Below are 57201 nucleotides of genomic sequence, written 5' to 3'. Positions count from 1 at the left end.
AAACCGATCTTCAGGCCGGCACCGAGCCCGAAGTTCGGGTCGAGCAACGCCTTGTAGGTGATCGCGATCGCGGTCGAGCTGAGCAGCAGCGGGATGAAGTACAGCACCGCGAGGAACGCGCGGTACCGCTGCCGGCCGGCCAGGAAGGTGCCGAGCAGCAGGCTCATCGGGGTCTGCACGGCCCACGAGAGGATCATGATCTCGAAGGTCACCAGGATGCTGTGCGGCAACTGGGAGTCGGAGAGCACGGACTTCCAGTTCGACAGCCCGGCGGCGTGGATCGCGCCGAGTCCGTCCCACTGGGTGAAGCTCAGGACGAGTACGCCGATCAGGGGGATGACGCCGAACAGGACGAACAGCAAGAGTGCGGGCAGCACCATCCAGGCGACGGCACCGCTCCGCCCGACGCCGGACGACGGACGTTGTGCGGTGGCCGCCGGCGCGACGGGCGGAGCGGTTACTGTCACTGGCCAATCACCGCGTTCATGTTCGTGGCGAACTGCTGCGGGGAGATCGACAGCTGGAAGAGCTTGGCGATGTTGTCGAGCAGCGTCTCGGCCTGGGTCGGGCTGAGGGCCTGGTCCCAGGACTGGGCGAAGTTCTTCGCGTTCGCCGCGGTGTCGTAGACGAAGTTCAGCCAGGCGGAGTCGTTCTTGTCGGTGATCGACGCGAGCTTGTCCTTCGCGCTCTTCACGACCGGGATGTTGCCGGACTTCACCCAGGCCTCCACCGTGGCGTCGTCGAGAGTGTTGTTCGCGATGAACTTCTTCGCGGTCGCCTTCTCGGCGTCGGTCGCCTTGGACGAGATCGACATGTACTGACCCGGGTTGCCGACCGTGTCGCTCGGGTCGCCCTTGCCGCCGTCGACCGGCGGGAAGTTCATGTACCCGAGGTGCCCGCCGGTCACGAAGTCGCCACCGGACGACTTCATGTTCCCGTAGGTCCAGGCGCCGTGCAGCATCATCGCGGCCTTGCCGGTGAACAGCAGCGCCTGGTCGGCGTTGGAGTCGGCGGTGATCGAGGAGAAGCCCTTGACGAACCCGTTCGCCTTGATCAGCTTCTGCATCTCCTCGAGGGCCTTGAGCGCGGACGGGTCCGACCAGCCGTCCTTCTTGCCGTCGAAGATGTTCTGGAAGACCTCGCTGCCGCCGATCCGGTCGAACAGGAACTCCAGCCACATCATGTTGGTCCAGCGCGACTGGCCGCCGAGCGAGAACGGCGCGATGCCCTTGTCGTTGAACTTCGGCACCAGGTCCATGATGTCGCCCCAGGACTGCGGGGGCTCCGCGCCGATCTTCTCGAACGCGCGCTTGTCGTAGAACAGCACGATCGGGGTGACGGTCTCTCCCGGTACCGCGTAGATCTTGCCGTTGACGGTGGCCGCCGTGAACGCGGACGGGAAGATCGAGTTCTTCAGGTCGGCCTGCTCTTTGGTGAGCCAGTCGGTCAGGTCCTCGACCTGGTTGGCTTCGACATACGCCTTCAGGCCGCCGCCGCCCCAGCCCCAGATCAGCGTCGGGCCCTGGCCGGCGCCGATGGCGGTCTTGATCTTCTGCTTGAACGCGTCGTTCTGGAACTCGGTGGTCTTGAGTTTGGTGTCCGGGTTCGCGTCGTTGAACCGCTTGACCTGCGCCTCCCGGATGCCCTGCTGCGGCTGTCCGGTGAGGAACCAGTACGTCGCCCCGCTGCCGGCGCCGCCGGCCCCGGCGGTCGAACCGGGCGTGCTCTTCGGCCCGGAGCTGCCGCACGCGGCGAGACCGGCCGCCAGTGCGCCACCGCCGACCAGGCCGAGGAAGTTACGCCGAGATGTCGTCATGGGATCCACAGTGATCTCCGTACTCCGTGCTGCCCCCACAGGTTGCGGAAGCACCTGCCGATATGACTTGTTTTCGAAACATAGATTTCGAAGATACTGCTGTCAAGACTTGAACTAAGCAGACTTTGGGGTCACAGTGAGGTCACGTAATCGCCTGTTAGCACAGGGGATTCATCGATCTACGGCGGATCGGCCGGGTCGACCGGAGAGCTTCGAAAAGTTTTCGATAATTGCTCACCGAATGGAACGTTCATCAAGGGAGATTTTCTTGTCCATCTCGACTGACCGGCCCTGGCGCGACCCAGCGCTGCCCGCCGCCGAGCGGGCCGGGCTGCTGCTGGCGGCGATGACGCTGGAGGAGAAGATCGCGCAGCTCGGCAGTCGCTGGGCCGGCAACGACATGGCCGACCACGAACTTGCCGAGCGGTCACCGGACGAGACGATCAACGTCGCACCGATGGAGGACGTGTTCTCGGTCGGCGGTTCGCTGTCCCTGGAGGAGGCGAGTCGCGACGGGCTCGGCCATCTCACCCGGGTCTGGGGCAGTTACCCACAGACCGTCGAGGAGGGTGTCGCCGAGGTTGTCCGGCAGCACGAGGTAGTGCTGAACGAGTCGCGGCTCGGTGTGCCGGCGCTGGTCCACGAGGAGTGCCTCACCGGATTCACGACGTACGGCGCGACTGTCTATCCGGCCTCGATCGCGTGGGGTGCGACGTTCGACCCGTCGCTGGTCGAGCGGATGGCGGCGGCGATCGGGCGCGACATGGCGGCGGTCGGTGTGCACCAGGGACTGTCGCCGGTGCTCGACGTCGTGCGTGACTATCGCTGGGGCCGCGTCGAGGAGACGATCGGCGAGGACCCTTATCTGGTAGGGATTCTGGGCTCGGCGTACGTGCGTGGTCTGCAGAGCGCGGGCGTCATCGCGACACTGAAACACTTCGCCGGGTACTCCGCGTCGCGCGCCGGGCGGAACCACGGCCCGGTGTCGATGGGGCGTCGCGAGTTGCTCGACATCATCCTGCCGACGTTCGAGACCGCGATCGCGACGGCCGGTGCCGGGTCGGTGATGAGCTCGTACGCCGACCTCGACGGGCTGCCCGCCAGCGCGGATCCGTGGCTGTTCACCGACGTACTGCGGGAGGACTGGGGATTCGAGGGGACGGTCGTCTCGGACTACTGGGCGGTGCCGTTCCTGGCGTCGATGCACCGGGTGGCAGCGGACAACGCGGACGCGGGGGTCCTCGCGTTGACCGCAGGGACCGATGTCGAGCTGCCGGACACGATCGGGTACCTGAGCCTGCTGGACAAGGTGAAGGCGGGGGAGGTGTCCGAGGACCTGATCGACCGCGCGGCGCGGCGAGTGCTGCTGCAGAAGGCCGAGCTCGGTCTGCTGGACGAGGACTGGACTCCCCAGCGCTCCGTGCAGTCCGGCGTCGATCTGGATTCGGCGGAGAATCGGGCGATCGCATCGGAGCTGGCCGAGAAGTCGGTCGTGTTGCTGGACGCCGGCTCGGTGCTGCCGCTTTCTGGTGTCGCGAAGGTCGCCGTTGTCGGGCCCTGTGCTGATGATCCGCGGACGTTGATGGGCTGTTACGCGTTCCCGAATCACGTGCTTCCGCGGTATCCCGAGCTTGGGCCAGGGATCTCGATCGTCGCTCCGTTCGAGGCCTTGCGCAACGAGTTGGCCGGCGTCGACGTCTCGTACGCCAAGGGTTGTGAGGTGACCGGCGACGATCGCTCCGGGTTCGCCGCGGCTGTCGCCGCAGCCGAGGACTCAGAGGTCTGTGTCGCCTTCGTGGGCGACCTGTCCGGGCTGTTCGGGCATGGGACGTCGGGCGAAGGCTGCGATGCGGAGGATCTGCGGCTGCCTGGGGTGCAGGGCGAGCTGCTGGAAGCGTTGCTCGACACGGGCAAGCCCGTCGTCGTGGTGGTGGTGTCAGGGCGGCCTTATGCGCTGGGACTGTTCGCGGATCGGGTTGCCGGGCTGGTGCAGGCGTTCATCCCGGGACAGGAAGGTGCGGCGGCGATTGCCGGCGTACTGAGTGGGCGGATCGTGCCGAGCGGGAAGCTGCCGGTGCAGATCCCGCGGCATGTCGGTGGGCAGCCCGGTACGTACCTGCAGCCGGCGCTCGGGAGTGTCGAGAGCGAGGGCATCAGCGGGCTCGAGACCCGGCCGCTGTACCCGTTCGGGTACGGGGCGTCGTACACGGACTTCACGATCGCCGATCTCCGGTTGAGCGTGCCGGAGATCGGCACCGACGGCGAGTTCACGGCCACCGTACGGGTGGCGAACACCGGTGACCGGGGTGGCGACGAGGTCGTGCAGCTCTACCTGCGCGACGTCGTCGCCCGGGTCGCGCGGCCGTTGAAGCTGCTGACCGGGTTCGCGCGGGTGTCGCTCGAGCCGGGTCAGACGGCCGACGTCACGTTCCGGGTGCACGCGGATCGCACGGCGTACACGGGACCCGATCTGCGCCGGATCGTCGAGCCTGGCGACGTCGAAGTGATGGTGGGCACGTCGTCACTGGACCTGCCGTGTCGTGCGATGCTGCGGGTCACCGGTGATGTGAGGGTGGTCGGACACGACCGGGTCCTGACGACTCCGGTCACAATCAGCAAGGCTGTGTTGACTAGCGAGGAGGGTGGAGGAGGGTGATGAGATGTCGCCGTTGAAGGGTCGCGTCACCCTGGCCACGGTGGCCGGATCGGCCGGGGTCTCGGTCGCCACGGTCTCCAAGGTGCTGAACGGGCGCAGCGACGTCTCGCCGTCGACCCGCGCGCGGGTGCAGGACGTCCTCGAGAAGCACGGGTACGTCGGGCGCCGACCGGAGCCGGTCCAGCACGAGACGGTCGAACTCTTCTACCAAGGCGTTCTGAACAGCTACTCGGTCGAGGTGATCCAGGGCGTACTCGACGCGGGCGCGGCGGCCGGGGTCGAGGTCGTGCTCAGCTCCCGGCCGCCGCATCCGAGCCGGCACTCGGCCGGTCGGGCGGCCCCCTGGGTACGGGACCTGATCGCGTCCGGCCGCCGGGCCGCGGTCGGGATCACCAGCGAGTTGTCCGACGCCGACCTGGCCGCGTTGTCCCGCGCGCGGCTGCCGTTGGTGATCATCGACCCGGCCGACGTACCGCAGCCCGACATCACGAGCGTCGGGTCGACGAACTTCGCGGGCGGGATGTCCGCGACGCAGCACCTGCTCGACCTCGGGCACCGGCGGATCGGGTACATCGGCGGGCCGCCGACGTCGGCCTGCAACCAGGCCCGGATGAGCGGGTTCCGCAGCGCGATGGACGCCGTCGGCGCCGAGGTGCCGAAGGACTACATCTGGCTGAGCAACTTCCTGTACGACGACGGTCTGGCCGGCGGATCGATGATGCTCGACCTGCCCGACCGGCCGACGGCGATCTTCGCCGGCTGCGACGAGATCGCGGTCGGCGTGATGGAGGCGGCGCGCGCCCGCGGTCTGCGGATCCCGGACGACCTGAGCGTGGTCGGCTTCGACGACACCCAGGTGGCACGGCATGCGTCTCCGCAGCTGACCACGGTGAAGCAGCCACTGCGCGAGATCGGCGCCGTCGCCGTACGCACCGCGCTCCAGTTGGCAGCGGGGGAGCCCGTCGCCTCACACCACGTCGAGCTGGCGACAACCCTCATCGTCCGCGGCTCAGCCGCCCCGCACGGCCTGTCCTCGGTCGCCGCTTCCTGATCATTCCTTGCGATCGGCGAGGAGTTTCGTCGCGAGGACGGCGGCCGCGAGCAGGATCGCGGAGAGCGCGGCCAGCAGGGTGAGTGGTACGGCGTTCGCGGCGGCTGACTTCTCGTCGGACAGCACGGTCATGATCGGACGGATCGGGGAGATCCAGCGGAGGAGCAGTACGGCGAGGATCGCGACGGCAGCGGTGAGCATCGCGACCCCGATCCGCGGGATCACGAGACGCGAGCAGAGCAGGCCGATCGCGATCCCGATCATCGCCGCGCCGAGTTGGGCGGCCGCTCCGACGGCGAGGTCGGCGGCGGTGACGACGTGCTTGCCGGTGACGATCGGATAGACGAGACCGATCACCAGGAGCGGTACGCACCAGGTGATCACAACGGCGACCGTCATGGTCAGGACGCGCAGCGAGCTGCCGATCATCACCAGCGTGATCTTCCGCTGGGTCGGATCCTCGTGGTTGACGATGCTGACGGTGAGCCACGTCGTACAGACAAGCATCGCCAGCACACAGAACGAGTACGACGACTGCAGCGGGCCGTTGTCGGACGTCGTACCGACGGCCATCGCGGCGAGGAAGATCAGCGTCGGCGGGAGGTACCGCTGCGAGAGGAGAACACTGGTCAGCAGGTAACGGTAGAGCGCGCTCACTCGGACTTCACCCGCCGTACGCTGACGACCGACCAGCCGTGGTTCAGGGCGGTCAGCAGGGCGGCGTCGTGACGGCCGGTCGGCAGCAGCACGGTCACCCCGGCGCCGGTACGCCGTACCTCGAGGACGTCGGGGTGATGGTCCCAGTCGATGTCTGCGGCGGGGATCAGGTGGAGCTCGGTGAGGGCGGTTTCCCGGCGCAGCGAAGTGAGTTTGCCGTGATCGAGTTCGCAGACGCGGGTTGCGGTCGAGCGGACGACTTCGGCGGAGTGTTCGGTGAAGGCGACTGCGGCGCCTTGTTCCGCGGTCTCGGTGAGGAGTTCGCGCAGGGTCGAGTGAGCGGTCGCGTCCAGGCCGGCCCAGGGCTCGTCGAGTACGAGCAACTGTGGCGGATCGAGCAGGGCCTGCGCGAGGGCGACCTTCTGCGCGTTGCCTTTCGACAGTTTGCGCATCGGGGTTTCCGCGCCGCCGGAGAGTGCGAGGCGGTCGAGCAACTCGAGAGAGCGGTCTCTCGCCGTTCGCGTACTGAGTCCACGGATCCGCCCCATGTGCCGTAGGTACGCCGAGGCCGACAGGCGATCGTGCGACGTGAACACATCGGGCACGTAGCTGACGACGTCGGCGTTGCGCTGCACCGATCCCGCGGACGGTCGCGCCAGACCGACCATCAGCCGCAACACGGTCGACTTGCCGGAACCGTTCGCGCCGACCAGAGCGAGCAGTTCACCGGCGTTCAGTTGCAGGTCGACGTCAGCCAGGATCTCCCGGCGCCCGTACCGCTTGGACACCTTCCGCAACCGAACCACTTCCATGCGGCGAGCCTATCCGGGCAAGCGGTCGAGTCAGGGCGATCGAGACCATCAGGGATGCGGCCGCGAACACGGTGATCGCCGGGGCGGCCGCAGTCAGGTCGGCCAGCGCACCGGCCAGGATCGCGACCACACCGAAGGTCGTCATCCGCAGCGCGGACTCCAGCCCGAGCACCTGGCCTCGCAACTCCTCCGGCGTGAGGTCGACGAGGATCTCCTGCTGAGCGAGCGACGCGGCGTAACCGCTGCTCCCGACCGCGACCAGGACGCAGAGCACCGCGAGCGGGAGACCGAACGCGAAACCCAGAAACGGTACTGCGAGCAGGAACCGCAACCAGCGGGCCGCGGTGCGGCGACCATGCCGGCTCAGGTAGCGGCCGACGACGAGGTCCCCGGTCATCATCCCGGCGGCCCCTGCGGCAAGCAGCCAGCCCGCGCGCGAACCGGCGTACGGGACGAAGAGAGCTTCGCAGCCGACGATCAGGCCGTTCGGGAGCGTGAGCGCCAGGAGCAGCGGGCGGGTGCGGGCCTGTGACAGGAGGACGCGGTTGCCTCGCCACGTCTCGGCGAGGCCGGTCCGCGCGACCCGGCGCGGGGCCCGGTCGCGCAGGCCGAAGCGGATGACCGGTACTGCGAGGGCGGCACAGGCTGTCGCGATCCAGAGCACGGTCGACGGGGCGACCGCCTGCAGGAGGACGCCTGCGATGCCGAAGCCGGCGATCTGCATCGCGCCGACCGACAGGTTCATCGCGGACCGGCCGAGGACGAACTGGTCCGAGTGCACGACCTCGCCGAGCAGACCCCAGCGGACGCCGGCCCCGATCGAGAGCCCGTACGCGACCGCGAGCGACAGCACGAGCCGCAGACCGGCGGAGAGCCCGAACGCCGCTTGGACGCCGACCGCAACGGTCGAGAGAACCGAGAGCAGCGTGAGCACCTGGCGGGGACGCGCCGTGTCCGCGGCGGACATCAGCGTGGAAACGCCGAGAACCTGCGCGAGCGACGGTCCGAACATGATGGCCGCGGCGAGTAACGCGGACCCGGTGGCGGCATCGACCAGGATCGCGAGCGTCAGGCTCGTCATCGTCGAGGACGCGTTGCCCAGCGCGCTGCCGATCCACAGGTTCCGGAACTCCCGGTTGGCGAAGATCGCCCGGTACGTGCTCATGTTCGGCAGCATCGACCGCCGTGCTCGCGTCGCCTACAGTTTCGGGTGGAGGCGAAACGTTGTCCGAGTTCCTGGTCGATGCCGACACCCTCGTGAACGCGCGGTTCGGTACGTCGCAGCTCACCGAGACCGTGTCGGCGCTGAAGCTGCTGCGCATGCCGGTGGAGCCGTGGTTCCGGCCGTGGAAGGACACGCACAGCGCCGCGTTCGAGGCTGCGGTGGCGGCGAACCCGATCTGGTCGGCGTTGCTGCAGAGCGCCTTCGGGCGTAGCTGGGTCGCTGACTTCCTGACCGTGCCTCCGCTCGAACCGGATCTCACGCTGGACGCGGAACTCGAGTACCTGACCTCGCTCGACGACGACCACATCCGCGCGGACCTCAGCGTCGTACGGACCCCTTTGCCGCCGATCGTGCTCTCGTCGTCCGGGCTGGCCGCGGAGGCGGCGGAGTTGCTGCGGTGGGTGTGGCGGACGACGGTCGAGCCGGAGTGGCCGCGGCGGTTGCGGGTGCTGCAGGCCGACATCGTGTCGCGGACGTCGCGCCTCAGCGAGCAGGGGTGGTCCGGCGTACTGCGAGGTCTCGGACCCGATGTGCGGTGGCTCGGTGACGGACGGATCCAGGTGAACCGCTGGGACTATCCGACGACCGACGTGCGCGGGCGCGACCTGATGTTCATCGCGGCGCACACCCAACGCGTCAACGTCAGTTGGCGGCTCCCGGATCGATTCGCACTGACATACCCCGTGACCGGGATCTTCGCGACCACCGAAACGCCGGCCGAACCGCTGGTGCAGCTGCTCGGCCGCAACCGGGCCCGCATCCTGGTCGAGGCCGCCGAGCCGGTGAGCACGACGTTCCTCGTGGCCACGACCGGCCTGTCGCTCGCCACGATCTCGGACCACCTGCGGGTCCTGACCGACGCCGGGCTGCTCGAACGCCGCCGTTCCGGCCGATCAGTTCTGTACTGGCAGTCCGACACCGGCCGCCGGGTTGTCCGGCGACCGGCGTCGAACCGCCCCGAGCCCTGATGAGCTCGTGCAGCCGGGCAGCTAACGGATCTCGAGCTCCGTGGAGAGCGGGAGGTCCGAAACCGACGAGCCGGCTCGGATCGTGAAGACACCGGGTTCGACGGTCCAGCCATCGGCCCAGTGCTCGAAGGCGTGCTCGTGCAGGTTGACCGTGACCTCACGGGCCTGACCAGCGTCGAGGCGTACGACGGTGAACCCGGCCAGCCGGCGGACCGGGCGATCCACAGTGCTCTCGGGACGTTCGACGTACACCTGGACGACATGCTTGCCGGCGCGGTCGCCGGTGTTGCGCACGATCAGCGCGACGGACGACGGGTCGTTCGCGCGCAGGTCGGAGAGCTCCCACGTGGTGTACCCGAGACCGTGACCGAACTCGTACGCCGGCTCGGTCCCCGCCTTGAGCCAGGCGCGATAACCGATGTGGATGCCCTCGTCGTACCGCACGACGCCGTTCTCCGGCGTCACGTTGAAGACCGGGACGTCCTCCTCCTCACGCGGCCACGTGGTCGGGAGACGACCACCCGGCTCGGTACGGCCGAGGAGGACGTCGGAGAGCGCGTCCCCGTATTCCTGACCGCCGAAGTACGTCGCGAGCACCGCGGCGACGTCGTCCCGCCAGGGGAGGAGCACCGGGGATCCCGCGTTCACGACCACGACCGTTCGCGGGTTCGCGGCCGCGACCGCTCGGACCAGGTCGTCCTGCCGGCCCGGGAGCGTGAGCGAGGTGCGGTCGTAGCCCTCGGACTCGACCTTCGAGTTGGTGCCGACGACCACCAGCGCCACATCGGCGTCCCGGGCCGCGGCGACGGCTTCGTCGATCAGGGCCTGCGGGTCGTCGTTGCCCGGTTCGACACCGACCGTGATGCTGAGCGCGTTGCTCAGGCCGCCCTCGACCTTGGGCAGGTCGAGCTCGACGCGTACGTCGATCGGCGTACCGGCCTCGACCTCGAGCGGCGTCGAGATCGACGGCGGGGAGAGCAGCGCGGCACCCAGGTCGTTGCCGACCGGGACCGCGGTGTCCTCGCGGAGAAGCTTGCCGTCGGCAAAGATCCGGCCGCGGCCGACCGACGCGAAGCCGAGCTGGATCGCACCGGACTCGCTCGGTGTCCAGGTGGTGCGGAACTCGAAGACCGCCGACTCGCCGATCGGCGCGTTGCCGCCGAGGTACACGAGCGCGCTGGAGAAGCGGTCCTCGGCGAACAGCTCGGACCCGTCGGCGCCGAGGAACCGCACGCGGGCGCCCAGCTGACCGGACTGCGGGTTGGTCATCGTGGCCGGCGGGAGCTCGGCGACACCGTCCTGGACGACCGCGCCGATCGAGTAGGTGATCTCGGCGTTCGGGAGCGCCTTACGCAACCCGTCGAGCGGCGAGACGACCTTCTCCGGAATCACGGTCGCGCTGCCGCCGCCCTGCGTGCGGGCGTCGCGGGCGTTGTGACCGATAACGGCTACCTTCCGCGGGTCATGCCAGGGGAGCGCGCCCTCGTTGCGGAGCAGGACCGTGCCCTCCGCGGCCGCCGTACGGGCGAAGGCGATGCCGTCGACCTGCGGCGGGTCGGCCGGCTTCTCGAAGCCCTCGAGGGCGCCGACACGGGCCGCGAGCGCGAGCAGGCGACGGACCTTGCGGTCGATCGCGTCCTCCTTGATCTCACCGGACCGAACGGCCTCGACGAGCGCGTCACCCCAGGCTCCGACGGGGCCGGGCATCGCCAGGTCCTGCGAGTGCTTCGCGCTCTCCAGGCTGCGTACGGCGGTCCAGTCGCTGACGACCACACCGTCGAAGCCCCAGTCGGTGTTGAGCGGGGCCTCGAGCAGGTCGTTCTCCGACGCGGTCGCGCCGTTGATCGAGTTGTAGGCGCTCATCACCAGCCACGCCTTCGACTCGGTGACCGCCTTCTCGAAGGCCAGCAGGTACACCTCGCGCAGCGTGCGTTCGTCGACCACGACGTTCGCGGTGAAGCGGTCGGTCTCGAAGTCGTTCGCCACGTAGTGCTTCGGGGTGGCGCCGACGCCGAGCTCCTGCACGCCGGCGACGTACGCGGCGGCCAGGTCCGCGGTCAGGACCGGGTCCTCGCTGAACGCCTCGAAGTGCCGGCCACCGAGCGGCGAACGGTGCAGGTTGATCGTCGGGCCGAGCACCACGTCGACGTTCTTCCGGCGCGCCTCGAGCGCCGACACCACGCCGTACCGATGGGCGATGCCGACGTCCCAGGACGACGAGAGAGCGGTCGCCGACGGGAGATTCAGCGACGGGTCGCGCTCGTCCCAGACCGCGCCCCGGACGCCGCTCGGTCCGTCGGACAGCACCATCGAACGCAGCCCGATCGCGGGCAGCGGGTGGGTGGACCAGAAGTCCTGGCCGGTCAGGATCCGGACCTTCTCCTCGAGGGAGAGCCGGCCGAGCAGGTCGTCGAAGTTCATGGCGACGACTGTACGTCTGAAAACCAAGTGATGCTAGGTTTTGAATATGGCCAATTCACGGGGTCCGTACGCGAAAGGCGTCGCCAAGCGCGCCGAGATCCTGCGGGCCGCGCTGGAGGTGATCGCACGGCACGGGTACCGGAAGACGTCGACGCGTGAACTTGCCGCGGCGGCCGGACTCAGCGAGGCCGGGATGCTGCACTACTTCGGCTCGAAGGAGCAGCTGTTCGAGGCGGTGCTGCGGGCCCGTGACGAGGCCGACCTGGCACGGTTCGAGACCGGTGACCCCATCGACAACCTGACCGCGATCGTCCGCCACAACGGATCGGTGCCGGGCCTTGTGCAGTTGTACTCGACGTTCTCCGCCGAGGCCGGCGACCCGGAACACGGTTCTCACCAGTACTTCGTGGAGCGGTACGCCGGGATTCGCGCGGCCCTCGCCGACGCGGTCCGCGCCCGTCAGGCCGCCGGGACCCTCAACGCGTCGGCCGACCCGGAAACGATCGCGACCCTGCTGATCGCGCTGTCCGACGGTCTCCAGGTGCAGTCGCAGTACGAGCTGCAGGCCGACACCGCCGAGCTCTTCAGCCACCTGCTCGACCTGCTGGGTGGTCCCACGCGGGATAGTTGAACCATGACGAGCCCCGCCGACAACCCGCCCCCACCGGTAGCAGAGGCGGTGGATTCCGGCGTCAGTCGGTCGGTGCTCTCGCGGGAGGTCTGGCTGGTGCTGGCGTTGTCGCTGGGGGCGTCCGGGGTGGCGGCGATCATCTCGTTCACCGGCGTGCTCACCTCGGCGAAACCGATCAGCGGGCAGACCGCTGTGATCGTCGGATCGCGCGCGCCGGGCCGCCCGTGGCTGGACCTGGCCTGGCAGATCTTCGCGGTGGTCACCGCGTTGGTGCCGGTCGCGCTGGTCGGTCACCTGCTCGCGCGGGGCAGAGAGTCGTTCCGGACGATCGGGTTCGACCTGCAGGACAGGATGCGCGACCTCGGACGCGGTACGGCGATCGCGGCCGCCGTCGGGGGAGCGGGCCTGCTGTTCTACATCGGTGCACACGCGACCGGCGTGAACCTGACGGTGGACCCGTCGCAGCTGCCCGACCACTGGTGGCGGATCCCGATCCTGATCGCGGTCTCCGTGCAGAACGCCGTACTCGAGGAAGTCATCGTGCTCGGGTACCTGAACCACCGGCTCGACCAACTCGGCTGGTCGGTACGCCGGGCCACCGTGACGAGCTCGTTGCTGCGCGGTTCGTACCACCTTTACCAGGGGCTCGGCGGGTTCGCGGGAAACGTGGTCATGGGCGTGATCTTCACCTACCTGTACCGGCGGTGGGGCCGGATCATGCCGCTCGTCGTCGCGCACACCCTGATCGACACGGCCGCCCTGATCGGGGCGACGTACCTGCTCGGCAAAGTCTCCTGGTTGCCCAGCTGAGCACCAGTTGACCACCAGTTGAGCATTGGTCAACTGTCAAGACTGACACGTAACCGATCATGGCCTGAGCGGGTTGTTGGTGTCGTGACAGTTAACGGGGAAATCACCAGTCCGCCGGAGATCGATGCCGGCCTGGCCGCCGCGGCGCTGGCCGTGTTCGCGCACCGGCACGAGGTCGTCCATCTGCTGTACGCCGCCACGGACGAGCCGGACGCGCTCGCCCGGATCGGCGGCCTGCTGAAGGTCGACGAGGCGGCCATCGCACGGGTTCTGGACCAGCCGCTGCGCTGGATGCTTCCGCAGTTCCGCGCCGAACTGGAGACGATCGCGGCGACGCCGGGCTCGCCCGGCGCCGCAACCGCGAGCGCCGCCACCAGGTCCGCTGCCAAGTCGTCCGGCGGGGCTCCGGCGGGCGGTCCCTCGGATCTGCAGCCGGCGGCGACCAACTGAGCCCGCGGCACCGGTAACACCGGCAGGGCGGACCGCTCCATCGGTAGGTTGGAGCGGTGCACACGCATGGGCGGGACATCCTGGAGATCGCGGACGAACTGGCCACGGCGTACGTCGAGGTGTTCACGGCGCCGCCGTTCGAGCACCGCGATCCCGAGGAGACCCGGATCGCGTTCCGGAAGCGGCTCGGGACCGATGCGGAGCGGGACGGGTTCCAGGCGTGGATCGAGCGGTCGGAGGACGGCCGGATCGCCGGGTTCCTGACCGGATGGACGACGCCGGCGCCGTTCCGGACCGACCGGTCGTACGGGAGCGTCCTCGACCGGATCGGCCGCGAGCAGGTCGAGGAGCTGCTGATCGGCGCGTACGAGGTGGACGAGCTCGGCGTACTGCAGCACGCCCGCGGTACCGGCCTGGCCCGGCGTCTCCTCGAGACCGCCACGCGCCACCACAACCGCGCTTGGCTCCTCGCCTGGAACCAGAACCACGACGCCGTCGCGTTCTACCGGCACCTCGGCTGGCAGGAGCCCGAGGTCCGCGGGCCTGAAACCGACATCCTGGTGTTCGTGGCCGGCGCCCCCGATCTCCGGAAAGAATCCGTCACCAGCTGACGAATTCTCACCGGAAACCCGCGGTCGTCAGAGCCCGAACAGGGCGATGGCGTTGCGGTGGGTGACGGCCTCGTGCTCGTCGGGGGTGAGGTCGGCGGCCTCGAGAGCGCCGAGCGCGACCGACGGATCGATGAGCGTGGCGTCGGTGCCGAACATCATCCGGCCGGGGTCGATCCGGTCCAGGATCCAGCGGATCCGGTTGGCCTCGGGCGCGGACCAGCACGGCTCGAACCAGACCCGGTCGCAGCGGTCCGCCGCTTCGGGGACCCGGGGCCAGCCGTTCGCGCCCATGTGACCGGCGAGCACCCGCGCCCCCGGGACCCGGGCAGCGACGTCGGCGAGATCGACGACGGTGTCGCCCCAGGTGTGGACGAGGGTGGGCAGCCCGTACTCAGTGGTGAGCTCGATCGCGGCCTGCATCGCGGGCGACGTCATCGGCGTCCGGCTGTACTCGGTGTGGATCTTGGCACCGACCCACCGCGTCCGCCCGTCGCCGGCAAGGAGCTCGTCGAGGTCGGTCCGGGCCTCGTCGAGACGGCGCGGGTCCACGACGATCATCCCGCGCAGCCGCGGATCGGCCGGGAGTTGCTCGGCGAGGGAGCGGTTGCCGAGCGGAGCGTCGTACACGATGGCCTCGATCGCCGAGACCAGTTGGAGGTCGATGCCGAACCGGTTGAGGCCGTCGATGTTGGTGTCGATACTCGCGACGTCCATCGAGAAGAACCACGGTCCCCAATGGGCGTGTACGTCGATCAGCATGCGGGCTCCAGCAGAGTCGTGAGACTGCGGCTTCCGGCCTGGGCGATCTCGTCCGGGCTGAGCTTGGACGAGAGCAGCCGGCGGATCACCGAGCGGGTCTCGTGGAACGGCGTCCGGCACCCGAGCACCAGGCGCTCGGCGCCGACCTCCGCGGCCACGATCTCCAGCGAGTCCGGTCCGGTGAGCATCCGGGTGGAGGTGTGGAACCCGGGCTCGGACCGGGCCAGCAGGACGAAGTCGCCGAGATAGTAGAAGTGCGTGTCGAGGAACACCACGCGCGCGCCGAGCCCGCGCAGCGCCGGGCCCACCTTGCGGACGTCGCCCTCGGTGAAGATCGTCAGTCCGGCGTCGACGAGCAGTTGCGCGACGTGCCCGAAGGCCGGGTACGCCGGCTCGACGCTCTGCGCGGTCGGCGCCAGCCGGATCGCCCGCGGCGGCGTGTCACTGGCCAGCTGACGCTCCAGTTCCTTCTCCGCGCCGAGCGGATCACGCAGGTCGAGCACCGGGCACGTCGACCAGCCGTTGCCATCAGCAACCTGCCGCGCCTCGTCGTTCCCGGACGGTACGTCGAAGTGCACCGCCCGCAGCCCGGACACCACGCCGCCGGAGATACCGCTCTCCGCGAACACCTTCGCGACGTTCTCGGGCCGCCCCCAGCGCCCCGTCGTCACGTCGTGCCCGACCAGAACGTCGCAGTCGAGCAGCAGGGGATTCTCGGTCATGATGCCTTCCGGGACAGGGCTTGGTGGACCTTGCGGATTGCGGTGACGATGTCGTCGACGTCGGATTCGCTGTAGTTCTCGTTCCAGCCGAGGACGAGCAGTTTGCGGTCGATGAGTTCCTCGGCGTTCGGGCACAGGCCGGCCGGGTACGAGACGTCCTGCAGCGGGAATCCGGACCGGCCGTACGTGATCCGCTCGCGGACGGCAGGTGCGGCGTACAGCGGGCTGGTCAGGTACCCGCCGTTCGCCGGCACACCCTCGGCGGTCAGCGCCGCGGCCCATTCGCGCATGTCGCCGGCCGCCTCGGAGATGATCAGCGGGTACTGCCAGTACACGTGGTCCTGCCCGTCGGGCGGGGCGGTGACGCCGACCAGATCCGCGATCCCGGCCGTCGCCCGCAATGCCGCCGTACGACGGTCCTGCACGACGCCACGTAGACGGTTCAGTTGGGCGCGCGTGACCGAGGCGACGAGTTCGGTCATGCGGTAGTTCAGCGCGAGGAACAGGTAGGTCCGCTCGTCGGTGTCGCGTGGCCAGCCCTTGTCGGCGAACAACCGCATCCGGCGGGCGTGCTGCGCGTCGTCGGTCACCGTCAGACCGCCGTCGCCGGCGCTGATGTGCTTGGTCTGCTGGAGACTGAAGCATCCGATGTGCCCGATCCGGCCGACGAACGTGTCGCCGACCGGCGCGAGATACGCCTGCGCGCAGTCCTCGATCAGCAGGATCCCGTGCTGGTCGCAGAGCTCACGCAGCTCCCGGACGGCGGCCGGCTTTCCGAACAGGTGCACGACGATCACGGCTTTCGTGCGCGGCGTGATCGCGGCGGCCACGGTCTCGGGCGTCAGGTTTCCCGTGATCGGGTCGACGTCCGCGAACACCGGAACGGCGTTCTGCATCATGATCGGAAACACGGTGCCCATGTCACTGATCGGCGTGGTGATGATCTCGTCGCCGGGATCGGGGTTCACGGCGGCGATCGCCAGGTGCAGCGCCGCCGTTCCCGAACTGCAGGCGACGGCGTGGCCGGCGCCGAGCAGGGACGCGAACTCGAGCTCGAGCGCGGGAACCTCCGTTCCCCAGGTCGCCGAGAGCATGCCGCTGCGCAGCACCCGCTCGACCGCCTTGATCTCGTCGTCGCCGAAGCGCCGGCCGCTGGCGTTCATCACCGACGGCAGCGGGTCCGTGCGGACCGGCGTACCGCCGTCACGGGCAAGCTGACTGTTCTCCATCAGACGATTCCTTTGCTTACGGCAACGGCAACTGGACGAGATCGCGGTCGGCGAGACCCCAGACCGAGTGCTCGGCCGTCTGCTGCACACTGCGGACCGGGGTCAGCTGCGGCACGGTGTACCACCCGTCGCCGAGCTTGTTCACGAGCAGTTTCGCCGTGCTGAGGCCCGGGCCCAGCTGGTACAGGTTCCCGCCGAAGTTCGTTTCACAGTAGACGCCGGTCCGGTCAGTGTGGATCTGGCCGTACCCGGACAGCTTGTTCGCGCCGCGGACGACGGCGCGCGTGCGCAGGTCGTACGTGAACCAGCCGCCGCTGGTGCGCTTCAGAACGCCGTACAGGATGCCGTCGTGAACAGCGACGCTCTGGATCGAGCGTTCTCCGGCGAGTGGCTCGGCGGCCCAGAGCAGTTCGCGGCGACCCACATCGAATGCCGCGATCGCCGCCGAGGTGCGCGTCGGCGGGATGCCACCGCCGCCGACCACATCCCCGCCGAGGTACGCGATACCGTCGACGATCGAGACCGACAGGACGCTCTGGTCCGGGAGTACGCCGTAGTGCACGTCGAGTTCACCGGTGCGTACGTCGAGCAAGGTCAGGGCGCCGGTCAGCTTCCCGGTGCCCGGTGCGGAGGCGATCGCGAGCAGCTTCGACTTCGGGTCGTACGCGGCCTGCCACGGCCGGATCTGCTCGTGACCGATCGTGCCGAAACTGTGCACCTCCTTGGTCCGCGGGTTGATCCGGACCACCTCGGTGCTCGGATACAGCGCGGAGTACAGCTCGCCCCGGACCCAGTTCAGTGTCTTGGCCTCACCGGCGACCCGGAACCGGCGCGTGACGCCGGTGTCGATCGCGTGCTCGGTGACGACCCAGTGACCGCCGACGTACACGTGCGGGTCGCCGATCACGATCGACTGCGGCTTGTCCGGCGCGGGCGTGAACCCGGCGTCGACGAGATCGAGCAGCTCGAACTCACCCGTTCCGACATCGAGCCACCACAGCACGCCGGACCCGGTCGAGCCGAGCAGCGTGCTCGCGTCGAGCATCACGAGACGGCGATGCTCGTCCGCCGGCGCCGGCGTCGCCACCTCGGTGAGACTGGTGTCCTGCGGCCCGCACGACCACACCGTCCCCGACGTCCGAGTGGTCAGGTACGTCGTGCCGTCCGCGGCGACCGTGATCGCGTCGACGCTCGACTGGCCCTCGGGCAACGGCACACTGCGTACGTCGCTGCCGTCGAGCGCCATGCTCAGCAGCGCCTGGCTGCTGCCCACGTAGATCCGGTCGCCGGCGCCCGCGAACGGGCCGAAGTTCTGCCCGCGGGACGCCTCGGGCGTGATATCGCGGAAGACCCCGGTACTCCGGTCGTACCCGACCAACTGCGACGGCGTGTAGATCCCGGCGTACACATAGTTGCCTGCGGCCCCGACGTAGCGCCCGTACTGCGCTCCGGGAACGGGGGCGCCGAGCTGAGTGGCTGTGTTCGTCGCGGGATCGATCTGCCAGACGGCGCCGTTGGGATAGCTGACCGCGAATACCTGGCCGTCGGGTGCCGTTGTCATGTCCCAGACGAAGCCGCCGGGACCGGCGAGCGCTCTTACGTGCGTCACTGATCCGTCGGCCGGGTCGAAGCAGTAGACGTCGGCAGTCGGATAGAGCCCGCAGTAAACCTTGCCCGCGGCAACCGTGATGCCCCAGCCGCCTTCGCCGGTCGGCAGCTCCACCGTCCTGGTCACGCGGCGGGTGGTCAGGTCGACCTCGGTCAGCCGCGGCGGAACGATACCGCGGCTGATGACGTAGGCGTGTCCTTCGTGCACCGCCATCGCGACGACGGCGGCTGTGACGACGGCAGGGCCGAACGTAGGCAGCGTGGAACCGTCGATGGGTCCGTCCTCCGCGTGAGCAGTGGCTGGGAGAGTGGTCAGGGCGCCGGTCGCCAGCGCTCCGGCGAGAGCGGTACGGCGGGAGATGATCATCGGAGCCCTCCGATGCGGACGAGATCGCGGCCCTTGATCGTGTAGAGCGCGTTCCCGTCGTACGACGTGGTGATCAGCGGGTAGCTGTAGATCTGCGCTCCCAGGCCGTCGACCACGGTGCTCACGGCCGGGGCGCCGGTGCGGTTCGGCGTGATCTTGAAGACGCGCTTGTTGTCGGTGCCGTAGAGGCCGGTGCGGGCGATCGTGAGCCGGCTCTGACCGGTGCCGAGCGTCGCGCTCGTGACGAGCTTGCCGGTCCCCGGATCGAGGACGGCGAGCCGGCCGTCGTCCGTGGTCGCGTACAGCCGGCCGCGGTAGAGGGCGAGATCGCTGTAGGTCTGCGCTCCGGACAGCGGGGCGGTCTCCCAGAGCACCTTGTTGCGGCGCTGGTCGAACGCCGCGACGGTTGCCTCGGGCAAGATCGGGTCCGTGCCGAGGCTGTTGCGGGTCGCGCCGCCGAGGAACGCGACGCCGTCGGCGGTCGTCACGGAGCGGACCGACTGGTGCGGTACGACGCCGCGGTGCACCTCGCGCTCGCCGCTGACCAGGTGCTGTTCGACGAGTGTTCCGTCGTACTTGCCGTAGTCGGGTTCGGTGGAGACCAGCCACGTCTGCGAGCGGTCGTCGTACGCGGCGTCTGTCGGGCGGGTCTGCTCGTTGCCGACCTGGCCGAGTTCGTGCAGGTCGGTGCCGTCGGGGTTCATCTGCCAGAGACGGGCCAGTGTGTAGACGCCCAGATACACGCTCTTCCCGACCGGCGTCATCGTCTTCGCCTCGCCGGGCAGGAACGTGCGGGTGCTGGTGCCGGCGGCGAGATCGTGGACCTGGACGCCGGCCTTGCCGCTGACCAGGACGGACGACGGCGTGGCGGCGAGCGCCATCACCTGTTCGGGCGCGGGTGGCAGACCTGCCTGGCCGAGATCGGTGCCGGTGAAGGTCCCGCTCGCCTCGTCGAAGTCGACGACCTGGCTGGTCAGCTCGGCCCGTATGGTGCCGCTCGTCGACCCCTCGACGAAGATCCGGTTGAAGTACGCACCGTCGTACGGCGAACCGAGGCGCGTCAGCGCGTTGTCGCGGTACCGGTAGAGCGTGCCGGACGGGCGGGTACCGAGGTAGATGTCGTCGCCGCTGAGGGTGATCGCGGTGACGTACTGGTCCCCGCCGGGCGTCTGCACCTCGACCGGGTTGCTCAGGTCCGTGGTGTCGAACACGAGCATCGTGCCGGTGGGGGAGAGGCCCGCGGCGAGCCTCGTTCCGTCGAGGGCGAGAGTGGCGACGAACGTGCGGTCCGCGTACTTGGCGGGCAGCACATCGCGGCGTTCGCCGGTCGCGCGGTCGATGGCGATCAGGTGCGCCTTCGTGCCGACGCCGGCGTAGATCGTGGTCGCATCGGCCGCGATGCTGCGGACGTACTGCTCGCCGGCGATGGCGGCGCCGTACGACTTGGTCGCGCCGGTGGCCGGGTCGTATTCGTGGACCCCGCCGTCGGGATAGGTACCGACGACGATCTTGCCGTCCGGGGTCGCGGCGATCGACCAGACGAACGGGCCGAACTGCGCGACCTTGGTCGCGGCGCCGGTGATCGTGTCGACCCTGTAGACGTCGCCAGGGGTGTAGAGGCCGATGTACAGGTCGGTGCCGATATGGGTCATGGCCCACGCCCCGGCGCCGGTCGGCAGGGAGAACTTGCGGTCGACGGTCTTGCCGACCGGGTCGAACGCACCGACCTGGACGGGCGAGACGCCGGAGGTGATGGTCCAGATCCGGTCGCCGACCTGCTCGGCGACGCTGGTCGAGGTCACGGCAGACGCCGGACCGAGGCTGGTGACGGTCGGAGTTTCGGTCCCGACCGGAACAGTCGCCTCAGCTTGAGCGGCAGCGCTGTTGAGAGAAGAAGTGCTCACCAATCCTGTGCAGATGAGCAGAGCGGCAATCATTCCCCGTGCGAATCGCTTGTCCACAAGGCCTCCCGGGACAGTGCGCACCGAATTACGGTCATGGCTGAAATTAGCCGGACGCGCGTCAGTGCGTCAACCGCTGGGGAAATAATCAGAGATGAACGCGGTAGACCACGAGCGGGCGGCCGCTGCCGGTGCCGAGCTGGGTGCCAGTGGCATCCGCCAACCCGGCGCGCTCGAGGCGGTTCAGGACGCGGCGCGCGGTCCGCGGCTGGATGCCGAGGTAGTCGGCCACGGAACGGGTGGTCAGCCCGTCCTCCGGGGTGGCGCGGACGAGCTCCTGCAGCCGTTCGAGCGTCGCCTTCGAGAGGCCCGCGCGTTGCGCGAGCAACTGCAGTTTCGAGCGCTGCTGGGCCCGTGGCGGTGCGCCGCCGACCAGCACGAGATCGATGTCGTTGCGCAGCGACACGACGGCCGCCGTACGTCCGGCGGTCTTCGCCCGGCCGAGCGCGCGGCGGGCCAGCGCCTCGGTCTCGGTCCCGGACCCGCCGATGCCGAACCCGATCCGGACCGGTCCGAACTGCTCCTTCAACCGGGTCAGCATGCTGAGCTCGGTGAACGCCGCGGTCGCCTGTTCGAGCGGTCCGCGCGTCGCCACCACGAGCCAGCGCTTGTCGTCGTACCGGATGACGCTGCCGCCGAGAGAGCCGGCTTCGCGCCGCAGAGCGCTCTCTGCGTCCGGAGAAATCTCCACCAGGCCGAGCGCGATCTGCGCATCGTCACTGCGCAGAGCGTCGTGGACCAGGAGCAGACTGTTCACCGCCGAACGGACCGAGTGCACCGACGGCGCCAGCCGGAGAGTGGTCTGCTCGGTCCGGAGTTTCTCGTACGCCGACCGCAGACAGGTGATCGCGACGGTCGCGCCGGCCTCGTGGTGGAACGCGACGATCTCGTCGAGGCTCAGGCCCGGCCGGTACGGCAGCACGCGGACACCGCGCATCGGGAGCCCGACCTCGTCGAACGTCTCCCGGACGTCGCCCTCGTCGAGTACGTCGATGCTGAGTGACGTCACGTCGTGCCCCTCGCGGAGCAGCTGGACCAGGGCGCGCATCAGGGTCGCGCCCGTGTACTCGACGTGCGCGGCGGGGCGGTCCAGGAGGTCCTGCGCGGCGGCGATCTGGTACGGGACGACGCCGGTGAACAGCCACGCGTCGACGCTGCCCGGCGCGTCGGCCATCACCTTGGGGGTGTCGGTCTCCCGGCGGTACCGGAGCGGGACCACCTCGACGCCACGGAGCCCTTTGATGATCCGGCTGGTGGAGGTGACCAGGTCCGACGGTCCTACTACTCCGATCGTCGTCACCACGTGTGGGCCCCCTCCTTCATGGGGGTCAGTCTCACCACAAGACCCCACCGCTGCAAGAACCCGCGCCGTGGTCGGTTACGTTCGCTTCATGGAGCGCGTTCTTGGGTGGATCGACGAGGGTACGGCGCTGTGCCGCGAAGCACTGGGCGACGTCGAGGCGCCGTCGCTGCTGCCGGGATGGTCACGGCGGCATGTCGCGGCGCATCTGTCGCTGAACGCCGAGGCACTGGGGAACCTGGTGGAGTGGGCGCGGACCGGCGAGGAGCGCCCGATGTACCCGTCGCGCGAGGCGCGGGACGCGGACATCGAGGCCGGTACGTCGAGGTCGGCCGATGAGCTGCGGTCGTGGTTCGAGGCGGCGACGACCGGGCTGAGCGCGTCGATGGCGACGCTCACGGACGCGCAGTGGCAGGCGGAGGTCCGCACGTCGCGGGGCGAGCCGATACCGGCGACCAGGATCCCCTGGATGCGCTCCCGCGAGGTGATGATCCACGCCGTCGACCTCGGCACCGGCCTCACGTTCGCCGATCTCCCCACGAACTTCCTCGAAGCCCTGTGCGAAGACATCCGCACCGAACGCGGCGACGTACCCAAGGTCAACGGCCCGCTCCCCGAGATCGCCGCCTACCTGACCGGCCGCCCGTACACCAATGTCACCGGCCCGGAAGGCAACGCCGCACACCCCCTCGCCCCCTGGCTCTGAAGTAGGGCGCAGGCGGGTTGGGGAGGATTTCCCGCCCAGAACGGGAAACAACCCTCCCCAAGTGCCTCACTTCCCGCGTGCCCACGGCGGGGTCATTTGAGGATGCGGTAGCGGAGGTGGGTTACGTCGCGGGCGGGGAGTTGGCGGACTTGTTCGAGCTCGATGTACTCGGCGGGGAGGTTGTCGAAGAGGCGGCGGCCCTGGCCGAGGAGGACGTTGACGACGTGCAGTTCGAGCTCGTCGAGGAGGCCGGCGCGGAGGAGGGACTGGGCCGCGCCGGCACCGTGGACCATCACGTCCCGGTCGCCGGCGGCCGCCAACGCCTGGGCGGCGCAGTCGGCGACGTCGGAAACGTAGACAGCGCTCCCCGGCGGTACGTCGTCCTCGGCGACGTGGTGGGTGAGGATGAACATCGGTACGCCGTCGTGGTGGTCGCCGTTCCAGCGGCCGGCGTGCTCGTAGGTACGGCGGCCCGCGATGAGAGCCCCGGTGGCGAGCGACTCGCGGACCACCTGCCCGCTCGGCCCGTCGGAGTGGCGGTCGTCGAGCCAGTTGAACAGGCGGAACCCGCCGCGTCCCATCGGATTCTCGGGACTGTCGTCGGGGCCGACCACGAATCCGTCGAGCGACATCGACATGTAGAGCCGGATCATCTCGGACCTCCTAGTGATTGGGGGAAATGAAACACGTTGGAGGGGTCGTACTTGGCCTTGATGTCGCGGAGGCGGGGGAAGTTCGGGCCGTGGTAGGAGGTGTGCGCGTCGGTCAGCTCGGGGTCAGGAAAGTTGGGATAGACGGCTCCGGAGGCGTAGGCGTGGGCGATGGACCAGGAGCGGCGTACGGCGTTGCGGTCGGGGCCGGCGTGTTCCAGGAGGAAGCGCTCTGTGCGGTGCGCGAAGGCTGTCGCGTCGACGGGCACGCGGTTGTAGACGCCGCCCATCGGGGTGAAGTTGAGTTCGCAGCCGGCGTTGAGGAGTTGGGTGATGGCGTCCGGTGGTAGCGGGTCGCGGAAGAACTCGGACTTGCTGTGGATGATGCGGTTGTCCGGTCCGCCTTCCGAGAGGCTGGCCTTGAGTTCGGGCCAGGTGAGGCCGGCGAGGAGGTCGATCTCGGGGGCGAGGGTGGCAAGAGGGCCGGGGTCGAAGGCGGTGAGGGTGGCGCCGAAGACCTGCACGTGGTTGGCGTTGACGGTCAGGCTGGCGGTGAGCTCGTCCGGTGCGTCGGGGGCCCAGGACTGCCAGGCGGAGATCACCTCTGCGGCGCGGCTGCGTGGCCAAGTGAGTTTGAAGCGGGTCGCGGTGGGTGACGGTACGGCGTTGAAGACGAGCGACGTGACCACGCCGAACTGGCCGCCTCCCGCACCGCGGAGTGCCCAGAACAGGTCGGACTCTCGCTCCGCGTCGCAGGTGAGGACGTTGCCGTCCGCGAGTACGACGGTTGCGGCGACGAGGCGATCGCAGGTCAGTCCGTACCGGCGCCCGAGCAACCCGAGCCCGCCTCCCAATGTCAGCCCCGCGATCCCGACCGTCGGCCCACACCCCGCCGGAATCGTCAGCCCGTACTCGTGCAACCCCCGGTAGACGGAAGCAAGCCGAGCCCCCGCCCCGATCGTCGCGAGGGCCGCAGTGGGCTCGACTGAGATCGTGGAGAGGGGTGACAGGTCGAGCATGAGGCCTGTGGTGGAGGAGCGGGCGGCGAAGCAGTGGCCGCCGCCGCGGGGAGTTACGGGGAGGTTGGCGGAGCGGGCATACGCGAGCGCCTCGATCACGTCGGACGACGAGGAGCAACGCGCGATCGCCGCGGGGCGGATGTCGTCGTACAAGGGCAGCGCGGGTTTCCGCAGTACGTCGTACAGCGAGTGGTCAGGCCCGATCAGGTCCATGGGCTGACGTTAGGATGTGGCGACCGGGCTGTGCTTGAACGAAACGGTCGTACCACCCGGCGAGGAACGGCCGGTACGACGCCGAGTGATCGTGACCGCAGTCGCAGCGATCGGCCTTGTCGCCGAGCAACTCGCGCGGGGTCACCCCGGTCAGCCGCACGCACTCCCGCGTCAGATGCGCGTGGTCGGCGTACCCGGTCTCGGCCGCGAGATCCGACAGCCCGCTCCCGAACCCTGCCTGCGCCAACGCGAGATACCCCTGGAACCGCAGCGTCCGCTGCAACGCCTTCGGCCCGACCCCCGTCGCCGTCAGGCACCGCCGCCGCAACTGACTCTCCGACAACGCCAACTCGTCCGCCAGTTGAGCAATCCCTGTCGGCTCCCACGGCATCAACCGCCGCACCATCTCCGCCACCACCGGATCCGGCCGAAGCGGCCGCCCGGCCAGGTACCGCTGGACCGCGAACAACGCCGTCTGCGGATCAGCGGCATCGGCCACTGCGCACCCGAGAGCGTCCGCCGCAGGACCCCACAACTCCACGTCACAATCGACGAGTTCGTCCGCCGGTACGCCGAGCATCGGCGTCCCCGCGCCCGGCATGAACCGCACGCCGACGATCGTCGTCCGCGGCGGAATCACCTGCAGCTGTGCCCGGGTCAGCGGCCCGATCAGCCGCGGTACGCCGCCGACCGGGCAATGCAGTTCGACCCCGCCCGTCGGCAGATCACGCTGCGGGTAGGGCTGCGATCCGGTGCGTTGGATCCAGACCGTACGGACGAGACCGGCGAGTGCCGGCACCGGCGCGCTCTCGTCGTACGTCTGCTCCATCCGTCACACCTCCAGGCGCGTCAAATCTCGATGCACAAATCTCCGGGGGGGTCTACAACTCGATGTGGGAGCCGATGATGACCGTGCGGTCGCGGGGGAGACCGAAGTGTTCGGCGGCGTCGGCGGTGATGTGCGAGGTGGCGAGGAACAGTTGCTTGCGCCAGCCCGCCATCGTGGCGGCCTTGCCCCGGCGGAGCTCGATCTTGGACAGGAAGTACGACGCCTTGTCGAGATCGAGCGGACCTTCGGACTCGTCCGGCTCCAGCTGCGCGAGGGCGGCCGGTACGTCGGGGGCCTCCATGTACCCGAACTTGATCGTGACGTGCGTGATGCCGTCGTCGGCGTACCCGAGGTCGTTGACCGTGACCCGATCCTCCTCGGCGACCCGCGGTACCGGCTCGGTGTCGATCGCCACGATCACCACGTGCTCGTGCCGGACCTGGTTGTGCTCGACGTTCGCCCGCAGCGCGAGCGGAGCGCTGACGCCGCCGCGGTTCAGGAAGATCGCCGTCCCCGGGACCGTGCGGATCGGCATCGTGCCGGAGCGCATCTGGTCGATGAACTCCTGCAGTGAGCCCTCGGCGCGTTCCCGCTCGGCCGTCACGACCTCGCGGCCGCGCTGCCAGGTCGTCATCACGGTGAACGCGACGAGCGCGATCAGCAGCGGCAGCCACGCGCCGTGCACGAGCTTGGTCAGGTTCGCGGCGATGAACAGGAGGTCGACCGCGAGCAGCGGGACTGCGCCGAGCGCGATCAGCCACTTCGGCACGTTCCAGCGGTAGTGGGCGACGTAGAAGAACAGCAAGGTGGTGATGCTGATCGTGCCGGTCACCGTCATGCCGTACGCGTACGCCAGGGCGGCCGAGCTGCGGAACGCGAAGATCAGCGTGAGGACCGAGACGAACAACAGCCAGTTCACGAACGGGACGTAGATCTGGCCGACTGTCGTCGCCGAGGTGTGCGTCACGCGGAGTCGCGGCAGGTACCCGAGGCGGGCGGCCTGGGACGCGACCGAGTAGGCGCCGGTGATCACCGCCTGCGACGCGATGACGGTCGCCGCCGTCGCGAGCAGCACGAGCGGCAGCCGGCCCCAGTCCGGGACGAGCAGGAAGAACGGGCTGCTGATGTTCGCGTGGTCCTTCAGGATCAGCGCGCCCTGACCCATGTAGTTCAGGGTGCCGGCGGGCAGGACGAGGAAGAGCCAGCCGCGGCTGATCGCCTTGCGGCCGAAGTGTCCCATGTCGGCGTACAGCGCCTCGGCGCCGGTGACCGCGAGCACGATCGCCGCGAGCGCGAAGAACGCGATGTGGAAGTGCCCGGCCAGGAACCCGATCGCGTACGTCGGGGACAGCGCCTCGAGAATCGCCGGGTGCTCGACGATGCCGACGATGCCCGCCGCGCCGATCACCGTGAACCAGGCGATCATCACCGGCCCGAAGACCCGGCCGACCGTCTCCGTCCCGCGGCGCTGGACCAGGAACAGCACGATGATGATCACCGCGGTGATCGGTACGACGTACTCGCCCAGCGACGGTTCGACGACTTTGAGACCCTCGACCGCGGACAGCACCGAGATCGCCGGGGTGATCATGCCGTCGCCGAAGAACAGCGACGCCCCGAACAGACCGACCGCGGCGAGGACGGTCGCGGCGCGGCGGCGGCCCGGGTGCGTGGCACGCCAGCGGCGCAGCAGCGTGATGAGCGCCATCACGCCGCCCTCGCCGTCGTTGTCCGCGTGCATCGCCAGCAGGATGTAGGTGGCGGTGACGATGATCATCACCGACCAGAAGATCAGCGACACCACGCCGTACACGTTGTGGTCGCTCACCGGCACCGGGTGTGGATCCTCAGGGTTGAACACCGTCTGCAGGGTGTAGATCGGGCTGGTCCCGATATCCCCGAAGACGACACCGAGTGCGCCGACGACCACTGCGAGTTTGGCCGCGTTGTGGGCGTTGGGCGCGCGCGTTTCCGCAGCCTCCGCCGTTTCCGCCTGCTGATCCGTCACGTCCCCGGACGATACCCGCCCGGGGGAGCCAGGGTCCTGTCTGGTGATCCAGCGCTGCGCATGTCGAGCTGTCCGCCGCGGCTCCGACGTACCGGGTATGACAGCCGAGCGAGTACTGCGGACCTATCTCACGTTGACCGTGGTGTCGACGGGTGCGTCGTCGATGATCTGGGGCATCAACACGCTGTTCCTGCTCGACGCCGGATTGAGCATCGGGAAGACCTTCGCCGCGAACGCGTTCTTCACCGCCGGCATGGTGCTGTTCGAGGTGCCGACCGGTGTTGTCGCGGACACGGTCGGGCGGCGTGCGTCGTACCTCCTGGGCACGGCCACCCTGATCGGGACCACGCTGCTCTACCTGGCGCTGTGGCGGACCCACGCGCCGTTCGCGCTCTGGGCGGTGGTGTCGATGCTGCTCGGTCTCGGGTTCACGTTCTTCAGCGGCGCGACCGAGGCCTGGCTGGTCGACGGGCTGCACGCGACCGGGTACGACGGGTCGCTGGACGCGGCGTTCGCGAAGGGACAGATGGCGAACGGGATCGCGATGATGGGCGGCTCGATCGGCGGCGGCGTGCTGGCGCAGCTGACGAACCTGGGGATGCCGTACGTCGTTCGCGCGTTGTTGCTGATGGCCACGTTCGTGGTGGCGTGGCGGTCGATGCGGGACATCGGCTTCACCCCGGCGCCGCGGACGTCGGTGCGGGTCGAGATGGCCGGGATCGTCCGGGCGTCGCTCCGGCACGGGCTGCTCAACCGGCGGGTCCGCTGGGTGATGCTGGCCGGACCGTTCACGGCCGGGGTGAGCGTCTACGGCTTCTACGCCGCGCAGCCGTATCTGCTCCAGCTCTACGGGCACACCGGCTCGTACGCGATCGCCGGTCTGTCGGCCGGGATCGTCGCCGGTGCGCAGATCGCCGGCGGCGCGTCCGCGTCGTACGTCTCCCGTCTGATCCACGACCGGATCGGGATCCTGATCGGAGCGATCGTCGCCTCGGGCATCGTGATCGCGGTGATGGGAGTCGTGACGTCGTTCGGGGTCGCGCTGGTGCTGCTGATGGTGTGGGGCACGTTGTTCGCCGCGATGTCGCCGGTGCGGCAGGCGTACCTGAACAGCCACATCCCGTCGGCGCAGCGGGCGACGGTGCTGTCGTTCGACAGCCTGCTCGGCTCGGCCGGTGGGGTCGTGATCCAGCCGACACTCGGTCGCTCCGCGGACCTCTGGGGGTACGGACCGGCGTACCTGGTCTCAGCCGGGATCCAGGCGCTGGCGGTGCCGTTCCTCGGGCTGGCGCGGCGGAAACCTGTCGAAGGTGCGGTGGATGAACCTCTAGCCTTGCGGGCGTGACGGCTCGACTGATCATCATCAACGGTGGGTCCAGTTCCGGGAAGACCGGGATCGTGCGGTGTCTGCAGGCGGTGCTGCCGGAGCCCTGGCTCGGGTTCAGCGTCGACGACTTCGTGGACGCGCTGCCCGCCGTGATGGACGGCGGCATCGAGATCGGGCCGGACGGCGAGGTGTCGGTCGGGCCCGCTTTCCGGGAGCTGGACGCGGCCTGGACCGCCGGGATCGTGGCGATGTGCCGGGCCGGCGGCCGCGTGATCGTCGACGACGTGTTCCTCGGCGGCGCCGGCTCGCAGCAGCGCTGGCGGGACGCGATCGGCGACGTCGAGGTAATCTTCGTCGGCGTCCACTGCGCCCCGGAGATCGCCGCGGGCCGCGAGCTCGCGCGCGGCAACCGCACCCGCGGCATGGCCGAGCAGCAGGCGTACGTCGTCCACGAGGGCGTCACGTACGACGTCGAGGTGGACAGCTCGCACGCGGAGTCCGTCGAGTGCGCCCGCGCGATCGCCACCTACCTCGCTCCGTAGTGGATCCGTAGTCGTCACGGATGCCCGCTGCGGGCGGCGGGCGGGATCTTCGTCGTACCGGAAACACGACGACGAAGGAGAAGCTCATGAGTACGACGGTGACGACCCGCCGGACCGTCCGTCCGCGGACCGTGGCGCTGTGGGTGGTGCAGGCGATCCTGGCCCTGCTGTTCGTGATGGCGGCCGTGCCGAAACTGACCGGCGACCCGCTGATGGTCGACATGTTCGCCGAGATCGGTGCCGGGCAGTGGCTGCGGTACCTGGTCGGAACGCTCGAACTCGCCGGGGCCATCGGTCTGCTGATCCCGCGCCTCTGCCGGCCGGCCGCGCTCGGTCTCGTAGCACTGATGATCGCCGCCGGCGCCACCAACCTGTTCCTGTTCGGGGCGTCGCCGGCGATCCCGCTGGCATACCTGGCAGTCGCCGCGGCAGTGGTCTGGTTCCGCAGACCTGCGAGGTGACCGTGGACCACTGGGTACATTTGAGGATGTGCTGACGGCGAAGGGTGCGGCGACGCGGGAGCGGATCGTGGCGGCGGCTGCGGCCGAGATCCGCGAGCGTGGGATCAGCGCTGTGAAGCTGGACGACATCGGCCGGCGCAGCCGGACCGGCAAGAGTCAGCTCTTTCATTACTTCCCCGACGGCAAGGAACAGTTGCTGCTCGCGGTTGCCGAGCGCGAGGCCGAGCAGGTTCTCGAGGACCAGGAGCCGCACCTCGGGCAGCTGACCAGCTGGGACGCGTGGCGCGACTGGCGGGACGCCGTCGTCGAGAAGTACCGGCGGCAGGGCGTGAACTGTCCGCTCGGCGTACTGATCACCGAGATCGGCCGGCACACCCCGGCCGCGCAGGCGGTGACCGCCCAGTTGCTCGCGCAGTGGCAGCGCCGGCTCGAGGTCGGCATCGAGGAGATGAAGGCCGCGGGCGAGATCCGTGCCGCTGTGGATCCCGCCCGCGCCTCGGCCGCCCTGATCGCTGCGATCCAGGGCGGCGTCGCGATCCTGATGTCATCGGGAACGTCGACGCATCTGGAGTACGCGCTCGACCTGTGCCTGGACTACCTGCGGACTAACGCCAGTTGACGACCGGCGGCCGATAGCCGGCCGGCTTGTCGGCGACCTTCGCCCCCGGGTTGATGATCCAGTTCTGGTACTCCGGTGTGAACATCCGGTAGACCGACGACGGCGGTACGGCGCTCGCGTCGTCGAGGGTCGCGCGCAACTCGGCCGGCAACTCGAACCCGAGGGCCGCGATGCTGGACTCCAGTTGCTCCGGACGGCTCGCGCCGACGATCGCGGACGCGACACCAGGCTGCGTTGCGGCCCAGTTGACCGCTACCTGGGCCATCGTCACGCCAAGCTTCTCCGCCACGTCCCGCACGGTCGTCAACAGGTCCCACTCCTGGCCGCACCAGGTCCGCCCGGTCGCGCCGTCGCCGGTGAGACGGCCTTCGCCTGCGATCTGCTGGGTGTCGTCGCGCTGGTACTTCCCGGTCAGGAATCCACCGCCGAGCGGGCTCCACGCGGTGACGCCCAGTCCGAGTTGCTGCGCGACCGGTACGTGCTCGGTCTCGATCGTCCGCTCGATCAGCGAGTACGGCAGCTGCAGGCTGACCATCGGGGTCAGTGAATGCGCGTCGGCGAGAGTCTGCGCGCGAGCGGCGTACCAGGCGGGTACGTCGGACAGTCCGGCGTACCTGATCTTGCCGGCGCGGGCGAGGTCGTCGAGGGTTCGCAGTACCTCGTCGACCGGGGTGATGCGGTCCCAGGTGTGCAGTAGGAAGAGGTCGACGTAGTCGGTGCCGAGTCGGCGCAGGGACTCGTCCAGCGCGCGGATGAGGTGCTTGCGGCTGTTGCCGCCCGCGTTCGGGTCGCCGGTGTCGACGCTGTTGGTCGCCTTCGTGGTGAGCACCATCCGCTCCCGGACGCCCGCCTCGGAGATCAACCGGCCGAGGATCCGTTCGCTCTCACCCGCGGTGTAGAAGTCGGCCGTGTCGATGAAGTTGCCGCCGGCCTCGATATAGGCCCGGAAGATCGCCCGCGCCTCGTCCTCGGTCTTGCCGTACGGCGCGTGGAACCCGGCTTGCCCGAAGTTCATGGTGCCCAGTGCGAGCCGGCTGACACGCAGCCCCGACCGCCCGAGCAGGTAGTAGTCATCTAGTGCCATACCCACAGCGTTCCTCGGAAAAAATGGACCCGCAAGTACAAAGCTGCGGGCGGCGGTGGCGCGTGCAAGGATTTTGCGCGTGCGCTTGTCTGAGGAGCAGCGGAGTGAGTTGGAGCGGTTGGCGGAGTTCGTGCTGCCGGGGGAGGGATGGGCGGCGGCTGGTTTTGTCGAGCGTGTGCTGACGGAGGATCGGCCGGACTGGGTCGGGCGGGTCGAGCGTGCGCTGGCCGACGAGGCTGGCGCAGATCGGCCCTGGCTGGTGCGGCTGATTGCGCAGGGGTACTACGCGGAGCCGGCGACCTGGGAGACGGTCGGGTGGCGGAGCGTGGAGTTTGCGCCGGTGCAGACCGAGTTGCGGGTGACGCCTCGGGACGAGCTGGGGGAGCGGTACGACGTTGTGGTGGTCGGCTCGGGCGCCGGTGGGGGTGCGGCCGCTCAGGTGCTGGCGGAGTCAGGACGGTCGGTGCTGGTCGTCGAGCTGGGCAGCTACCCGTCGACGGAGTCGTTGGCGCGCGATCACCTGCGGAATCCGCGGTCCGTGGCGGGTCTGCCGGCGCTGACGGATCCCGACCCGGCGGGGCGGCCACGGGTGTCAGTGGTGGACGGTGTGCGAAGCGAGGTGCTGCCGCCGGACGGTGGGTGGGGGAACAACGCGTTCACGGTCGGCGGCGGCACGCGGGTGTACGGCGCGCAGGCATGGCGGTTCGTGCCGCAGGACTTCCGGATGGCCACGACGTACGGCGTACCGGAGGGAAGTGCGCTGGCCGATTGGCCGATTTCCTACGACGAGTTGGAGCCCTACTACTCGTTGGCGGAGCAACGGTTCGGGGTGAGTGGCGGTGGCGTGGACCCGTGGCACGGGCCGCGGTCCATCCCGCTGCCGATGCCGCCGTTGCCCAGGACCGGGCCGGCTGATCTGCTGGCGGGAGCCGCCGAGCGGCTCGGGTGGGGGACTCTCGACGTACCGCTGCTGATCAACTCGGTCGACTACCAAGGGCGCTCCGGATGCGTTCGGTGCGGTCTGTGCGTCGGGTTCGCCTGCCCGGTGGAAGCTAAGGCCGGAACGCACAACACCGCGCTGCCCGCAGCGCTCGCGACCGGGAACTGCACGCTGGTCACCGAGACGACGGCCGAGCGACTCGTCACCGACGCGACCGGCCGGGTCGTCGGCGTCGCGCTGGTCGCGAGCGACGGGTACGGCGGGATCTGGCGTCGGACCGTTTGGTGTGAAGAGGTGGTGGTCGCGGCGGGTGCTTCGGAAACACCACGGTTGCTCTTGAACAGCGCTCACGACGGCGAGCCGCACGGGATCGGCAACAACCAGGATCAGGTCGGCCGGCATCTGCAGGCGCATGTGTACGCCGGAGCGGTCGGGCTGTTCGAGGACGAGGTGGTCGATCTTGTCGGGCCCGGTGTCTCGATCGCGACCTGCGACTTCCGGCACGGGAACGACGGGATCGTCGGCGGTGGCATGCTCGCCAACGAGTTCGTGCCGACGCCTGCCGCGGTGTACGACTATCTGACCGGCGCCGGGCTGATCCCGCGGGCCGGTGCGGAGAGCGTGCAGGCGATGCGGCGTGAGATACGGCGGATGCTCCGGGTCGTCGGCCCGATCCAGGAGGTCACGTCGGCGGACTCCCGCGTCCGCGTCGATCCGTCCGTCGTCGACCGGTTCGGTAATCCGGTGGTGGTGACGAGTGGGTCGATCCATCCCGAGGACCTCCGCGCCCATCAGTTCATGAGTGCCAAGGCGAAGGCCTGGCTCGAGGAAGCGGGTGCGGTCCGGACGTCCGTCGGCGAGGTCGGCACGGCGGGGTCCGCCAGCACCGGGCAGCATCAGGCGGGGACCTGCAGGATGGGCGACGACCCGGCCCGATCGGTCACCGATCCCCACGGCCGGATCTGGGGCCACGACAACCTGTGGATCACCGACGCCTCCGTCCACGTCACCAACGGAGGCGTCAACCCAGTCCTCACAGTCCTGGCCGGCGCACTACGGATCGCAGAACAGATCACCCGCGGCTGAAACTGCCGTAACGACAGGACGTAGTCCTATACGTAGACGCCGTTGCCCGCGTGAGCCGGCCGAGAGCTGACCCCGATCGCCGGACACCTCCTGTCGTTAGCGCCCCAGATCAGCCGACGCGGGAGATGCCGACTCCGCTGCGGGCCTCGCGACCGTACTTCGTGATTTCGGCGGGAAGGTTGAGGCGGGAGATGCCGGTCTTGTTGCGGTCCTCGTCGGTGAGGAGATCGGCGGGGATGATCCAGACGATCTCGAACTCGAGGCCGTCGGGGTCCTTGCCGTACAGGGACTTCGTGGTCCCGTGGTCGGAGGCGCCGACCAGGGCGTCGTGCTCGCTGAGCTTGCCCGCCAGATCCTCGAGGTCGCCGAGGGTGTCGACCTCCCAGGCCAGGTGGTAGAGGCCGACCGTCGTCCGCCCGGCGCCCGACGGTCCGGCCTGCGACCCGATCTGGAACAGGCCCAGGTCGTGGTCGTTGCTCGACCCGGGCGCCCGGAGGAACGCCGCGCCGGGGATGGCGTCGCCGGTCTCGGTGTAGCCGAAGCCGAGGACGTCTCGGTAGAACGCGACGCTCGCCGCGACGTCGCGCACATACAGGACCGCGTGGTTCAACCGGAAGATCGCCATACCGATGATGTTAGTTGAAGACTCAACTTATTTCCAGTGGCTAGCGCCGGCGACGGGATTTCTTCGGCCGGGCCGGCTTGGACGGCTGGGCGGCGGGCTTCTTCTGCCGTTGGGGCGTGGCGGGCCCGCGGGTGCTGTTCGCGGTCCGGCCGCGGACGATGCCGATGAAGTGCTCGACCAGTTCGCTGGTCTCGTCCTCCGGCCAGCTGAGCGCGACCTGCGACTCCGGTACGCCGGTCAGCGGGCGGTAGGTCAGGTCCTTGCGGTGGTGCAGCCGGGCCAGCGACTGCGGGACCACCAGCAGCCCGGTGCCCATGGCAACCAGCTCGATCGCGTCGCCGGTGCGGGCCGGGCGCTCGTCGATCAGCCGGCCGGGTGGGCGGTCCCAGTCGAGTACGTCGTCCTGCGGGTGCAGCATCAGCTCGTCGGCGAGGTCGTCGACGGTGACCTCCTCGGCCGCGGTGATCAGGTGGTCCTTGGGCACCACGACGACCGTCTGCTCGACGTACAGCGGGATGGCGTGCAGTCCGGTGCGGTCGATCGGGAGGCGCAGGAGGACGGAGTCGGCGTCACCCCGGCGTACCAGATCGGGGGCTTCGGCGGCGGAGACCTGGACGAGTTCGAGCGGGACGCGGGGGAGTCGCTCCGTCCAGATCCGAACCCATTTGGCGGGTGTCACGCCGGGGACGTAGCCCAGCCGGAATCCGGTCACGGCTCTGAGGTTACCGGGCGTTACGCTGCTGCCATGACGGCGCGCAAGACACCCCAGACCATGAAGCCTGCCACGGCGGCGAAGAAGCTGGACGTGTACCTCCCGGCCACGCCTGCGGAGTTCCAGGAGGGTGTCGTGTCGCGGGACGAACTGAACGCGCTGCAGGCCGACCCGCCCGAGTGGTTGCGGGAGCTCCGGCGTACCGGGCCGCACCCGCGGTCGGTGGTGGCGGCCAGGCTCGGCGTCTCGATCAGTGGGCTGGCCCGGGCCGGGATCACCGAGGCGCTGACCACGGACGACATCGAGGCCATCCGGGACGAGAACCCGGACTGGCTGCAGCACGAACGTGCGACGCTGGCGGAGGTCCGGCGGCAAGAGGCGGAGCTGAAGAAGAAGCCGCGCCCGTAACTCCGGCCGCCGTCAGGTGATCCGGACGCGGAGACGGCGGAAGCCTCTGCCTTTGCTCTCCATCTTGACGACCTCCATGCGGCCGATCAGCGCGGTCGAAGCGACGTGCGTGCCGCCGTCGGCCTGGGTGTCGAGGCCGGCGATGTCGACGATCCGGACGATCTCGATATCGGGCGGCAGCAGGTTCGTCGCCGTCCGGATGATGTCCGGGATCGCGAACGCCTCCTCGCGCAGGAGAAAGCTGGTCGTGATCCTCCGGTCGGTGCGGATCTCCGCGTTGACCGCCTCCGCGACCCGGTCCTTGAAGTCGGGCGGTACGTCGGCCAGATCGAAGTCCATCCGCGCCGACAACGGTTCCATGTTCCCGCCCGTGACGAGGGCTCCGAAGTCGCGGAACACCACTCCGGTCAGCACATGCAGCCCGGAGTGCGTCCGCATCAGCTGAGTACGCCGCTCGTCGTCGAGCGCCCCGCGCACCGCGGTCCCGGCCGCCGGCACCGGGTCCTCCTCGTGCGGCACCAGGTACAGGTCGTCACCCTTGGTCGTCCCAATGATCCGCGTCCGTACGCCGCCCCACAGCAGCACACCCTGATCCGGCGGCTGCCCGCCGCCACCGGGGTAGAACGCGGATCGGTCGAGCACGATCCCGCGCTCCGGATCCACGCCGACGACCGTCGCGTCCCACTCGCGGACCGAGGCGTCGTCGAGGTCGAGCCGATGTGTATGCCCGTGCTGGTTGCTCATGATCAGCCCACTGTGTCACACGGCGCCACATGGCTGACCCCGCCCGACCCGACACTGTCAGGAGGGGGTGGAGACCATACAGATCATCGAGAACAGCATCGTGGGGACCAGGTCCGCCGTACTGCGGCTGACCAGGCGCGGCGGTGGCCCGGCCATCGTGATCTTCCCGATGCTGCACGTGGCGGAACCCCAGTTCTTCCGCGCGGTCGAGTCCCGCCTGCGCGAGTGCGACCTGCTCGTCGTCGAAGGAATCCAGGGTGAGTCGGCGGCGGCCGACGGGCTGACGGCGACGTACCGGGTGATGCCGGTGAACGAGGAGTCCGGGCTGGTCGAGGACGACATTCCGTACGGCGACCTCGGCGTACCGCTCGTCGCCCCGGACCTCTCGGGGGAGGAGTTCCAGGAGGGTTTTCAGAAGTTGTCGTGGAAGGTCCGGGCGCTGACCTGGGCCTCGGTTCCGGTGGTGTCGATCGGCCAGTTCTTCGCCGGGCGGCGCACGCTGCTGTCACCCGACATCGAGGTCAACGATCTCCCGACGGCGCAGGACGAGTTGCGCAGTGAGCAGTGGGACGACTTCCTCGACCTGTTGCTCGACCGCCGCGACGGCCGAGCCGTCGCAGCGGTCGCCGAGGTCGTCCGGGAGCGTGGCGACGAGGACATCGAGGTCGCGGTCGTGTACGGCGCCCGGCATGTTCCGGGGATCCTGCGCGGGCTGTACGGGCTCGGGTACCGGGTGGTCAGCGCTGACTGGTTGGTGGTGGTCAGCGCACAAGAGTCGTGAAGGCGTCGAGGGCCTTGCGGATGTTTTCGACCGAGTTGGCGTACGAGAAACGCAGGTGGTTCTCGCCGTAGATGCCGAACGACGTACCGGGCAGGCACGCGACTCCGGCCTCGTCGAGCAACCTGTCCGACAGGGTCGCCGCCGACACGCCGAGCTCGCTGATGTTCGGGAACGCGTAGAACGCTCCTCCCGGTTCCACACACGACACACCCGGTACGGCGTTGAGCCCGGAGACGATCACCTCGCGTCGTTCGCGGAACGCCTCGAGCATCCGGTCGACGTCGTCCCACGGCCCTTCGAGGGCTGCGATCGCGGCGTGCTGGCTGAACGCCGACGTACACGACACCGAGTTGATCATCAGCCGCGTCACCGGCTCCACCAGCGGCTCCGGGAACACGCCGAAGCCCAGTCGCCAGCCCGTCATCGCGAACGTCTTCGACCAGCCGTCGAGAAGGACGGTCCGGGAAGCCATTCCGTCGACGTCGAGCACGCTGTGGTGCTCACCGTCGTACCGCAGCGCCCAGTAGACCTCGTCGCTCAGGACGACGAGGTCGTGCTCGATCGCGATCTCGGCGATCGCCTGCAGCTGTTCGGGCGTCGACGCGCTGCCGCACGGGTTGTGCGGGGAGTTGAGGATCAGCAGCTTGGTCCGGTCCGTCACCAGCGACCGCAGTTCCTCGGGGTCGATGACGAAGCCGTTCTCCTCGCGCAGCGGCACCGGCACCGGCGTCGCGCCGGCGAAGGACGCGATCGAGGCGTACATCGGGAACCCGGGGTCCGGATAGAGGACCTCGTCGCCCTCCTCGCAGAGCGCCAGGATCGTGAAGAACATGATCGGCTTCGCGCCGGGCGTGATCAGCACCCGGTCGGGCGTCGTGCGCAGCCGGCCGGTGCGCTCCAGGAAGTCCGCGACCGCGGTCCGCAGCTCGGGGATACCGGGCGCCGGCACGTAGTGGGTGAACCCCTTGTCCAGGGCCTGCTGCGCGGCGGCGATCACGTGCGGCGGCGTGTCGAAGTCCGGTTCGCCGATCTCGAGGTGCACGATCTCGCGACCCCGTGCCTCCAGGGCCTTCGCTTTCGCGAGAACCTCGAACGCAGACTCGGTTCCCAGCCGATCCATCCGGCCAGCAAGTTTCACGATGTGTCCTTCCGCCGTGGCTTCTCACACCCTAGTGCGATGATCGCGTGGTGAACGAAGCGAGGCGGGTTGCAGTCACCGGAAGCAGCGGCAAGCTCGGCAGGGCGGTCGTCGATCACCTGGCGGACCACGGTTGGGACGTGGTCGCACTCGACCAGGCCGCACCGGCGCGCGCCGACGTGACGTCGACGCGGCTGGATCTGACCGATTTCGGCCAGACCTACGAGGCGATCGCCGGGATCGACGACCGGCACGACGGTGTCGACGCGGTCGTGCACCTCGCCGCGATCCCGGCGCCGGGCCTGCGGCCGAACGCGGCGACGTTCCAGAACAACATGACCGTGACGTACAACGTGTTCTCGGCGGCGCTGCGAGCCGGCGTCCGCAACATCGTGTGGGCGTCGAGCGAGACCGTGCTGGGCCTGCCGTTCGACGAGTTCCCGCCGTACGTTCCGGTGGACGAGGATTATCCGCCGCGGCCGAACAGCACGTATTCGCTGGTCAAGACGCTCGAGGAGGAGCTGGCCCGGCAGCTGTGCCGGTGGCATCCGGACCTGAAGCTGATCGGGCTGCGCTTCTCCAACGTGATGTACCCGGAGGACTACGCGCGGTTCCCAGCGTTCGACGCGGACGCCCAGGCCCGCAAGTGGAACCTCTGGGGCTACATCGACGCCCGCGACGGCGCACAGGCCGTCCGCAAGGCGCTCGAGTACGGCGTGACCGGGACGGACGTGTTCATCGTCGCGAACGCCGACACGGTGATGTCCCGGCCGAACGAGGAACTTCTCGCCGAAGTGTTCCCCGGCGTAGCAGTGAAGCGCCCGTTCGGCCCGAACGAGACGTTGCTGTCGATCGAGAAGGCGCGCCGCCTGCTCGGTTACGAACCCGAGTTCTCCTGGCGGGGTCCGAACGGGAACAGCGTGTCAGGGTCGTAGGTCGACCGTACGTCGGCCAGCCGCGCGAACGTGTCCGCCGGCCACGACTTCTCGTACGACCCCGGCAGTGCGAACCCGCCGGCGAAGTTCACCGTGGTCTCCTCGGACACCCACGGCTCGAGCCGCCCGAGGATCCCGTCGACCGTTGCCGGGAGCACCTTTTCGAACAGGCTCGGGTCCGGTACGCCGATCAGCGTCAGCGTGCACGCCCCACTCCGCCCGCCGACCGCGCTGCCCTCGGGGACGTCGCGTTCCGTCGCGCCGCCGAGGTGCCGGAGCTCGACCGCGACCAGCGGGAGCTGCTGCTCCGGGCCGGCCACGTCCAGGAACGTGGCGATGAACTCGGCGTCCAGCTCGGCGAGCATCAGCCCGCGGTCCCACGACGGCGTCGGGTCCTTCGGGTCGTTGTGGATCAGCGCGATGTCGGTCGCCGGCATCTCGCCGACGGCGTCGATCAGCGCCGGAGCGGCGTCGCGGATCGGCTGGAAGAGCCGCTTGCCGTCGGCCGCGTCACCGACGTACGCGAAACGCACGCTCAGCACCGTCTTGCCGCGCAGCGGTTCGGGGATGAACTCGAGCGGCGGCAGCCGCAGGATCACGACCGACGAGTTCGCGCTCTCCGGCAGCGCGTTCGTCCACTCGGCCCAGGTGGTCAGCGCGGACGCGATGTGCTCCGCGTCGAAGAACACCGAACCGCCGTACAGCGTGCGCAGCTCGACCAGCCCGAAGTCCATCGCGGTGACGATGCCGAAGCCGCCCTTGCCGCCGCGCAACGCCCAGAACAGGTCCGGGTGCTCGGTCTCGTTCGCGGTCACCACTTCACCGGCTGCCGTCACGACCCGGAACTCACGTGCCCAGTCGGACGAGAAGCCGTACGTCCGGGCGAGCGGACCGAGGCCGCCGCCGAGCGTGTACCCGATGCAGCCGACGGCGTCGGACGCGCCGGTGATCGGTGCCAGCCCGTACGGCGCGGCCGCTGCGATGACCTCGGCCCACTGGGTGCCCGCCGCGATGTGCGCGACCTGCTCCTCTGCGTCCACGGTCACGCCGGTCATCCGCCGGGTGGTCACCACGATCCCGCCCCGCATCGGGTTCGGGATGCCGTGGCCGGTCGCCAGCACGCGGACCGGCGTACCGGTCTCGGCCGCGGCGCGGACCACCGCGACGGCGTCGGCCTCGGACATCAGCCCGACCACGACGTCCGGCGTGTGGGTCACCGCCAGGTTGAACCCGGACAGCTCCTCGTCGTACCCCTTGTCACCCGGTGCCAGCACCGGTCCGGCGACCTCGCCCCGCAGCCGGTCGATCAACGCGTCGGTCACGTTCTTCATCCCCTCCCAGAAGCCCTGCCCTGGAGGTTTCCACACCCTGGGGTCAGGGCCACAGCCGGGTGTCGGCGGGGGTGGTAGCAGGGCTGGAAACACGCCTAGGAGGGGGGCCGACTCGACGGTAACGGCGATGGGCTGAAAACCTGTGCCAGCGACACCTGTCTCCTGCGATCCAGGGGAGAGGTCTGTCCGCGCAACTCAGGGTGAGACACGGAGGCGGTCGATGTTCAAGCGTATCGCAATAGTGAACCGGGGTGAAGCCGCGATGCGGCTGATCAACGCGGTCCGCGAAGTCAACGCCGAAGGCGGTGACCCGATCGAGACCGTGGCCTTGTTCACCGACGGCGAGCGGACGGCGACCTTCGTGCGGGCGGCGGACATCACGTACCCGCTCGGGCCGGCGTCGGCCCGGCCGTACCTGGACCTGAAGGTCCTGGAGCGCGCGCTCCGCGAGACCGGGGCGGACGCCGCCTGGGTCGGCTGGGGATTCGTCGCCGAGGACCCGGCGTTCGCGGAGCTGTGCGACCGGATCGGCGTGACCTTCATCGGCCCGTCGGCCGACGCGATGCGCAAGCTCGGCGACAAGATCGGCTCGAAGCTGATCGCCGAGGAGGTCGGCGTACCGGTCGCGCCGTGGAGCCGTGGAGCGGTCGAGTCGCTGGACGCGGCGCTCGCGGCGGCCGAGCGGATCGGGTACCCGTTGATGCTCAAGGCAACGGCCGGCGGCGGTGGCCGCGGCATCCGGGTGGTGCGCTCCGCCGACGAGCTCTCCGACGCGTACGCGCGGACCAGTGACGAGGCGGCCCGTGCGTTCGGCAGCGGTGTCGTGTTCCTCGAACGGCTCGTCACCGGTGCGCGGCACGTCGAGGTCCAGGTGATCGCGGACGGCGAAGGTACGGCGTGGGCGCTCGGCGTCCGGGACTGCTCGGTGCAGCGCCGCAACCAGAAGGTGATCGAGGAGTCCGCGTCGCCGCTGCTGTCCGCGTCCCAGGTCGACGACCTGAAGGCGTCGGCCGAGCGGCTGGCGATCGCGGTCGGGTACCGGGGCGCCGCGACGGTCGAGTTCCTGTACCACCCGGGGGAGAAGTCGTTCGCGTTCCTCGAGGTGAACACCCGGCTCCAGGTCGAGCACCCGATCACCGAGCTGACCACCGGGTTCGACCTGGTGAAGGCCCAGTTGCACGTCGCGTCCGGCGGCCGCCTGGAGGGCGTGCGGCCGATCGAGAGCGGCCACGCGGTCGAGGCCCGGCTGAACGCCGAGGACCCGGACCGCGACTTCGCGCCGTCGCCCGGGCGGATCGCCGTACTCGACCTTCCGGCCGGACCCGGCATCCGGGTCGACACCGGCGTGAGCGCGGGGGACAGCATCCCGGCGGACTTCGACTCGATGATCGCGAAGATCATCGGGTACGGGCGGACCCGCGAGGAGGCGCTCGCGCGGCTGCGGCGTGCGATGCAGGCGACGACCGTCCTGATCGAGGGCGGCGCCACCAACAAGAGCTTCATCCTCGAGCTGCTCGACCAGCCCGAGGTGATCGACGGCAGCGCCGACACCGGCTGGATCGACCGCGTCCGCGGTGAGGGCCGGCTGGTCTCGCACCGGCACTCCGGCATCGCCCTGGTCGCGGCCGCGATCGAGGGGTACGAGGACGCCGAGCAGGTCGAGCGCACCCGGTTGTACGAGACCGCGCACGGCGGTCGCCCGCAGGTCCAGCACGAGGTCGGTCGCGCGATCGATCTGAAGCTGCGCGGCGCGAGCTACCGGGTGACGGTGGCGCGGATCGGTCCGGAGCGGTTCCGGGTCGGCGTCGGCAACGGCAACGACCACCTCAAGGTGGTGGACGCCGAGCTGGAGCGGCTGGACGAGTACCGGAGCCGGCTGGTAGTCGGTGGGCAGCGGTTCCGCCTGGTGACCGCGACCCACGGCCCGGTGCACCTGGTCGAGGTCGACGGCGTCACGCACCGCGTGAGTCGCGACGAGGGCGGCGTACTGCGTTCGCCCGCGCCGGCGCTCGTGGTGGCGACGCCGGTGCAGACCGGGGCCGAGGTCGAGGCCGGCGCCCCGGTGCTGGTGCTCGAGAGCATGAAGATGGAGACGGTGCTGTACGCGCCGTTCAAGGCGACCGTGAAGGAGTTGCTGGTCTCGACCGGCAGCCAGGTGGAGACGGGCGCACCCCTGCTCCGGCTGGAGCCGCTCGCGGACGACGCGGCCGCAGTGGAGGCTGCTCCGGTGCAGAACGGCGTACAGCTCGATCTGCCGAACGGGACCGGGGAGAAGTCCGCGGCCGAGCGGCTGGAGCGCGGGCTGGACGATCTGCGCAGCATGCTGCTCGGGTTCGACATCGATCCGCAGGACGAGGGCGGCATGCTGGCCGACTACCTCGCCGCGCGGTCCGAGCTCGCGCATCAGCGCTCCGGGCCGCCGATCGGTCCGGAGATCGAGCTGCTGACGGTGTTCGCGGACTTCGCCGAGCTGAGCCGCAACCGGCCGGCCGGGACGGACACCACCCTCGAGAACCGGGTGCACAGCCCGCGCGAGTACTTCTACACGTACCTGCAGAGCCTGGATCCGGACCGCGGTGGCCTGCCGGCCGAGTTCCAGGCCCGATTGACCCGGGTGCTGAGCCACTACGGGGTGACAGGTCTGGAGCGGAGCCCTGAGCTGGAGGAGGCGGTCTTCCGGATCTTCCTGGCGCAGCAGCGCTCGAGTCCCGACGTACTGCTGGTGACGTCCGTGCTGCAGCGGTGGATCGCCGAGCCGCTGCCGGAGGCGCCGCTGGACGAGTGCGTGCACGAGCTGCTGGACCGGCTGGTGCTGGCCACGCAGCTGCGGTTCCCGGTCGTCGGTGACCTGGCCCGGAGTGTGCGGTTCCGGTGGTTCGACCAGCCGCAGGTCGACGCCGAGCGCGCGTCGATCATCGCGGGCGTGGGCGACGAGGTCGCCGACCTGGCGACGCTCCCGGACTCGCCGGAGCGGCAGCGGCGCATCGACGCGCTGGCCGCGATCCCGGAGCCGATCGTCCGGTTCCTCGCCGAGCGGCTGGAAGGCGGCTGGGGCGAGCGGGAGCCGATGCTCGAGGTGCTCGTCCGGCGGCACTACCGCGAGTACGAGCTGCACGACCTGCGCGAGTTCGCCGTCGACGGGCGGCCGTTCGCGACCGCCGACTACTCGATCGACGACCGCCCGAGCCACCTCGTCACGACGGTCGGGACGGTCGCCGAACTGGCGGACCGGGACAGCGGCCTGTCGCGCGCGCTGACCGACCGGATCGACGCCCGTACGGCGGGCCACGAGGCCGTCGTCGAGCTCTACCTGTACGGCCCGGACCTGCCCGACTCGCAGCAGGACGCCGCGGACCTGTACCGCCGGATGGTCGCCGACCTTCCGGTCGCCCAGCGGGTACGCCGGATCTCGGTCGCGGTCGCCCCGGGACAGGGCCGGCCGGTCTCCTACTTCACGTACCGCCCGGCCGGTGGGTCGATGACCGAGGACGACAACGTCCGCGGCGTGCACCCGATGGTCGGCCGTCGCCTGAACCTGTGGCGGCTGCGCGACTTCCGCATCACCCGCCTCGACGCGCCGGAGGACGTGCTCCTCTACTACTGCGTCGCCCGCGACAACGAGGCCGACCGGCGGCTCGTCGCGCTGGCACAGGTGCGGCAGTTCGTCGTCGTCCGGGACGAGGACGGGCAGGTCACGTCGCTGCCGCACGCGGAGCGCGCGATCTCGAACTGCCTGGAGGCGATCCGCCGGGCCCGGACCGCCCGCGGCGCGGCCGGCGCCAAGCTGGACATGAACCACGTCTGGGTGCAGATCTGGCCGGTGGTCGACGTCCAGGTCGACGAGGTGACCGCACTGCAGCGCAACATCGCCCCGATGACCGCGGGCGCCGGGATCGAGGAGGTCCTGGTGCAGGGCGACGTGGTCGCGCCGGACGGCTCGATCAACCCGGTCGCGGCCCGGTTCTACTACCAGCACGGCGCCGGCGTCGTGACGTCGATCGAGCAGCCGCCGACCGGGCGGTTGCTGCCGCTCGACGACTACGCGCAGAAGGTGCAGCGGTCCCGGCGGCGGAACACGATCTACCCGTACGAGGTCAGCGGCATGGTCGCCGGCCAGGGCGGTTCGTTCGTCGAGCACGACCTCGACGACGCCGGTCGCCTGGTCCCGGTGGAGCGAGCGAAGGGCCTGAACAAGGCCGGCATCATCGTCGGCATCGTCACCACGCCGACCACGCGGTACCCCGAGGGCGTCACCCGGGTCGCGATGAGCGGCGACCCGACCATGGCGCTCGGCGCGGTGGCCGAGGCGGAGTGCTCGCGGATCATCGCGGCACTCGACCTGGCCGAGCAGCTGCGGGTGCCGGTCGAGTGGTACTCGCTGTCCGCCGGCGCCCGGATCTCGATGGACTCCGGCACCGAGAACATGGACTGGGTCGCGAAGGCGCTGAAGCGGATCGTCGAGTTCACCCAGGCCGGCGGCGAGATCAACGTCGTGGTCGCGGGGATCAACGTCGGCGCGCAGCCGTACTGGAACGCCGAGGCGACGATGCTGATGCACACCAAGGGCATCCTGGTGATGACGCCGGACAGCGCGATGGTGCTGACCGGCAAGCAGACGCTGGACTTCTCCGGCAGTGTTTCGGCCGAGGACAACTTCGGCATCGGCGGTTACGACCGGGTGATGGGACCGAACGGGCAGGCGCAGTACTGGGCTCCGGACCTGAAGGGCGCCCGGGACGTGCTGATGACGCACTACGACCACACGTACGTCGCACCGGGGGAGCAGGGTCCGCGACGCGCGCAGACGTCCGACCCGGTGGATCGCGATGTCACGCCGTACCCGCACGACGTCGCCGGCAGCGACTTCAAGACGATCGGCGAGATCTTCTCGGCGACGACGAACCCGGACCGGAAGAAGGCGTTCGACATCCGCACGCTGATGCGGGCCGTCACCGACCAGGACCACCCGGTGCTGGAGCGCTGGGCCGGGATGGCCGACGCCGACACGGCGGTCGTGCAGGACGCGCGGCTCGGCGGGTTCCCGGTGTGTCTGGTCGGGATCGAGTCGCGGTCGGTGCCGCGGCGCGGCTTCCCGCCCACCGACGGGCCGGACACGTACACCGCCGGCACGCTGTTCCCGCGGTCGTCGAAGAAGGTCGCGCGGGCGATCAACTCGGCCAGCGGGAACCGGCCGCTGGTGGTGCTGGCGAACCTATCCGGGTTCGACGGGTCACCGGACTCGATGCGGAACCTGCAGCTCGAGTACGGCGCCGAGATCGGGCGCGCGATCGTGAACTTCCGCGGGCCGATCGTGTTCTGCGTGGTCTCGCGGTACCACGGCGGCGCGTTCGTGGTGTTCTCGAAGTCGCTGAACCCGTCGATGACGGTGCTCGCGGTGGAGGGGTCGTTCGCCTCGGTGCTCGGCGGCGCGCCGGCGGCCGCGGTGGTGTTCGCGGCCGAGGTGGACGCGCGGACCGCCGCGGATCCGCGGGTGGCGTCGCTGGCCGAGCGGGTCGGCGCGGCCGCCGGTGCGGAGCGGGCGGCCCTGGCCACGGAGCTCGCGGACGTGCGAACCGTCGTACGGGCAGAGAAACTGGGCGAGGTCGCGACCGAGTTCGACCGGGTGCACAGCATCGAGCGAGCCCGCGAGGTCGGGTCCGTGGACGCCGTGATCAGTGCCCGCGAACTGCGGCCGAAGTTGATCGAGGCAATCAATTCCGGGGTACCCGGGGCTTGATCGCTCGACTAGCCTGGAGGTATGCGTACCGGCAGGGGCGGTCGCAGTAAAGCTCGCTCGTTGATTTTGTTCATCGGCGTGAGCGTGCTGTCAGGTGCCCTGGCGGCGGGCCTCGCGATCCCGTTCGCGGGCTTCGCCGGCCGGGGATCCGAGCAGGTCGTGACGACCGTCGAGAGTCTGCCGCAGGAGTTCGAGAGCGAGCCGCTGGCCGTCCGCACCCGCATCCTGGCGGCGGACGGCACGCTGGTCGCGACCCTGTACGAGCAGAACCGGGTGCCGGTGCCGCTGAGTTCGATCAGCCCGATCATGCGCAAGGCGATCGTGGCGATCGAGGACTCCCGGTTCTACGAGCACGGCGCGCTCGACCTGAAGGGCACGCTGCGGGCGATGGTGCGCAACCAGAGCGGCGGCGAGGTGCAGCAGGGCGGGTCGAGCATCACTCAGCAGTACGTGAAGATGAGCCTGGTCGAAAAGGCGAAGACCGCGGCCGAGCGGGCGAAGGCGACCGAAGTCTCGTACAAACGCAAGCTGACCGAGTTGCGGTACGCGATCGGGGTCGAGAGCGAGCTGTCCAAGGACGAGATCCTCGAGCGGTACCTGAACCTGGCGAACTTCGGCGACGGCACGTACGGCGTCCAGACCGCGGCCCAGCACTACTTCCGGACCACGGCCGACAAGCTCACGCTCCCGCAGGCCGCGCTGCTGGCCGGACTGGTGAAGAACCCGTCGGGCTACGACCCGACCAACGACCTGGGCCGCGCCAAGGCTCGCCGCGACCTGGTGATCAAGCGGATGCTCGAACTCGGCGTGATCACGGTGGGGCAGGCGAACCACGCGCTCCGGACGCCGGTGATCGACCTGGCGAAGGTCGAGCCGGTGCCGAACGGGTGCGCCAACTCGCGGTACCCGTTCTACTGCGACTACGTGGTCTCCAAGCTGCTCGCGAACCCGGCGCTCGGCGCGACCGTCAAGGACCGCGACCACTACCTGAAGACAGGCGGGCTGCTGATCCGAACCTCGATCGACCCGAAGATCCAGGCCGCGGCGCAGGCATCGATCGACAAGCACAGCAAGCGCACCGACTCCGCGATCGCCGCGATCAGCGTCGTCGAGCCCGGCACCGGCCTGGTGAAGGCGATGGTGCAGAGCCGCCCGTACGGCAACGGGAAGTTCCACACGAACTACAACTACAACGTCGAGAAGTCGTACGCCGGCGGGTACGGCGGGTTCCAGAACGGCTCGACGATGAAGGCGTTCACGATCGCGGCAGCGCTGTCCAAGGGCATCCCGATGGACTACCGGATCAACTCGCCGGACCAGATCGACCTGAGCAACAAGAAGTTCCGGACCTGCAAGGGCTGGACGCGTGACCCGACGTACCGGCCGAAGAACTCGACGCGCAGCGGGAACCTGACGATGGTCGAGGCCGCGCGGTACTCCACGAACACGTACTTCCTGCAGCTGTCGGAGCGGACCGGGCTGTGCTCGATCGCGACGATCGCGGCCAAGCTCGGGATGTACAACGGCCAGACCGGCGAGCCGCTCGACCAGGTGATCTCGATGACGCTCGGGGTCGGGTACGTGACGCCGCTGATGCTCTCGAACGCCTACGCGACGTTCGCGGCGCGCGGGAAGTACTGCGAGACGCTGGTCGTGACGTCGGTCCGGGACAAGGCGGGGCATCCGATCCCCGGTCCCGGGATCAACTGCAAGCAGGTCCTCCCGCGGGCGGTCGCGGACGGCGTGAACCGGGTGCTGAGCGCGGTCATGATGCCGGGCGGGACCGGCGGACGGCTGCGCTTCGGCACCCGCGACATGGCCGGCAAGACCGGAACCATCCAGCAGAACCTGGCCGTCTGGTACGCCGGTTACACCCCGAACCTGGCCGCCGCCGCGGTGGTCGCGGACGCGAACCTGCCGTACACCAACCTGATGTACCGGCACACGCTGAACGGCAGGGACATCGCCGACCCGACCGGCTCCGGCACCGCCGGCCCGCTCTGGCAGACCGCGATGCAGGGCGCCCTCCGCGGTCTCCCGGTCGAACGGTTCGTCGCGCCGCCGAAGAGGCTGATCGGCGACCCGAACCCGAAGCCGGCCGAGCCCGGGAAGAAACCCAGACCCAAGCCGAAACCGCGCTAAAGGGGTCTGAGGTCCGATCCCGGGACCCAGGTGATCTGCCCGTCCTGGTCACGGAACCGCCCCAGCCAGACCCCCTTGTCGCGGATCCAGACGTCCAGCTCGCCGGTCGACCAGGTCGCCCGCTGCACCGGCTGCGCGGGATCGACGTGCCGTACGGCGTCCGCCGCGCGGGGACCGTGGGCGTCGTACTGCACGTCGAGATCGGCGGCGAGCTCCCGCGCCTGCGCCTCGTCGTCGATACCTGTTGCACGCCACCCGTTGACCGCACCGTCCCAGACGCCGAACCTGTTGGATCCGTCGTCGGACGGCCGAACCGTGAACCGACCAAGCATGTTTTCAGATTACCGCTTCATCGAACACATGTTCTAGTCTTGATCCGAGCGGGAGGTGTGTGCGATGGGCGACAGTGCCGTCAGTTGCGGTACCGGAAGATGATCCGGCCCCGGGTCAGGTCGTAGGGGCTGAGCTCCACGAGGACGCGGTCCTCGGGGAGGATCTTGATGTAGTTCTTCCGGATCTTTCCGCTGATATGGGCGAGGACCTTGTGCCCGTTGGCGAGCTCGACCCGGAAGTTGGCGTTCCGGAGGCACTCGACGACGGTGCCCTCGACCTCGATGCCGCCTGCTGTTCTGGGCATCGTCAGGCCGCCTGTCCCGGCCGGCGGACCAGTTCCAGGCTACAGCCCGTACGGCGCGCGCCCAGCCCCTCGAACAGCGCCAGCGCCGCCGTGTTGGTTTCGTCGACCTCCGCGGTGGCGGCTTCGAATCCCCAGCTGTGCAGACCGTCCAGCACGTGATCGAGTAATGCCCGGGCGATACCGCGCCGTTGCTCGGCCGCCCGTACGGCGACGAGCCCGATGCGCGGGCGCCGGGTCATCGTGGCTACCCGGACCAGTCCGACGTACCGACCGTCCCGCACCGCGACCGTGTAGTTCGACGGGTCGATCGGCCTCGTCCCGCCTTGCCAGGGCAGCACCTCTGCGGGCATCGTCTGCCAGCCGGCTCCTGCCTCGACCTCGTCGCGAATCGCCTGGTCCAACTCACGCAGCGGAGCCTCGTCGGCGGTCGTGATGACCACCCCCGATGGCACGGTCGCTCGGGAAGGGCCGGTGGGTACGACGAACTCCGCTTCGCGGCGTGATGTCGTGAATCCCGCGAGTACCCAATTGGTCAGGAGGTCGTGGTCCGTCTCGTCGACCACGGTGTACTGCGGTTGGTCAGCCACCATGGCGGCGGCGAGCCGGTTGAAGACGGTGTCGCGCCAGGTGTCGATGCTGAGGAAGGTCCGGCCGTCGAGGCGCCGCGTCGCGTGACCGCGGCCGACGACCAGGTCGTTCTCGATCGCGTGCCATTGGTTGCCGGCGACGCGAGAGATCGTGAAAGGCGAAGTGTGCATAGGTGTTTCCTTTCGGGAGTGCTTCTCGAGGCGCTCCCGGCGACACCTACGTCAATCGCCCGCCCGTGACCACGGGAAGGGGAGCACCCACTGCGCTGCAGCGTTCATCGGGGCATCACCTCCACGTGCGAATGTCACGGACCACGGCACGGTACCAACCCGCTCACCACACCGGCCAGCCATTTACTTCAGACTGGTTGCCGGGCCGATTCGAAGAAGGAGATCAGTTCGTCAGCGAGAGGGCCCGGGGCGACCAGTGGGGCGAAGTGGCCGACGTCCGGTAGTTCACGGATGTGTACGTCGGTGACGTACTGGGCGATGTACCGTGCCGCGTCGGTGAACCAACTGTCGAGCAGGGTCTGCCGGCCCCGGAGGAGCAGGACCGGTACGCCGATCGTCCTGAGCGCCGCGGGGTCGGTGGATCGGGGTCCCCCGTAGGCCGCGTCGGCCTGGATGAACCGGAACATCGCCGGGGTGCAGCCTGCCCATCGCACGAAGAAGTTCCTCTCCTGCAAGGCGGCGACCTCCTCGTCGGTGCAGATCCACGGGGCGAACGCGCGCATCGCGTCCACGAACCGCCCTTGCGCGGTCGCCGTACCCATTGTCGCCAGGGCGGCGAACGTCCGGGCGCGGTCTTCGTCTCGCATCACCGACATCACGGCGGGCTCGTGGGCGGCGACGGCCGCCACGGATCCGCTGCGTGCGGCCGCGCCGAGCACCCATGCTCCGCTGCCCGACCAACCCACCAGGCAGACCGGCTCTCCGATGCTCTCCACGAACGCGGCGACGTCCTCCTCCAGGCGCACGGGCGAGTGGTTCGGGTTGTCACCCGACAGCCCGCGGCCGCGGGTGCTGGGCAGGTAGCAGGTGAACCGGTCGGTGAGGTGGGGGAGGAGCGCCTCCCAGGCGAGGTCGCCGTCACCGATCCCGCCGTGGACCAGCACCAGCGCCGGCCCTCGGCCCAGCACTCGTCCGGCGATGTCGGTGCCGTCCGCGGAGACGGCTCGGTGGATCCGCTCGTCAGTCATGATGATCCCCTCCTGAACAGGTGCGTGTACCGAGACGGTAGGGCGCGCGCGGCCGCCCCGGCATCGGTGCGATTGACCAACTGCCGGCGGGCGGTCTACGCGGTTGTGCGTAGCCGCGTCACCGACCGGCTGTCAGCCCGTGGTCGATGGCGTAGCGCGCGGCCTGCGTCCGCGAGGCGACACCGATCTTGTGGAAGGCGTTGGTCAGGTGCCGTGCGACCGTGCGGTCGCTGATGTGCAGCGCTTGGCCGATCTCCCGGTTGGAGCGGCCGTCGGCCACGAGTGACAGCACGTCGCACTCGCGTCCGGTCAACCCGTCGGGCGAGCCTGGTGGCTGCCGGTAGGCTCCCAGTCGTTCGAACGTCGTCTCGGCCCGCGCAACCTCAGCAGCGGCGGACGTCTCGTCGCCGAGCGCCCGATACGCGACAGCGAGCCGGACACAGATCGCGGCCGCGTCGTACGCCGCGCCGAGTTCGTGCCAGCGCCGGCACGCGTCGCGAAGTACGGGAAGTGCCTCCTCAGCGCGATCCTGGGCCAGCAGCACCGTGCCGTGTGCCGTTGCTGCCATCGCCTCGAGCCCCGACGTGGCGTACCTCGATGCCGTCGCTGCCAGCTCCGAGGCTGCGTCCGACGCATCGTCCAGCCGGCCCGCGGCGATCGCGATCTCGACCGCGGCAGACCAGAGCGGGGCCCGGCGCAACGGGTCGGGGCCGGCTGCGGCCACGGCCGAGCGAACCGCCGTCGCGGCGGCCACAGGCTGGTTCTTCCGGAGTTGCAACAGCGCACGTCCCGGCTGCGGGTCCCGCCCGCGGGCATGTGCCTCGTCGTACGCATCGGCGGCGCTCGGGTCGCCACGCAGCCGGCGTACCTCGGCTACCACGTACCAGGCCTCCGCGGCGTAGTCGATCCGGTTGACGTCCAGGTCCACCGCGACCCGCAGCGCGGTTCGCTCGGCCTCGTCCCACTCGCCGCGGAGCAACTGAAGCTGGGCCCGGTGCACCGCGCACAAGCCTCCGAACGCGACGGCGGCGGGGAAGCCGGCCAGCCACTGCTCGGTCAGGCCGATCCAGTGGCTCATCCGGCGGATGTCGGCGACCTCGTGACAGGTCGCGATGGTGTGGCAGTAGAGGGTGCCCGATGCGAACGGGTCGAGCCGGCCGTCCAGGACGGTGACCATCGCCTCGTCGAGCAACTTCAGCCCGTCGGCCACCTGGCCGGACCTGATCAGGGCGCGGCCTTCGCCGTTCAGGCCCAGAGCCACCAGGTCGGGCTGGCCGAGCCAGCGGCCGAGATCCTGTGTCCGGCGGGCCGCCTCCGCCGCCGCCCCGGGCCGGCCGGCCTGCAGGTTCGCCTCCACCTCCGTCAGGTGCAGCAGGTATCCGTGCACCTTGCATTCGGGTACTCCCTGCAGCAGACGTCCGGCGCGGCCGATCCAGCCCATGCCCTGTGGCTCGTCGCCGCGTCCCAGGTGGAAGATGCCCAGCACCATGGCGGTCCATGCGGCCTCGACCGGCCGGGAGCCGGCCAGGAAGGCGTCGCACGCAGCGGCGTTCAACCGCAGGGTGTCCTCGATCCGGCCGAGCCACCACGCGGCGTCGGCGTACGCGGCGAGATCGTCCGCGGTGAGCCGCTCGGTCGCGACCACGTCGAAGAGCGCCGCGGCGGTGGCCCAGTCCGTTGCCGTACAGGCCTGCCGCGCCAGGGTGAGGTTGTCCGTGTGCTCGTCCACCCGCCGCGTCCCCTCGACTTACCAGCAGGCTACCTCCCGGGGTTCTGGGCACCGGTCGAACTTATGTTCTAATATGGTTCTAGGTGATGTTCGGGAGTGGCGCATGGGCTACGACAATCCGCCGATCAAGTGGTCGGAGCTGGAGCGCAAGCTGTCGGACCGCTCGCGCCCGGGCAGCCACGGCGGCCGTCCGGTCACGGGCGACGGCGGGGACAGCCCTGCGTGGTCGCAGCATCGTGGGCCGTATGTGCCTTCGAAGACTCTGGCCGCCAGGCCGGAACATTCGGTGCCGTACGCCGAGCTCCACGTCCACTCGAACTTCTCCTTCCTGGACGGCGCCTCGCAACCGGAGGACCTGGTCGAGGCCGCCGTCCGGCAGGGGCTGCACGCGCTGGCGCTGACCGATCACGACGGGTTCTACGGCGCGGCCCGGTTCGCCGAGGCCGCGGCGGCGTACTCGCTGCCGACCGTGTTCGGGGCGGAGCTGTCGCTGGGGCTGACCGGCCCGCAGAACGGGGTGGCGGATCCTGAAGGCAGTCACCTGCTGGTGCTGGCCGAGGGGCAGGAGGGGTACCACAGGCTGGCCGGTGAGATCACCGAGGCGCAGCTGGCCGGTGGGGAGAAGGGGAAGCCGGTCTACTCGTTGGAGCGGTTGGCTGCCAAGGGTCGTGACCACTGGATGATCCTGACCGGATGCCGTAAGGGACTGGTCCGGCAGGCGCTGGAGCTCGGCGGGCATGCCGACGGCCCGGCGGCGGCCGGACGCGAGCTGGACCGGCTGACCGCACTGTTCGGCAAGGACCGGGTGGTTGTCGAGCTGATCGACCATCACGTCCCCGCCGACACCACACGGAACCGCGTCCTGGCCGGTCTGGCCGCCGACCGCGGCCTCCCGGTAGTTGCCACGAACAACGTTCATTACGCGACCCCGGCCCAGCACAAGCTGGCTGCCGCGCTGGCCGCCGTACGGGCCCGTCGCGACCTGGACGCGATGGACGGCTGGCTGCCGTCGAGCGGGATGGCGTTCGTGCGCTCCGGCGCGGAGATGACCGCCCGCTTCCAGCGGTACGACGGGGCGGTGGCGCGCTCGGTGACGCTGGCGGACCAGCTCGCGTTCGACCTCGCCCGGGCGAAACCGAAGCTGCCGCTGCGCGACGTGCCCGACGGTCACACCCCGATGTCGTGGTTGCGGCATCTGACCTTCGATGGCGCTGCCCGGCGGTACGGGACGCGCGCGGCGCGCCCGGATGCGTACGAGCGGCTGGAGCGGGAGCTCGACGTCATCGAGGAGAAGGGCTTCCCGGGGTACTTCCTGATCGTGCACGACATCGTGAAGTTCGCGCACGACAACGGGATCCTCTGTCAGGGCAGGGGATCGGCGGCGAACTCCGCGGTCTGCTACGCGCTCGGGATCACCGCGGTGGACAGCATCCTCTACAACCTTCCGTTCGAGCGGTTCCTGGCCACCACGCGCGCCGAGGAGCCGGACATCGATGTCGACTTCGACTCCGGACGCCGCGAGGAGGTGATCCAGCACGTCTACGAGAAATACGGCCGGCACAACGCGGCCCAGGTGGCGAACGTGATCTCCTACCGCCCGAAGTCCGCCGTCCGGGACATGGCCAAGGCCCTCGGGTACTCCGTCGGTCAGCAGGATGCGTGGTCGAAACAGGTGGACGGCTGGAGCCCGGAGATCACCTCGACCGAGCACGACATCCCGCCGCAGGTTGTGGGGATGGCGACCGAGCTGCTGAAGTTCCCGCGGCACCTGGGGATCCACTCCGGCGGGATGGTGCTGACCGAGCGTCCGGTCGGCGAGGTGGTGCCGATCGAGCACGCCCGGATGGACAAGCGCACGGTCCTGCAGTGGGACAAGGACGACTGCGCGTGGATGGGGCTGGTGAAGTTCGATCTGCTTGGACTCGGCATGCTGGCCGCGCTGCAGTACTGCCTGGACATGGTCCGCGAGCAACTCGGGGAGTCGTGGGAGCTGCACACGATCCCGCGGGAGGAGGCCGGGGTCTACGACCAGCTCTGCCACGCGGACTCGGTGGGCGTGTTCCAGGTGGAGTCCCGGGCGCAGATGGCGACCCTGCCGCGGCTGAAACCGCGGCGGTTCTACGACCTGGTCACCGAGATCGCGCTGATCCGGCCCGGCCCGATCCAGGGCGGCGCCGTGCATCCGTACATCCGCCGCCGGACCGGCGAGGAGCCGATCACCTACCTGCATCCCAAGCTGGAACCGGTGCTGGAGCGGACCATGGGCGTGCCGCTGTTCCAGGAGCAGCTGATGCAGATGGCGATGGCGGTCGGCGAGATCGACGGCGACGAGGCCGATCTGCTGCGCCGCGCGATGGGCTCCAAACGCGGGATCGAGAAGATCTCGTCGCTGAAGGACAAGCTGTACGCCGGGATGGCGGGCAACGGGATCACCGGGGAGCTGGCCGACGAGATCTACGCCAAGATCGAGGCGTTCGCGAACTTCGGGTTCGCCGAGTCGCACTCGATCAGCTTCGCGCTGCTCGTCTACTCCAGCACGTGGCTGCGGCTGCACTACCCGGCCGCGTTCCTGGCCGCCCTGCTCCGGGCGCAGCCGATGGGGTTCTACTCACCGCAGTCCCTGGTCGCCGACGCCCGCCGGCACGGCGTCGAGGTACGGCGTCCGCACCTGCATCTCTCGGGGGTGGACGCGGGGCTCGAGTTGCTGGTCGAAGGGCAGGAGCGGACCGGGCCGACCGGGATGGACGAGTGTTTGGCGGACCCGCAGCCGTTGGTAGGCCCGTTCGATCCGAAGGCGCCGTTCGACACCACGGTGCATCGCCGGGACGGTGCGTTCGCGGTCCGGCTCGGGTTGTCCGAAGTACGCACCGTGGGGGAGAAGGGCGCGAAGCTGATCGTCGAGGAGCGGGAGCGGGGCGGGCCGTTCACCGAGATGGCCGACCTGGTCCGGCGTACCGGGATCACCGCAGCACAGGTCGAGGCGCTGGCGACCGCCGGGGCGTTCGACTGCTTCGGGCTCGACCGGCGGCAGGCCTTGTGGGAAGCGGGCCGGGCGGCCGAGGAGCGTCCGGGGCAGCTGGCCGGGATCACCGCGGCCGGTCCGCCGCCGACGCTGCCCGGGATGAGCGACATCGAGGCCGATATGGCGGACCTGTGGTCCACCTCGATCACCACCGAGAGCCATCCGATGCAACGGGTCCGCGACCGGCTCCGCGCCGACGGCATCCTGTCGGCGGCCGAGTTGAAGGCGGCCCCGAACGGCGCCCGCGTCCGGGTCGCCGGCGTGGTCACCCACCGCCAACGCCCCGCGACCGCCTCCGGCGTCACGTTCATGAACCTCGAGGACGAGACCGGCATGGCGAACATCGTCATCACCGTCGGCTGCTGGCACCGCCACGCCGCCGTGGCCCGCAACGCCGCCGCCATGATCATCCGCGGCCGCGTAGAACGCGCCGGCGAAGTAACCAACCTCTCCGCCGACCACCTCCAACGCCTCCCCCTGGCCGCCCGCACCAAATCCCGCGACTTCCGCTGACCGAGCGCATCGGTGTCGGATCGGGTGTGGGGAGTTCGTGGTAGGGGTGAGCGGCTGCTGACGAGAGCGGCCGGCGTACCTGAGGAGAGCGTGATGACTGCTACCTATACGTTCGATGTCTTTTCCAGTCTTGACGGGTTCGGGGCGCACACTGGGGACTGGGGTGGGTATTGGGGGAAGCAGGGGCCGGAGTTTCTCGAGCGGCGGCTGGCTTTGTACGGCGGAGATGCGCGGATGGTGTTCGGCGCCACCACGTATCGGGCGCATGCGGAGATGCTGGTAGCGAGCGCCGAGGGTGACGAGGTTCGGGATGCGTGGGTCATGCGGATGCGAGAGTTGCCGGCGACGGTCGTGTCGAGCACGTTGCGGGAGCCGCTCGATTGGCCGGACGCGACGGTGGTGAGCGGTGACGTTGTCGAGATCGTTGCCCGGTTGAAGGAAGAGTCCGACGTGCCGTTGCGGTCGCACGGCAGCTTGTCGTTGAACCGGGCGCTGATGGCCGCCGGCCTGGTCGATCGCGTGCAGGTGACGGTGTTCCCGGTGATCACCGGACAGACCGGGGCCGATCCGATCTTCGGAGGAGCGGCCGACTTCGACCTCGAACTGCTCGAGACCCGCACCCTCGACGGCAACACCCAGGAACTCGTCTACCACCCCACGCTGCACGGTTGAGGGTCAGGACGCGGCTGTGAGTTGTCGGCGGGTCCAGAAGGGGGTTGGGTGGGGGAGGGCTATGGCGTAGTAGTCGGCTCGGGTGGAGAGGTAGGTGGTGCACTCGGTGTTTCGGGTGGACTCGTAGGTGGTGAGGGGGATCGCGTCGGCGGGGTGGGTCAGTAGGCGGGCGGCTGTTGTTGCGGCGGCTTCGGCGGTGCGGAGGGCTCGGGGTACGCCGCTGCCTGAGATGGGGTCGACGGCGAGGGCGGCGTCACCGACTGCGAGCCAGGGGCGGATGTCACCGGGCCGGACGAGCCGATGACTGGCAGCCGAGTACACCCGCGGCGTGGTCGGCAAGCATGTTGCGCTGTCGACGCGGAGTGCGGTTGCTGTGGTGGATTCGAGGTGGTTGCGCCAGGGCGCTGAAGCGGCGAGGTTGTGGTGGCGGCAGATGTCGGCGTCGGTCATGAGCATGCCGACCATCACGTGCCCGGGAAGCGGCGCCGTGTACCACCAGCCGTCGGGGACCGACTCGATCAGCAGGTACTGCTCGGCTGAGACATCCACGCCGCTCCATTGAGCGGTGATCCCGACCAGGCGGTCGAAGGCGATCCGCCGCGCGCCGAGCGACCGCCCGATGGTGGCCGAGCGGCCGGTCGCGTCGATCAGGACTCGCGCAGTCAGGCGGTGGCCGTTGGAGCAGGTGAGTTGCCACCTGCCGTCGTACCGGCAGTCGATGAGGGACGTGCCGAGGGACACTGATGTTCCG

Annotated in this window: 48 protein-coding genes (2 of these 48 cut by a window edge); 20 read left to right on the top strand and 28 right to left on the bottom strand. The window is 69.5% G+C overall.

Going from position 1 to position 57201, the window contains the following annotated elements; genetic code table 11:
• Together EV137_RS33280 and EV137_RS33275 are read right to left on the bottom strand one after the other, a co-directional pair.
• Window positions 1-467, bottom strand: partial view of a carbohydrate ABC transporter permease gene (locus EV137_RS33280; RefSeq protein WP_202871257.1) — the 5' portion only. It extends 463 nt beyond the left edge of the window; only the first 467 of its 930 coding nucleotides appear in the window; it begins with the start codon at window positions 465-467; its stop codon lies off the left edge, out of view.
• Window positions 464-1816, bottom strand: coding sequence for an extracellular solute-binding protein (locus EV137_RS33275; RefSeq protein ID WP_134005456.1), 1353 nt, complete (start codon window positions 1814-1816; stop codon window positions 464-466). The genes EV137_RS33280 and EV137_RS33275 overlap by 4 nt, the downstream gene beginning before the upstream one ends.
• A 268-nt stretch (window positions 1817-2084) precedes the next feature.
• On the opposite strand from EV137_RS33275, the gene EV137_RS33270 reads away from it, so the two are divergent.
• Together EV137_RS33270 and EV137_RS33265 are read left to right on the top strand one after the other, a co-directional pair.
• Window positions 2085-4472, top strand: a complete 2388-nt coding sequence (locus EV137_RS33270) for a glycoside hydrolase family 3 N-terminal domain-containing protein (RefSeq protein WP_238175725.1) — start codon at window positions 2085-2087, stop codon at window positions 4470-4472.
• Window positions 4473-4476: 4 nt separating this feature from the next.
• Entirely contained in the window at window positions 4477-5523 is a 1047-nt protein-coding gene (locus EV137_RS33265) for a LacI family DNA-binding transcriptional regulator (protein WP_134005454.1), read from the top strand.
• On the opposite strand, the gene EV137_RS33260 is transcribed toward EV137_RS33265, so the two are convergent.
• Genes EV137_RS33260 through EV137_RS33250 form a run of 3 tightly spaced genes read right to left on the bottom strand, consistent with a single transcriptional unit; the run spans window position 5524 to window position 8157 of the window.
• On the bottom strand, window positions 5524-6180 hold the full coding sequence (locus tag EV137_RS33260; RefSeq protein ID WP_134132111.1) for a hypothetical protein: 657 nt from the start codon (window positions 6178-6180) through the stop codon (window positions 5524-5526). It lies immediately after the preceding gene.
• Window positions 6177-6992: an ABC transporter ATP-binding protein gene (locus EV137_RS33255; protein ID WP_134132110.1), complete on the bottom strand. Its 816-nt coding sequence runs from the start codon at window positions 6990-6992 to the stop codon at window positions 6177-6179. Before EV137_RS33255 ends, EV137_RS33260 begins: the two co-directional genes overlap by 4 nt.
• Window positions 6931-8157, bottom strand: coding sequence for an MFS transporter (locus EV137_RS33250; RefSeq protein ID WP_166680089.1), 1227 nt, complete (start codon window positions 8155-8157; stop codon window positions 6931-6933). Before EV137_RS33250 ends, EV137_RS33255 begins: the two co-directional genes overlap by 62 nt.
• Before the next feature lie 59 nt (window positions 8158-8216).
• Here EV137_RS33250 and EV137_RS33245 point away from each other — a divergent pair, with 59 nt between their 5' ends.
• A complete protein-coding gene (locus EV137_RS33245) occupies window positions 8217-9185 on the top strand; it encodes an ArsR/SmtB family transcription factor (RefSeq protein WP_134005446.1) in 969 nt (322 codons plus the stop codon).
• A gap of 21 nt (window positions 9186-9206) precedes the next feature.
• Here EV137_RS33245 and EV137_RS33240 read toward each other — a convergent pair whose 3' ends face one another.
• The gene (locus EV137_RS33240; RefSeq protein ID WP_134132109.1) at window positions 9207-11606 is read right to left on the bottom strand and encodes a beta-glucosidase family protein; all 2400 of its coding nucleotides are present in this window, start codon (window positions 11604-11606) and stop codon (window positions 9207-9209) included.
• A gap of 46 nt (window positions 11607-11652) precedes the next feature.
• On the opposite strand from EV137_RS33240, the gene EV137_RS33235 reads away from it, so the two are divergent.
• The 4 genes from EV137_RS33235 (at window position 11653) to EV137_RS33220 (ending at window position 14108) form a co-directional block, all read left to right on the top strand.
• On the top strand, window positions 11653-12237 hold the full coding sequence (locus tag EV137_RS33235) for a TetR/AcrR family transcriptional regulator (RefSeq protein ID WP_134132108.1): 585 nt from the start codon (window positions 11653-11655) through the stop codon (window positions 12235-12237).
• Between the two features lie 3 nt (window positions 12238-12240).
• Window positions 12241-13047, top strand: coding sequence for a CPBP family intramembrane glutamic endopeptidase (locus tag EV137_RS33230; protein WP_134005440.1), 807 nt, complete (start codon window positions 12241-12243; stop codon window positions 13045-13047).
• A gap of 84 nt (window positions 13048-13131) precedes the next feature.
• Window positions 13132-13497, top strand: a complete 366-nt coding sequence (locus EV137_RS33225) for a hypothetical protein (protein ID WP_134132107.1) — start codon at window positions 13132-13134, stop codon at window positions 13495-13497.
• 56 nt (window positions 13498-13553) lie between these two features.
• Complete coding sequence (locus EV137_RS33220; protein WP_134132106.1) at window positions 13554-14108, top strand: GNAT family N-acetyltransferase; 555 nt, start codon at window positions 13554-13556, stop codon at window positions 14106-14108.
• A 27-nt stretch (window positions 14109-14135) separates the two neighbouring features.
• Here EV137_RS33220 and EV137_RS33215 read toward each other — a convergent pair whose 3' ends face one another.
• From EV137_RS33215 to EV137_RS33190, 6 genes are all read right to left on the bottom strand, one after another.
• A complete protein-coding gene (locus EV137_RS33215) occupies window positions 14136-14867 on the bottom strand; it encodes an amidohydrolase family protein (RefSeq protein ID WP_134005434.1) in 732 nt (243 codons plus the stop codon).
• Complete coding sequence (locus EV137_RS33210) at window positions 14861-15589, bottom strand: amidohydrolase family protein (protein ID WP_134132105.1); 729 nt, start codon at window positions 15587-15589, stop codon at window positions 14861-14863. The genes EV137_RS33215 and EV137_RS33210 overlap by 7 nt, the downstream gene beginning before the upstream one ends.
• Window positions 15586-16818: a DegT/DnrJ/EryC1/StrS family aminotransferase gene (locus EV137_RS33205; RefSeq protein WP_134132104.1), complete on the bottom strand. Its 1233-nt coding sequence runs from the start codon at window positions 16816-16818 to the stop codon at window positions 15586-15588. The genes EV137_RS33210 and EV137_RS33205 overlap by 4 nt, the downstream gene beginning before the upstream one ends.
• Window positions 16819-16834: 16 nt before the next feature.
• On the bottom strand, window positions 16835-18793 hold the full coding sequence (locus tag EV137_RS33200; protein ID WP_134132103.1) for a Vgb family protein: 1959 nt from the start codon (window positions 18791-18793) through the stop codon (window positions 16835-16837).
• Window positions 18790-20697 carry an outer membrane protein assembly factor BamB family protein gene (locus tag EV137_RS33195; RefSeq protein WP_134132102.1) on the bottom strand — a complete coding sequence of 636 codons (1908 nt, stop codon included), beginning with the start codon at window positions 20695-20697 and terminating at the stop codon, window positions 18790-18792. The genes EV137_RS33200 and EV137_RS33195 overlap by 4 nt, the downstream gene beginning before the upstream one ends.
• Before the next feature lie 145 nt (window positions 20698-20842).
• Window positions 20843-22057 (bottom strand): helix-turn-helix domain-containing protein, encoded by a 1215-nt coding sequence (locus tag EV137_RS33190; RefSeq protein WP_134005424.1) that lies wholly within the window; start codon window positions 22055-22057, stop codon window positions 20843-20845.
• Window positions 22058-22145: 88 nt separating this feature from the next.
• Between EV137_RS33190 and EV137_RS33185 the strand changes: the two genes are divergently transcribed.
• Window positions 22146-22760 (top strand): maleylpyruvate isomerase family mycothiol-dependent enzyme, encoded by a 615-nt coding sequence (locus tag EV137_RS33185; RefSeq protein ID WP_134132101.1) that lies wholly within the window; start codon window positions 22146-22148, stop codon window positions 22758-22760.
• 92 nt (window positions 22761-22852) lie between these two features.
• Here EV137_RS33185 and EV137_RS33180 read toward each other — a convergent pair whose 3' ends face one another.
• Genes EV137_RS33180 through EV137_RS33165 form a run of 4 tightly spaced genes read right to left on the bottom strand, consistent with a single transcriptional unit; the run spans window position 22853 to window position 27479 of the window.
• The gene (locus EV137_RS33180; RefSeq protein ID WP_134005420.1) at window positions 22853-23413 is read right to left on the bottom strand and encodes a dihydrofolate reductase family protein; all 561 of its coding nucleotides are present in this window, start codon (window positions 23411-23413) and stop codon (window positions 22853-22855) included.
• On the bottom strand, window positions 23410-24642 hold the full coding sequence (locus EV137_RS33175) for an FAD-binding oxidoreductase (protein ID WP_134132100.1): 1233 nt from the start codon (window positions 24640-24642) through the stop codon (window positions 23410-23412). The genes EV137_RS33180 and EV137_RS33175 overlap by 4 nt, the downstream gene beginning before the upstream one ends.
• Complete coding sequence (locus tag EV137_RS33170) at window positions 24623-25471, bottom strand: helix-turn-helix domain-containing protein (protein WP_134132099.1); 849 nt, start codon at window positions 25469-25471, stop codon at window positions 24623-24625. Before EV137_RS33170 ends, EV137_RS33175 begins: the two co-directional genes overlap by 20 nt.
• 52 nt (window positions 25472-25523) lie before the next feature.
• A complete protein-coding gene (locus EV137_RS33165; RefSeq protein ID WP_134132098.1) occupies window positions 25524-27479 on the bottom strand; it encodes a potassium transporter Kup in 1956 nt (651 codons plus the stop codon).
• Between the two features lie 97 nt (window positions 27480-27576).
• Here EV137_RS33165 and EV137_RS33160 point away from each other — a divergent pair, with 97 nt between their 5' ends.
• From EV137_RS33160 to EV137_RS33145, 4 genes are all read left to right on the top strand, one after another.
• Window positions 27577-28824 (top strand): MFS transporter, encoded by a 1248-nt coding sequence (locus EV137_RS33160; protein ID WP_134005412.1) that lies wholly within the window; start codon window positions 27577-27579, stop codon window positions 28822-28824.
• Window positions 28821-29348: a chloramphenicol phosphotransferase CPT gene (cpt, locus tag EV137_RS33155; protein WP_134132097.1), complete on the top strand. Its 528-nt coding sequence runs from the start codon at window positions 28821-28823 to the stop codon at window positions 29346-29348. The genes EV137_RS33160 and cpt overlap by 4 nt, the downstream gene beginning before the upstream one ends.
• Window positions 29349-29434: 86 nt before the next feature.
• Entirely contained in the window at window positions 29435-29809 is a 375-nt protein-coding gene (locus EV137_RS33150) for a DoxX family protein (protein ID WP_134132096.1), read from the top strand.
• A 28-nt stretch (window positions 29810-29837) separates the two neighbouring features.
• Entirely contained in the window at window positions 29838-30428 is a 591-nt protein-coding gene (locus tag EV137_RS33145; RefSeq protein WP_134005406.1) for a TetR/AcrR family transcriptional regulator, read from the top strand.
• Here the strand turns inward: EV137_RS33145 and EV137_RS33140 are convergent.
• Complete coding sequence (locus EV137_RS33140) at window positions 30415-31512, bottom strand: aldo/keto reductase (RefSeq protein WP_134132095.1); 1098 nt, start codon at window positions 31510-31512, stop codon at window positions 30415-30417. The genes EV137_RS33145 and EV137_RS33140 overlap by 14 nt on opposite strands.
• 79 nt (window positions 31513-31591) lie before the next feature.
• Between EV137_RS33140 and EV137_RS33135 the strand changes: the two genes are divergently transcribed.
• Window positions 31592-33538 carry a GMC family oxidoreductase gene (locus EV137_RS33135; RefSeq protein WP_202871256.1) on the top strand — a complete coding sequence of 649 codons (1947 nt, stop codon included), beginning with the start codon at window positions 31592-31594 and terminating at the stop codon, window positions 33536-33538.
• A gap of 109 nt (window positions 33539-33647) precedes the next feature.
• Here EV137_RS33135 and EV137_RS33130 read toward each other — a convergent pair whose 3' ends face one another.
• The gene (locus tag EV137_RS33130; protein ID WP_133787034.1) at window positions 33648-34163 is read right to left on the bottom strand and encodes a VOC family protein; all 516 of its coding nucleotides are present in this window, start codon (window positions 34161-34163) and stop codon (window positions 33648-33650) included.
• A 40-nt stretch (window positions 34164-34203) separates the two neighbouring features.
• Window positions 34204-34875 carry a LysR family substrate-binding domain-containing protein gene (locus EV137_RS33125; RefSeq protein WP_134132093.1) on the bottom strand — a complete coding sequence of 224 codons (672 nt, stop codon included), beginning with the start codon at window positions 34873-34875 and terminating at the stop codon, window positions 34204-34206.
• A gap of 33 nt (window positions 34876-34908) precedes the next feature.
• Between EV137_RS33125 and EV137_RS33120 the strand changes: the two genes are divergently transcribed.
• Complete coding sequence (locus tag EV137_RS33120; RefSeq protein ID WP_134005396.1) at window positions 34909-35283, top strand: DUF5997 family protein; 375 nt, start codon at window positions 34909-34911, stop codon at window positions 35281-35283.
• 12 nt (window positions 35284-35295) lie between these two features.
• Here the strand turns inward: EV137_RS33120 and EV137_RS33115 are convergent, their stop codons facing one another.
• Window positions 35296-36027, bottom strand: a complete 732-nt coding sequence (locus tag EV137_RS33115) for an alanyl-tRNA editing protein (RefSeq protein WP_134132092.1) — start codon at window positions 36025-36027, stop codon at window positions 35296-35298.
• Between the two features lie 67 nt (window positions 36028-36094).
• Between EV137_RS33115 and EV137_RS33110 the strand changes: the two genes are divergently transcribed.
• On the top strand, window positions 36095-36808 hold the full coding sequence (locus EV137_RS33110; RefSeq protein ID WP_202871255.1) for a hypothetical protein: 714 nt from the start codon (window positions 36095-36097) through the stop codon (window positions 36806-36808).
• On the opposite strand, the gene EV137_RS33105 is transcribed toward EV137_RS33110, so the two are convergent.
• Window positions 36789-37946 (bottom strand): pyridoxal phosphate-dependent aminotransferase, encoded by a 1158-nt coding sequence (locus tag EV137_RS33105; RefSeq protein ID WP_134005390.1) that lies wholly within the window; start codon window positions 37944-37946, stop codon window positions 36789-36791. The two genes, EV137_RS33110 and EV137_RS33105, sit on opposite strands and share 20 nt — an antisense overlap.
• 50 nt (window positions 37947-37996) lie before the next feature.
• On the opposite strand from EV137_RS33105, the gene EV137_RS33100 reads away from it, so the two are divergent.
• Window positions 37997-38881 (top strand): NAD-dependent epimerase/dehydratase family protein, encoded by an 885-nt coding sequence (locus EV137_RS33100; RefSeq protein WP_134132091.1) that lies wholly within the window; start codon window positions 37997-37999, stop codon window positions 38879-38881.
• Here the strand turns inward: EV137_RS33100 and EV137_RS33095 are convergent.
• Complete coding sequence (locus EV137_RS33095; RefSeq protein WP_134132090.1) at window positions 38824-40212, bottom strand: FAD-binding oxidoreductase; 1389 nt, start codon at window positions 40210-40212, stop codon at window positions 38824-38826. The two genes, EV137_RS33100 and EV137_RS33095, sit on opposite strands and share 58 nt — an antisense overlap.
• 220 nt (window positions 40213-40432) lie before the next feature.
• Here EV137_RS33095 and EV137_RS33090 point away from each other — a divergent pair, with 220 nt between their 5' ends.
• The gene (locus tag EV137_RS33090) at window positions 40433-45949 is read left to right on the top strand and encodes an ATP-binding protein (RefSeq protein WP_134132089.1); all 5517 of its coding nucleotides are present in this window, start codon (window positions 40433-40435) and stop codon (window positions 45947-45949) included.
• Between the two features lie 21 nt (window positions 45950-45970).
• Window positions 45971-48091, top strand: coding sequence for a transglycosylase domain-containing protein (locus tag EV137_RS33085; RefSeq protein WP_134132088.1), 2121 nt, complete (start codon window positions 45971-45973; stop codon window positions 48089-48091).
• On the opposite strand, the gene EV137_RS33080 is transcribed toward EV137_RS33085, so the two are convergent.
• The 5 genes from EV137_RS33080 to EV137_RS33060 form a co-directional block, all read right to left on the bottom strand.
• Entirely contained in the window at window positions 48088-48423 is a 336-nt protein-coding gene (locus EV137_RS33080; protein WP_134132087.1) for a hypothetical protein, read from the bottom strand. The genes EV137_RS33085 and EV137_RS33080 overlap by 4 nt on opposite strands.
• Window positions 48424-48503: 80 nt before the next feature.
• Window positions 48504-48728: a translation initiation factor IF-1 gene (gene infA, locus EV137_RS33075; RefSeq protein ID WP_133787024.1), complete on the bottom strand. Its 225-nt coding sequence runs from the start codon at window positions 48726-48728 to the stop codon at window positions 48504-48506.
• A gap of 2 nt (window positions 48729-48730) precedes the next feature.
• The gene (locus EV137_RS33070) at window positions 48731-49486 is read right to left on the bottom strand and encodes a GNAT family N-acetyltransferase (RefSeq protein WP_134132086.1); all 756 of its coding nucleotides are present in this window, start codon (window positions 49484-49486) and stop codon (window positions 48731-48733) included.
• A gap of 188 nt (window positions 49487-49674) precedes the next feature.
• Entirely contained in the window at window positions 49675-50514 is an 840-nt protein-coding gene (locus EV137_RS33065) for an alpha/beta fold hydrolase (RefSeq protein ID WP_134132085.1), read from the bottom strand.
• Window positions 50515-50632: 118 nt separating this feature from the next.
• Complete coding sequence (locus EV137_RS33060; protein WP_134132084.1) at window positions 50633-52243, bottom strand: helix-turn-helix transcriptional regulator; 1611 nt, start codon at window positions 52241-52243, stop codon at window positions 50633-50635.
• Between the two features lie 103 nt (window positions 52244-52346).
• On the opposite strand from EV137_RS33060, the gene EV137_RS33055 reads away from it, so the two are divergent.
• Together EV137_RS33055 and EV137_RS33050 are read left to right on the top strand one after the other, a co-directional pair.
• Window positions 52347-55778 carry an error-prone DNA polymerase gene (locus tag EV137_RS33055; RefSeq protein ID WP_134132083.1) on the top strand — a complete coding sequence of 1144 codons (3432 nt, stop codon included), beginning with the start codon at window positions 52347-52349 and terminating at the stop codon, window positions 55776-55778.
• 93 nt (window positions 55779-55871) lie between these two features.
• Window positions 55872-56450 carry a dihydrofolate reductase family protein gene (locus EV137_RS33050; protein WP_134132082.1) on the top strand — a complete coding sequence of 193 codons (579 nt, stop codon included), beginning with the start codon at window positions 55872-55874 and terminating at the stop codon, window positions 56448-56450.
• A 3-nt stretch (window positions 56451-56453) separates the two neighbouring features.
• Here EV137_RS33050 and EV137_RS33045 read toward each other — a convergent pair whose 3' ends face one another.
• Window positions 56454-57201: the 3' portion of an NAD(P)/FAD-dependent oxidoreductase gene (locus tag EV137_RS33045; RefSeq protein WP_134132081.1), read on the bottom strand. Its footprint extends 392 nt past the window's final position; 748 of the gene's 1140 nt are visible here — the last part of the coding sequence; the start codon falls outside the window, past its right edge; the stop codon is at window positions 56454-56456.

It is taken from the genome of Kribbella pratensis (assembly GCF_004366075.1).
GTDB classification, from domain to species: Bacteria; Actinomycetota; Actinomycetes; order Propionibacteriales; family Kribbellaceae; genus Kribbella; species Kribbella pratensis.
This window is presented reverse-complemented; position numbering and strand designations above follow the sequence as displayed.

What these genes read in the sequence shown, in the direction of transcription:
- EV137_RS33275 (WP_134005456.1), bottom strand. Translation starts at nt 1,816, where the DNA reads ATGACGACATCTCGGCGTAACTTCCTCGGCCTGGTCGGCGGTGGCGCA.
- EV137_RS33265 (WP_134005454.1), top strand. Translation starts at nt 4,477, where the DNA reads ATGTCGCCGTTGAAGGGTCGCGTCACCCTGGCCACGGTGGCCGGATCG.
- EV137_RS33255 (WP_134132110.1), bottom strand. Translation starts at nt 6,992, where the DNA reads ATGGAAGTGGTTCGGTTGCGGAAGGTGTCCAAGCGGTACGGGCGCCGG.
- EV137_RS33250 (WP_166680089.1), bottom strand. Translation starts at nt 8,157, where the DNA reads ATGAGCACGTACCGGGCGATCTTCGCCAACCGGGAGTTCCGGAACCTG.
- EV137_RS33240 (WP_134132109.1), bottom strand. Translation starts at nt 11,606, where the DNA reads ATGAACTTCGACGACCTGCTCGGCCGGCTCTCCCTCGAGGAGAAGGTC.
- EV137_RS33235 (WP_134132108.1), top strand. Translation starts at nt 11,653, where the DNA reads ATGGCCAATTCACGGGGTCCGTACGCGAAAGGCGTCGCCAAGCGCGCC.
- EV137_RS33230 (WP_134005440.1), top strand. Translation starts at nt 12,241, where the DNA reads ATGACGAGCCCCGCCGACAACCCGCCCCCACCGGTAGCAGAGGCGGTG.
- EV137_RS33215 (WP_134005434.1), bottom strand. Translation starts at nt 14,867, where the DNA reads ATGCTGATCGACGTACACGCCCATTGGGGACCGTGGTTCTTCTCGATG.
- EV137_RS33210 (WP_134132105.1), bottom strand. Translation starts at nt 15,589, where the DNA reads ATGACCGAGAATCCCCTGCTGCTCGACTGCGACGTTCTGGTCGGGCAC.
- EV137_RS33205 (WP_134132104.1), bottom strand. Translation starts at nt 16,818, where the DNA reads ATGGAGAACAGTCAGCTTGCCCGTGACGGCGGTACGCCGGTCCGCACG.
- EV137_RS33200 (WP_134132103.1), bottom strand. Translation starts at nt 18,793, where the DNA reads ATGATCATCTCCCGCCGTACCGCTCTCGCCGGAGCGCTGGCGACCGGC.
- EV137_RS33185 (WP_134132101.1), top strand. Translation starts at nt 22,146, where the DNA reads ATGGAGCGCGTTCTTGGGTGGATCGACGAGGGTACGGCGCTGTGCCGC.
- EV137_RS33180 (WP_134005420.1), bottom strand. Translation starts at nt 23,413, where the DNA reads ATGATCCGGCTCTACATGTCGATGTCGCTCGACGGATTCGTGGTCGGC.
- EV137_RS33175 (WP_134132100.1), bottom strand. Translation starts at nt 24,642, where the DNA reads ATGGACCTGATCGGGCCTGACCACTCGCTGTACGACGTACTGCGGAAA.
- EV137_RS33170 (WP_134132099.1), bottom strand. Translation starts at nt 25,471, where the DNA reads ATGGAGCAGACGTACGACGAGAGCGCGCCGGTGCCGGCACTCGCCGGT.
- EV137_RS33160 (WP_134005412.1), top strand. Translation starts at nt 27,577, where the DNA reads ATGACAGCCGAGCGAGTACTGCGGACCTATCTCACGTTGACCGTGGTG.
- EV137_RS33150 (WP_134132096.1), top strand. Translation starts at nt 29,435, where the DNA reads ATGAGTACGACGGTGACGACCCGCCGGACCGTCCGTCCGCGGACCGTG.
- EV137_RS33140 (WP_134132095.1), bottom strand. Translation starts at nt 31,512, where the DNA reads ATGGCACTAGATGACTACTACCTGCTCGGGCGGTCGGGGCTGCGTGTC.
- EV137_RS33130 (WP_133787034.1), bottom strand. Translation starts at nt 34,163, where the DNA reads ATGGCGATCTTCCGGTTGAACCACGCGGTCCTGTATGTGCGCGACGTC.
- EV137_RS33120 (WP_134005396.1), top strand. Translation starts at nt 34,909, where the DNA reads ATGACGGCGCGCAAGACACCCCAGACCATGAAGCCTGCCACGGCGGCG.
- EV137_RS33115 (WP_134132092.1), bottom strand. Translation starts at nt 36,027, where the DNA reads ATGAGCAACCAGCACGGGCATACACATCGGCTCGACCTCGACGACGCC.
- EV137_RS33095 (WP_134132090.1), bottom strand. Translation starts at nt 40,212, where the DNA reads ATGAAGAACGTGACCGACGCGTTGATCGACCGGCTGCGGGGCGAGGTC.
- EV137_RS33090 (WP_134132089.1), top strand. Translation starts at nt 40,433, where the DNA reads ATGTTCAAGCGTATCGCAATAGTGAACCGGGGTGAAGCCGCGATGCGG.
- EV137_RS33085 (WP_134132088.1), top strand. Translation starts at nt 45,971, where the DNA reads ATGCGTACCGGCAGGGGCGGTCGCAGTAAAGCTCGCTCGTTGATTTTG.
- EV137_RS33080 (WP_134132087.1), bottom strand. Translation starts at nt 48,423, where the DNA reads ATGCTTGGTCGGTTCACGGTTCGGCCGTCCGACGACGGATCCAACAGG.
- infA (WP_133787024.1), bottom strand. Translation starts at nt 48,728, where the DNA reads ATGCCCAGAACAGCAGGCGGCATCGAGGTCGAGGGCACCGTCGTCGAG.
- EV137_RS33070 (WP_134132086.1), bottom strand. Translation starts at nt 49,486, where the DNA reads ATGCACACTTCGCCTTTCACGATCTCTCGCGTCGCCGGCAACCAATGG.
- EV137_RS33065 (WP_134132085.1), bottom strand. Translation starts at nt 50,514, where the DNA reads ATGACTGACGAGCGGATCCACCGAGCCGTCTCCGCGGACGGCACCGAC.
- EV137_RS33055 (WP_134132083.1), top strand. Translation starts at nt 52,347, where the DNA reads ATGGGCTACGACAATCCGCCGATCAAGTGGTCGGAGCTGGAGCGCAAG.
- EV137_RS33050 (WP_134132082.1), top strand. Translation starts at nt 55,872, where the DNA reads ATGACTGCTACCTATACGTTCGATGTCTTTTCCAGTCTTGACGGGTTC.